This window comes from uncultured Sphingomonas sp. (genome assembly GCF_934560975.1).
Lineage (GTDB): Bacteria > Pseudomonadota > Alphaproteobacteria > Sphingomonadales > Sphingomonadaceae > Sphingomonas_I.
In genome coordinates, this window is sequence record NZ_CAKTFO010000002.1 from 166885 (window position 1) to 224555 (window position 57671).

Annotated in this window: 39 protein-coding genes (2 of these 39 only partly in view); 15 read left to right on the forward strand and 24 right to left on the reverse strand. The window is 66.9% G+C overall.

Going from position 1 to position 57671, the window contains the following annotated elements; translation table 11 throughout:
- Both Q0D93_RS02805 and Q0D93_RS02810 read right to left on the reverse strand, forming a co-directional pair.
- On the reverse strand, window positions 1–303 hold the beginning of the coding sequence (locus Q0D93_RS02805; RefSeq protein ID WP_294391047.1) for a DUF1013 domain-containing protein. The gene continues 357 nt to the left of window position 1, outside the view; the window shows 303 of its 660 coding nt (coding positions 1–303); the start codon lies at window positions 301–303; its stop codon lies off the left edge, out of view.
- A gap of 142 nt (window positions 304–445) precedes the next feature.
- On the reverse strand, window positions 446–1891 hold the full coding sequence (locus Q0D93_RS02810) for an MATE family efflux transporter (RefSeq protein WP_294391050.1): 1446 nt from the start codon (window positions 1889–1891) through the stop codon (window positions 446–448).
- Window positions 1892–1977: 86 nt separating this feature from the next.
- On the opposite strand from Q0D93_RS02810, the gene Q0D93_RS02815 reads away from it, so the two are divergent.
- The 4 genes from Q0D93_RS02815 to Q0D93_RS02830 are packed head-to-tail and all read left to right on the forward strand — an operon-like array spanning window position 1978 to window position 8241.
- A complete protein-coding gene (locus Q0D93_RS02815) occupies window positions 1978–3087 on the forward strand; it encodes a Gfo/Idh/MocA family oxidoreductase (RefSeq protein ID WP_294391052.1) in 1110 nt (369 codons plus the stop codon).
- Window positions 3084–4106: an SMP-30/gluconolactonase/LRE family protein gene (locus Q0D93_RS02820; protein WP_294391055.1), complete on the forward strand. Its 1023-nt coding sequence runs from the start codon at window positions 3084–3086 to the stop codon at window positions 4104–4106. Before Q0D93_RS02815 ends, Q0D93_RS02820 begins: the two co-directional genes overlap by 4 nt.
- Window positions 4103–6364 carry a glycoside hydrolase family 3 N-terminal domain-containing protein gene (locus Q0D93_RS02825; protein WP_294391057.1) on the forward strand — a complete coding sequence of 754 codons (2262 nt, stop codon included), beginning with the start codon at window positions 4103–4105 and terminating at the stop codon, window positions 6362–6364. Before Q0D93_RS02820 ends, Q0D93_RS02825 begins: the two co-directional genes overlap by 4 nt.
- A 5-nt stretch (window positions 6365–6369) precedes the next feature.
- Window positions 6370–8241, forward strand: a complete 1872-nt coding sequence (locus Q0D93_RS02830; protein ID WP_294391060.1) for a M1 family metallopeptidase — start codon at window positions 6370–6372, stop codon at window positions 8239–8241.
- A gap of 16 nt (window positions 8242–8257) precedes the next feature.
- On the opposite strand, the gene Q0D93_RS02835 is transcribed toward Q0D93_RS02830, so the two are convergent.
- Entirely contained in the window at window positions 8258–8710 is a 453-nt protein-coding gene (locus Q0D93_RS02835; RefSeq protein ID WP_294391063.1) for an Rrf2 family transcriptional regulator, read from the reverse strand.
- A gap of 195 nt (window positions 8711–8905) precedes the next feature.
- On the opposite strand from Q0D93_RS02835, the gene Q0D93_RS02840 reads away from it, so the two are divergent.
- Genes Q0D93_RS02840 through Q0D93_RS02855 form a run of 4 tightly spaced genes read left to right on the forward strand, consistent with a single transcriptional unit; the run spans window position 8906 to window position 15879 of the window.
- Complete coding sequence (locus Q0D93_RS02840) at window positions 8906–12337, forward strand: sugar-binding domain-containing protein (protein ID WP_294391066.1); 3432 nt, start codon at window positions 8906–8908, stop codon at window positions 12335–12337.
- Window position 12338: 1 nt separating this feature from the next.
- On the forward strand, window positions 12339–13667 hold the full coding sequence (locus Q0D93_RS02845) for a sugar porter family MFS transporter (RefSeq protein WP_294391069.1): 1329 nt from the start codon (window positions 12339–12341) through the stop codon (window positions 13665–13667).
- Window positions 13664–14431, forward strand: a complete 768-nt coding sequence (locus tag Q0D93_RS02850; RefSeq protein ID WP_294391072.1) for a GDSL-type esterase/lipase family protein — start codon at window positions 13664–13666, stop codon at window positions 14429–14431. The genes Q0D93_RS02845 and Q0D93_RS02850 overlap by 4 nt, the downstream gene beginning before the upstream one ends.
- Window positions 14431–15879 carry a carboxylesterase family protein gene (locus tag Q0D93_RS02855; protein ID WP_294391074.1) on the forward strand — a complete coding sequence of 483 codons (1449 nt, stop codon included), beginning with the start codon at window positions 14431–14433 and terminating at the stop codon, window positions 15877–15879. The genes Q0D93_RS02850 and Q0D93_RS02855 overlap by 1 nt, the downstream gene beginning before the upstream one ends.
- Here Q0D93_RS02855 and Q0D93_RS02860 read toward each other — a convergent pair whose 3' ends face one another.
- The 3 genes from Q0D93_RS02860 to Q0D93_RS02870 all read right to left on the reverse strand — a co-directional run bounded on the left by Q0D93_RS02860 (window position 15880) and on the right by Q0D93_RS02870 (window position 19512).
- Entirely contained in the window at window positions 15880–16773 is an 894-nt protein-coding gene (locus tag Q0D93_RS02860) for an ROK family protein (RefSeq protein ID WP_294391078.1), read from the reverse strand.
- 5 nt (window positions 16774–16778) lie between these two features.
- Window positions 16779–18140, reverse strand: a complete 1362-nt coding sequence (locus Q0D93_RS02865; protein WP_294391082.1) for a sugar MFS transporter — start codon at window positions 18138–18140, stop codon at window positions 16779–16781.
- 106 nt (window positions 18141–18246) lie between these two features.
- The gene (locus Q0D93_RS02870; RefSeq protein WP_366510238.1) at window positions 18247–19512 is read right to left on the reverse strand and encodes an ROK family transcriptional regulator; all 1266 of its coding nucleotides are present in this window, start codon (window positions 19510–19512) and stop codon (window positions 18247–18249) included.
- 288 nt (window positions 19513–19800) lie between these two features.
- Here Q0D93_RS02870 and Q0D93_RS02875 point away from each other — a divergent pair, with 288 nt between their 5' ends.
- Window positions 19801–22950, forward strand: a complete 3150-nt coding sequence (locus Q0D93_RS02875; RefSeq protein ID WP_294391087.1) for a TonB-dependent receptor — start codon at window positions 19801–19803, stop codon at window positions 22948–22950.
- A 102-nt stretch (window positions 22951–23052) separates the two neighbouring features.
- Complete coding sequence (locus Q0D93_RS02880; protein WP_294391092.1) at window positions 23053–24567, forward strand: tryptophan halogenase family protein; 1515 nt, start codon at window positions 23053–23055, stop codon at window positions 24565–24567.
- A 46-nt stretch (window positions 24568–24613) separates the two neighbouring features.
- On the opposite strand, the gene Q0D93_RS02885 is transcribed toward Q0D93_RS02880, so the two are convergent.
- The 3 genes from Q0D93_RS02885 to Q0D93_RS02895 all read right to left on the reverse strand — a co-directional run bounded on the left by Q0D93_RS02885 (window position 24614) and on the right by Q0D93_RS02895 (window position 31147).
- A complete protein-coding gene (locus Q0D93_RS02885; RefSeq protein ID WP_294391094.1) occupies window positions 24614–27262 on the reverse strand; it encodes a glycoside hydrolase family 3 C-terminal domain-containing protein in 2649 nt (882 codons plus the stop codon).
- An 86-nt stretch (window positions 27263–27348) separates the two neighbouring features.
- Entirely contained in the window at window positions 27349–28938 is a 1590-nt protein-coding gene (locus tag Q0D93_RS02890) for a carboxylesterase family protein (protein ID WP_294391098.1), read from the reverse strand.
- A gap of 91 nt (window positions 28939–29029) precedes the next feature.
- Entirely contained in the window at window positions 29030–31147 is a 2118-nt protein-coding gene (locus Q0D93_RS02895; RefSeq protein WP_294391102.1) for a M3 family metallopeptidase, read from the reverse strand.
- A 302-nt stretch (window positions 31148–31449) separates the two neighbouring features.
- Between Q0D93_RS02895 and Q0D93_RS02900 the strand changes: the two genes are divergently transcribed.
- Entirely contained in the window at window positions 31450–32925 is a 1476-nt protein-coding gene (locus Q0D93_RS02900; RefSeq protein WP_294391105.1) for an altronate dehydratase family protein, read from the forward strand.
- A 59-nt stretch (window positions 32926–32984) separates the two neighbouring features.
- Here Q0D93_RS02900 and Q0D93_RS02905 read toward each other — a convergent pair whose 3' ends face one another.
- The 6 genes from Q0D93_RS02905 to Q0D93_RS02930 all read right to left on the reverse strand — a co-directional run bounded on the left by Q0D93_RS02905 (window position 32985) and on the right by Q0D93_RS02930 (window position 39829).
- Window positions 32985–33731 (reverse strand): Crp/Fnr family transcriptional regulator, encoded by a 747-nt coding sequence (locus tag Q0D93_RS02905; protein ID WP_294391108.1) that lies wholly within the window; start codon window positions 33729–33731, stop codon window positions 32985–32987.
- Window positions 33728–34108 carry a response regulator gene (locus tag Q0D93_RS02910; protein WP_294391111.1) on the reverse strand — a complete coding sequence of 127 codons (381 nt, stop codon included), beginning with the start codon at window positions 34106–34108 and terminating at the stop codon, window positions 33728–33730. The genes Q0D93_RS02905 and Q0D93_RS02910 overlap by 4 nt, the downstream gene beginning before the upstream one ends.
- 4 nt (window positions 34109–34112) lie before the next feature.
- Window positions 34113–35291, reverse strand: a complete 1179-nt coding sequence (locus tag Q0D93_RS02915) for a PAS domain-containing protein (protein WP_294391113.1) — start codon at window positions 35289–35291, stop codon at window positions 34113–34115.
- 128 nt (window positions 35292–35419) lie between these two features.
- Complete coding sequence (locus Q0D93_RS02920; RefSeq protein WP_294391119.1) at window positions 35420–37597, reverse strand: EAL domain-containing protein; 2178 nt, start codon at window positions 37595–37597, stop codon at window positions 35420–35422.
- Between the two features lie 222 nt (window positions 37598–37819).
- Complete coding sequence (locus tag Q0D93_RS02925; protein WP_294391122.1) at window positions 37820–38659, reverse strand: sulfurtransferase; 840 nt, start codon at window positions 38657–38659, stop codon at window positions 37820–37822.
- A gap of 15 nt (window positions 38660–38674) precedes the next feature.
- On the reverse strand, window positions 38675–39829 hold the full coding sequence (locus Q0D93_RS02930) for an isovaleryl-CoA dehydrogenase (RefSeq protein WP_294391125.1): 1155 nt from the start codon (window positions 39827–39829) through the stop codon (window positions 38675–38677).
- A gap of 127 nt (window positions 39830–39956) precedes the next feature.
- Here Q0D93_RS02930 and Q0D93_RS02935 point away from each other — a divergent pair, with 127 nt between their 5' ends.
- Both Q0D93_RS02935 and Q0D93_RS02940 read left to right on the forward strand, forming a co-directional pair.
- A complete protein-coding gene (locus Q0D93_RS02935) occupies window positions 39957–41192 on the forward strand; it encodes an NAD(P)/FAD-dependent oxidoreductase (RefSeq protein WP_294391128.1) in 1236 nt (411 codons plus the stop codon).
- Between the two features lie 17 nt (window positions 41193–41209).
- Window positions 41210–41656, forward strand: a complete 447-nt coding sequence (locus Q0D93_RS02940) for a DoxX family protein (RefSeq protein ID WP_294391131.1) — start codon at window positions 41210–41212, stop codon at window positions 41654–41656.
- Here the strand turns inward: Q0D93_RS02940 and dinB are convergent.
- From dinB to Q0D93_RS02960, 4 genes are all read right to left on the reverse strand, one after another.
- The gene (gene dinB, locus Q0D93_RS02945) at window positions 41589–42680 is read right to left on the reverse strand and encodes a DNA polymerase IV (protein ID WP_294391134.1); all 1092 of its coding nucleotides are present in this window, start codon (window positions 42678–42680) and stop codon (window positions 41589–41591) included. The genes Q0D93_RS02940 and dinB overlap by 68 nt on opposite strands.
- Before the next feature lie 106 nt (window positions 42681–42786).
- The gene (locus Q0D93_RS02950) at window positions 42787–43245 is read right to left on the reverse strand and encodes a hypothetical protein (protein WP_294391137.1); all 459 of its coding nucleotides are present in this window, start codon (window positions 43243–43245) and stop codon (window positions 42787–42789) included.
- 57 nt (window positions 43246–43302) lie between these two features.
- Entirely contained in the window at window positions 43303–43824 is a 522-nt protein-coding gene (locus Q0D93_RS02955; protein ID WP_294391140.1) for a phosphoribosyltransferase family protein, read from the reverse strand.
- Complete coding sequence (locus tag Q0D93_RS02960) at window positions 43821–44828, reverse strand: adenosine deaminase (RefSeq protein ID WP_294391143.1); 1008 nt, start codon at window positions 44826–44828, stop codon at window positions 43821–43823. Before Q0D93_RS02960 ends, Q0D93_RS02955 begins: the two co-directional genes overlap by 4 nt.
- Window positions 44829–44913: 85 nt before the next feature.
- Between Q0D93_RS02960 and Q0D93_RS02965 the strand changes: the two genes are divergently transcribed.
- Complete coding sequence (locus Q0D93_RS02965; RefSeq protein ID WP_294391145.1) at window positions 44914–45768, forward strand: hypothetical protein; 855 nt, start codon at window positions 44914–44916, stop codon at window positions 45766–45768.
- Window positions 45765–46961: a S41 family peptidase gene (locus Q0D93_RS02970; RefSeq protein ID WP_294391148.1), complete on the forward strand. Its 1197-nt coding sequence runs from the start codon at window positions 45765–45767 to the stop codon at window positions 46959–46961. Before Q0D93_RS02965 ends, Q0D93_RS02970 begins: the two co-directional genes overlap by 4 nt.
- Here the strand turns inward: Q0D93_RS02970 and Q0D93_RS02975 are convergent.
- From Q0D93_RS02975 to rmuC, 5 genes are all read right to left on the reverse strand, one after another.
- A complete protein-coding gene (locus tag Q0D93_RS02975) occupies window positions 46918–48348 on the reverse strand; it encodes an efflux transporter outer membrane subunit (RefSeq protein WP_294391151.1) in 1431 nt (476 codons plus the stop codon). The two genes, Q0D93_RS02970 and Q0D93_RS02975, sit on opposite strands and share 44 nt — an antisense overlap.
- Window positions 48345–51686 (reverse strand): efflux RND transporter permease subunit, encoded by a 3342-nt coding sequence (locus Q0D93_RS02980; RefSeq protein ID WP_294391152.1) that lies wholly within the window; start codon window positions 51684–51686, stop codon window positions 48345–48347. The genes Q0D93_RS02975 and Q0D93_RS02980 overlap by 4 nt, the downstream gene beginning before the upstream one ends.
- Window positions 51687–51753: 67 nt before the next feature.
- Window positions 51754–54864: an efflux RND transporter permease subunit gene (locus Q0D93_RS02985; RefSeq protein ID WP_294391258.1), complete on the reverse strand. Its 3111-nt coding sequence runs from the start codon at window positions 54862–54864 to the stop codon at window positions 51754–51756.
- A 68-nt stretch (window positions 54865–54932) separates the two neighbouring features.
- Window positions 54933–56234, reverse strand: a complete 1302-nt coding sequence (locus Q0D93_RS02990; RefSeq protein WP_294391154.1) for an efflux RND transporter periplasmic adaptor subunit — start codon at window positions 56232–56234, stop codon at window positions 54933–54935.
- Window positions 56235–56523: 289 nt separating this feature from the next.
- Window positions 56524–57671 carry the 3' portion of a DNA recombination protein RmuC gene (rmuC, locus tag Q0D93_RS02995; protein ID WP_294391157.1) on the reverse strand. It continues 220 nt past the right edge of the window, so only the last 1148 of its 1368 coding nucleotides appear in the window; the start codon falls outside the window, past its right edge; its stop codon occupies window positions 56524–56526.

The following is a 57671-nucleotide window of genomic DNA, read 5'->3' on the forward strand; positions in this document are numbered from 1 at the left end:
CTTGTCCTGACGCTTGGACACCGGCGTGTAGCGCGGGCCCTTGGTGCGGCGGACCTGCTCCGGGCCCTTGATCATCTGAAGACGATAGGCCGGATCGGCCTGCCCCTTCTCGATCTCCTCCATCGTCACCTCGTGCGCGCGCACCGGATCGCGGCCGGTCAGCTTCGTCGCGGCGGTGTCGTCGGCGATGGCCTGAACCTCCAGCACATGGAGGCCGCAGAATTCGGCAATCTGCTGAAAGGAGAGCGAGGTGTTGTCGACCAGCCAGGAGGCGGTCGCATGGGGCATAAGCGGCTGAGCCACGGCGAAACTCTCCAGATAAGAAAAGGGCCGCCCCTCACGGAGCGGCCTGGCATTGTGACATGATGTAGATCGTCCCGCCCCAACCGGCAAGTCTTGCGATCTTGGGAGACCACGGGGCGACCTTTCCGGGTGGCGGGCCACCTCACCCGCTCGGGTTCAGCCGGCCGCCGGGTTCGGCCGTCGCATTGGCCTGCTCACGCATGTTCGCCCGATCGCCCCCAAGGTGCAGGGTTCGCCATGTACCGCGCTGGTAATAGAGGACCGCCAGCACCAGCGAAATCGCCGAGCCCAGCGGAAAGCTCCACCACAGCACGTCCGTGCCGAAGCGACCCAGCAGCGCCCAGGCAAAGGCCAGACGGCCGACGAACACGCTGGCGCACAGGATCAGCAGCGGCGCCACCACCGCTCCGTTGGCGCGCACGGTGGAGAACAGCACCAGGGTGACGCCGAACAGGATGAAGCTCCAGCTGCCGATCAGCTGGATGTGCCGCGCGATGGGCACCGCCGGGCTGTCGGCGCCCACGAACAAAGCCAGCAACGGCCGGTCGAACAGCAGCAGCAGGGCGACCAGCGCGCCGGTCATGGCGACGTTGGTGATGACGCCCGCCCGCGTGATCCGGCCGATCCTGTCCCACCGACCCGCCCCGATATTCTGGGCCGCCATGGCCGACACCGCGGCGCCGATCGCCATCGCCGGCATCTGCACATAGGTCCATAATTGCTGGGCGACCCCATAAGCGGCGGTGACATGGATGCCGGCGCGGTTCACCAGCCCGATCATCACCAACCCGGAAAAGGAGAAGACCAGCATCTGGAGCCCCATCGGCAGCCCCTTGGCGAAGATGGTCCGCAGCAATGCCCTGTCCGGCACGAGGAAGCCGAGTTCCCTGCCCCGCAGCCGGATCGGCAGGTCGCGCGCATAGATCACGACGATGGCGGCCAGCAGCACGACATAGTTGGCGATCAGCGTCGCCATGGCCGAGCCGGCAATCCCCATCGCCGGCACAGGGCCCAAGCCGCGGATCAGGACCGGGTTCAGCCCCGCATCCAGGCTGACGTTGAGCATCATGAGCCACAAGGGTGTGATCGAATCGCCCGTGCCCCGCATCCCCATTGCCAGCAGCACGCCCAGGAACATGGCCGGCATCGCCAGGAAGATGACGCGCAGATATGCCAGCGCCATCACCTCCGCGCCCGGCGGCGTGGACAGGGCCCGCAGCAGCCCCGGCGCCACGATCCAGCCGATCGCGGCCACCGCGAGCGACACCAGCGCGAACAGGCCGATCGCGGTTCCCATCGCCCGCCGCGCGCCTTCCACGTCACCTGCGCCCATGCGCTGCCCCACCAGGATGGTGGCGGCCATGCCGAAGCCGAAGCCGAGCGCGAACATCAGGAACATGACCAGATTGGCGTTGGATGTCGCCGCCAGCGCGCTTTCCCCCAGGAAGCGCCCGACCCACACGGCGTTGATCGACCCGTTCAGCGACTGGAGGACGTTGGACAGCAATGTTGGAACGGCGAACAGCAGCAGGGTGCGCGTGATCGGTCCCTGGGTCAGGTCGCGTCGATTGCCGGTTCCGGATGCCATTCGCTCTCGCCTAATCCTTTGCGGGGCGCGCGTATATCGCTAACGCTTGCACGACCGGCCACAGACCGGGTGCAAGGGAGACGTTGATGATCGACATGACCAGACGTGACGTGATGGCTGCCGCGGGCGGCCTGGCAACAGTAACTCTGGTGGGCGGCGCGGCCCATGCGGCCGACCCCGGCCGAAAGCTCGGCTATGCGATCGTCGGCCTCGGCAATTACGGCGCCAACGTCATCATTCCCCAGTTCAAGAATTGCCGGAACAGCCGCCTGGTTGCGCTCGTCAGCGGCGATCCCGCCAAGGCCAAGCGCATCGCCGCCGAGCATGGTGTGCCCGAGCGGTCCATCTACAATTACCAGAATTACGACAGCATCCGCGACAATCCGGACATCGACATCGTCTATGTCTGCCTGCCCAATTCCATGCATGCCGAATACACCATTCGCGCGGCCAAGGCAGGCAAGCATGTGATGTGCGAAAAGCCGATGGCCGTGTCCGTGTCGGAATGCCAGGCGATGATCGCGGCGTGCAAGCAGGCCGGCAAGAAGCTGATGATTGGCTATCGCGTGCATTTCGAGCCGACCAACCTTGAGGCGATCCGGCTGGCGGAAAGCGGCGCGATCGGCAAGCGGCGCTATGTCCGCTCCGAACATGGCTTCGTCCAGACCAATCCGGAGGCGTGGCGGCTGAAGAAGGCGCTGGCCGGCGGCGGATCGCTGATGGACATGGGCGTCTACAGCCTGCAGGCCGCCCGCTACATGACGGGCGAGGAGCCGGTGTCCGTCTACGCCCACGAAACCACCGACCGCAGGGATCCCCGCTTCCGCGAAGTGGAGGACATGATCGAGTGGCAGCTTGAATTTCCGTCCGGTGTGATCGCGTCGTGCATCTCCATGTACAGCGCCAATCAGAACCACATCCTGCTGATGGGCGAAAAGGGCCGGATCGAGATGGAGCCGGCCACCCGTTACGAGGGCAATCACCTCTGGACCGGCAAGGACGGGCGCGAGCAGGAGATCACGTCGCTGCCGCCGGGCCCGCGCTCCACGCAGTTCGCCGGCCAGCTCGATCATCTGTCCGAATGCATCCTGTCCAATCGCGAGCCGATCGTGTCGGGCGAGGAAGGCCTGCGCGACATGCGCATCGTCGAGGCGATCTACCGCTCCGCCCGCGAGAAGAGGCGGATCGCCCTGTGAGGCCGACGATCAACCGCCGCGCCCTGATCGCATCGGGCGCGGCGCTGATCGCCCTGCCCTCCCTGGCCAAGGCCGCACCGGCGGAGACACGCCCGACCCTGCGCCGGTTGTCGTCCGGGCTGGACCGCATCGTCGCGCCGAACGTCGCGATCGAGACGATCGCGACCGGCATGCAGTGGGCGGAGGGCCCGGTATGGGTGCGCGATGGCGGCTACCTGCTCTTCTCCGATCCGCCGGCCAACATCATCCGCCGGTGGAGCCGCAACGATGGCGCCTCGCTCTTCCTCCAGCCGTCCGGCACGGCCGGGCTCGACCCCGCATTGGTGCGGGAGGCTGGGTCGAACGGCCTGGCGCTCGATCGCCAGGGACGACTGCTGATCGCCAACAGCGGCGGCCGCTCGATCGACCGGCTCGACCTCCGCACCCGCACACGCACCGTTTTGGTCGATCGCTACCAGGGCAAGCGGTTCAACAGCTGCAACGACATGACGCTCAGCCGCACGGGCGCGATCTACTTCACCGATCCGCCTTATGGTTTCGCCAAGGGCGACGAGTCTCCGCTCAAGGAAGTCGCGCAGAACGGCGTCTATCGTTGGACGGAGGGTGGCGCGGCGGTGCTGGTCACCGGCGCCCTCACCCGCCCCAACGGCCTGGCGCTGTCGCCCGACGAACGCCGCCTGTTCGTGTCCAACTCGGACGAGAAGGACCGCCGGATCGTCGCGATCGACCTCGACGCCGCCGGCCTGCCGAGCGGTGCGCCCCGCACCTTTCTGGATGCCTCGGCGCTGTCCGGGCCGGGCAATCCGGACGGCATGAAGATCGCGGCCGACGGCACGATGTTCTGCTCCAGCCCGGGCGGCCTTTGGATCTTGACGCCCGAAGGCGAGAGGCTCGGCCTGATCGAGCATGGCGCGCCGATCGCCAATTGCTGCTTCGGGGAAGATGGGAGGACCCTGTTCATGACTGCCAATGACCGCGTGCTGCGGATGCCGCTCAAGATCGACGGGTGGCGCGCATGAGCGTCTCGCGTCGCGCCGTCCTCGGCGGAAGCGCGGCCCTCGCCGCCGCCGCCTTTGCCGCCCCGCCGTCCGAACGGGACCGCAAGCGTACCGCCGACCTCCTGTCGAAGCTGACGCTGGAGGAGAAGGTCGGGCAGATGAACCAGGTCGCGGGCGGACGCCAGAAGGCGCTCAACTCGCGGCTGGACGACGCCATGATGGCGCGGGTCCGCGCGGGCGAGATCGGGTCCTTCCTCCACGTCGCGGGCGCGGAGCCGACCCGCAAGGTGCAGATGGTCGCGCTCAAGGAATCGCGGCTCGGCATCCCGCTGATCTTCGGGATCGACGTGATCCATGGCTATCGCACCATCTTTCCCGCACCGCTCGCCATGGCCGCCAGCTTCGACCCGGCGGTGCACGAGGCGGCGGCGCGGATCGCCGCCAGCGAAACCGCCGTGTCGGGCCTGCACTGGACCTTCACCCCGATGTGCGACGTGGCGCGCGATCCGCGCTGGGGCCGCGTCGTCGAGGGCGCGGGCGAAGATCCGTGGCTCGGCGCGCGCATGGCCGAGGCGCAGGTGAAGGGGTTCGAGCAGGGCCCGGACCCGGTCCTGTCCTGCACCAAGCATTTCGGTGCCTACGGCTTCGTCATGGGCGGTCGCGATTATGACAGCGCCGACATCTCCGACCGCACGCTGAACGAAGTGGTGCTGCCGCCTTATTATGCGGCAATCACCGCCGGTTCGGGCAGCGCCATGACCGCCTTCAACGATCTCGGCGGCGTGCCGACGACGGGCAACGCCGCATTGGTGCGCGGCACGCTGCGTAACGCCTGGAACTTTCAGGGGCTGGTCGTCTCCGATTGGAACGCGGTGCGCGAGCTGATGGCGCATGGCATTGCGTCGAGCCCGCAGGAGGCAGCCGCGCTCGCGGTCCGCGCGAGCGTGGACATGGACATGGCGGGCGGCATCTATGCGGAAGGGCTGGCCAATGCCGTTCGCGCCGACCCGTCGCTGATGCCGCTGGTGGACGAGGCGGTGACGCGCATCCTCAACGTCAAGGCGCGGCTGGGCCTGTTCGACAATCCCTTCCGCTTCGGCGACCTGCGGCGCGAGAAGGTGGAGCTGAACTCCGCCAAGCATCGCAAGGCCGCGCGTGATGCCTGTGCCAAGTCGCTGGTGCTGCTGAAGAATAAGGGTAGCCTGCTGCCGCTCAGGAAGGGCGCGAAGGTTGCCCTGATCGGCGGACTGGCCGAAGATCGCTCGACCTTTGTCGGATCGTGGCGGGCACGCGGCCAGGATCAGGACGCGATCACGCTGCGCGCCGCGCTGGCGGACGAGCGCCTTGTGACCACCACCTACGTTCCCGGCGCGGACAGCCGCAATCCCGACACGTCCGGCATCGCCGCGGCGGCGGAGGCGGCGCGCGCGGCGGACGTGGTGCTGCTCGTGCTGGGCGAGGATTATGACTATTCGGCGGAATCGCGCAGCCGGTCGGATCTGTCACTGCCGGGCGTTCAGGATCAGTTGGCCGACGCGGTCCTCGCCGCCGGCAAGCCAGTGGTGCTGCTGCTGATCGGCGGCCGCCCGCTGGCGCTGGAAGGATTGGCGGGCAAGGTCGGCGCGATCCTGGAATGCTGGCTTCCGGGCGTGGAGGGCGGGCCGGCCATTGCCGACATCCTGACCGGTCGCATCGCGCCGGCCGGGCGGCTGCCCATGTCCATGCCGCGCAATGCCGGCATGTCGCCCACCTTCTACAACCACCTGCCCACCGGCCGCCCGGCCAGCCCGGACCTGGCGGTCGATACGGCACGCTATCACGATGCCGACATCGGGCCGCTCTTCCCGTTCGGCCACGGCCTCAGCTATGCCAGCTTCGATTATGGTCCGCTGACGGTCGACAAAGCAGAGATCGGGCCGGGCGAGAGCGTTACCGTCACGGTGGCGGTCACCAATCGCGGTAACATGGTCGCGGACGAGGTGGTACAGCTCTACATGCGCGATCCGCTCGCCTCCGTCGCGCGGCCCGTCAAGGAAATGCGCGGGGTGAAGCGCGTCACGCTCCGCCCGGGCGAGACCAAGCGCGTCAGCTTCCGCCTGTCCGCCGCGCAGACGGCCATCTGGCAGGCCGGACGCTGGCATATCGAGGCGGGCCGCATCGACCTGATGGTGGGCGCATCGTCCGACGACATCCGTCAGCGCGGCGCCTTCACCATCACCGCCGAGGGCTGGGGCAGCGTGCCGTCCGCCTCCCTCTCCACCCCCGTGATGGTAAGCTGAGCCCGATGACCCGATTTCGTGCGTTCGCCGCCTTGCTGATGCTGACCGCAAGCACGCCCGCCTTGACCGCACCCGCCAGACCCGCGCCGATCCTGACCACGGCGGAGGCGAAGGACGCATTGTCCTACGCCCAGCCGCAGGTCGCGCGGGTGATGCATGTCGACTTCGATCTGGTGGCGGACTTCGCGGCCAGGACGATGCGCGGAGCGGCGACGCTCGACATCCTCGCCAGGCCCGATGCCGGACAGATTGTTCTGGACGACAAGGGTCTGGCGATCGAGCGGATCACCGATGCAGACGGGCAGGCGCTGAAATGGTCGGTCGGCGCAGGCCGGGATTATACCGGCGCGCCGCTGACCGTGGAGATCGGCAAGGCGCGCCGGATCGTGGTCACCTACCATTCGCAGCCGGACGCCAGCGCGCTCGGCTGGATGCCGCCCGAGCTCACCGCCGGCAAGCGCAAGCCGTTTCTGTTCAGCCAGGGCCAGGCGATCGAGACGCGCAGCTGGATCCCGACGCAGGACAGCCCTGGCATCCGCCAGACCTGGTCGGCCAGCATCACCGTGCCGGCGGACCTGACCGCCGTGATGAGCGCCCAGCGCCTGACCCCCGAGGGCGAACCTGTCGCAGGCGGCATGAAGCGGTTCCGCTTCCGCATGGACCATCCCGTCCCGCCCTACCTGATCTCGCTGGCGGTGGGCGATCTCGCCTTCCAGCCGCTCGGACCCCGAACCGGGGTGTGGGCCGAGCCGGTGGCGCTCGGGCCCGCCGCCCGCGAGCTTGAGGATACGGAAAAGATGGTGACGACGGCGGAGGGGCTGTACGGCGCCTATCGCTGGGGCCGCTACGACATGCTCGTCCTGCCGCCGTCCTTCCCGTATGGCGGCATGGAAAATCCGACGCTGACCTTCCTCACGCCGACCATCTTCACCGGCGACAAGGCCAATGTCGACGTGGTCGCGCACGAACTGGCGCACAGCTGGTCGGGCAATCTCGTCACCAACGCCACCTGGTCGGACACGTGGCTGAACGAGGGCTTCACCACCTATTTCGAGAACCGGATCGACGAACTGGTCTATGGCAAGGAACGCGCGGCGACGCTGGCCGACTTGTCGTGGGACGACCTGCAACGCGACCTGCGCGAGGCGAAGCCGAATGCCACCCGCCTGCATGGCGAGCCGGAGGAATTGTACGGGCAGCTGGCCTATGACAAGGGCGCGACCTTCCTGCGCACCATCGAGCAGGCGGTCGGGCGGCCGCGCTGGGACGCCTACCTCCGGTCCTATTTCGATCGCCATGCCTTCCAGCCGCAGACCACTGCCGGCTTCCTTGGCGACCTGCGCGCCAACCTGATCGGGGGCGATGCCGGGCTGGAGGCGAAGCTGCAACTCGACCGCTGGGCCTATCGGCCCGGCCTGCCCGACAATGCGGTTCACGTCCGCTCCGCCACTCTCGCGGAGGTCGATCGCGCGATCGCGCAGGTACAGGGCGGCGCGGCGATCGCCTCCATTCCGTTCGCCACATGGGGCACGCAAGAATGGCAGCGTTTCCTGAACGGCTTGCCCCGGCAGATGCCGGAGGCAACGCTGGCGGAGCTGGACCGGACGATGCACCTGTCCGCCTCGTCCAACGCCTATGTCCGCTCGGCCTGGCTCGTCCTGGCGCTTGGCAATCGCTACCAGCCGGCGGTGGCGTCGGCGGAAGAGTTCCTGCCCCGGATCGGCCGGATGCTGCTGATCCGCCCGGTGTATGGCACGCTGATGGAACAGGGCGATTGGGGCCAGCCGATCGCGCACCGCGTCTATGCGACCGCCCGTCCGCACTATCACCCGGTGACGGCGGCGTCGGCCGACAGGATGCTGGGCGCGGGCGCGTAGGTCAGGCCGGAGAGGGTCAGGCCGGCTCGGGCTGCGTCTGGCCCTCCGCCGCCAACTCGCTCCTCGCGGCATCCGCCAGCGACGTATTCTCCAGGATGTCGACCGCGCTCTCCCGCACCCGCGCCAGCACCTTGCGGATCGCGCAGGTTGCCTCGTCATGGCAATCGCCGCAGCGCGCGTAGAAATTCTCGCTGGCGCACGGCACCAGCGCGATCGGTCCGTCGATCGCACGCAGCACCTGCGCGAAGTTGATCTCGCCCGGCGACCGCGACAGCACATAGCCGCCGCCCGGACCACGGCGGCTGATGACCAACCCGGCCTTTTTCAGGTCCACCATGATGAACTCGAGATATTTGCGCGGGATCACCTGCGCCGTGGCGACGTCGCTCAACTGAACCGGGCGGGATTGCGCATGTTCCACCAGGTGGAGCAGCGCACGCAGCGCGTAGCGGGCCTTTTGCGAAAGCATGATAGGGCATAGCGCCCCGGCCACCGACTTGCCAAGTGGCTGCGCTGGTGCGGGCATGATCCGGCGGCATCGCGGGCAGCAGACCGCCTCCGACCAATTTGCAAAATGATTTGGATTTAGCATGGGTCCGTGCTTGAACGTCACCGCCAGCGGACGACCAGAAGCCGCCGGTCAGGCAAGAGGGAAGTTGAACACATGATCGCACGCGCGCGCCGGCCCCGTTTGTCGTTGCTGCTGGGCGTGTCGCTGCTCGCATCGATGCAGAGCGCGGCCGCCTGGAGCCAGGAGGTCGGCCCCTACAATGTCCGCGTGGCGGGGGGTGGCGCCACGCTGACCGTGCCGTTGCAGGACGGAAAGGACGCGGTCGTCGCCGATGCACGGTCCGGCACGCTGCAGGCCTGGATCGAACCCGAAGCCAATCTGCCCGGCACCGCCATCGTCGGTGCGATCGGCGCCACCGAGCGGCGGATCGCGCTGGCTCTGATCGACGGTGCCCCCGCCCTGATCACCCCGGCGGGCACCGTTCGCGGCCGCGCTGCCCTGCGCCCCGAGCAATGGAGCCTGATCACGGCGGTGATCGACAACGGCACCGCGCGACTGTTCGTGGGCACGTCGGAAGTCGCGAGCGGGCCGGCGCAATCGCCCGCCGGAGCGGCCGAGGCCCAGTTCGGGGCCAAGGATGGCGGCGCGTTCGCCGGCCGCGTGGCGGGTTTCCGCTATCGCCCCGCCATTGTGTCCACCAGCGACATTACGCGCACCAATGCGGCCGGGATCGACCCCACCCTGATCCAGTTCACGCCCAGCAGTCCCACCTGGCCGGTCCAGACCCGCCAGGCCGCCGGCCAGGTCACGCCTCAGCCCGCCTGGACCCTGCCCAAGAGCAACGCCCCGTTCGGCAAGCCGGTAGCCAAGCCGCTGCCCAGAGATGCGGCGCTGGTGGCACGCGGGCCGTCGCTGTGGACGGTAAATGGCTGGCGGCTGGCGGAAGCGCCCAAGGTCCAGGGCGATGGCGCAACCTTGTCCCGCGCCGGTTTCGACGCGCGCGGCTGGTATGCCGCGACCGTGCCCGGCACGGTGCTGACCACTTTGGTCGATCGCGGCGTCTATGCCGATCCCGCTTACGGCCTGAACAACCTGACCATCCCGGAAAGCCTGGCGCATCAGGATTATTGGTATCGCACCGAAATCAACGTCCCCGCCGCCGCCGCCGGCAAGCGGCTGACGCTGAACTTCAAGGGCGCCAATTATCTGGCGCAGGTGTGGGTCAACGGCACGCATGTGGGCGACATCAAGGGCGCCTTCATCCGTGGCAGCTTCGACGTGACCCAACTCGTCCGCCCCGGCGCGGCGAACGCCATCGCCGTCCGCATCTCTCCCCCGCCGCATGTCGGCCTGCCGCATGAGGAGTCGCTCACGTCAGGCGTGGGTGAGAATGGCGGCATGATGATGCTGGACGGGCCGACCTTCGAGGCGACCGAGGGTTGGGACTGGATCCCCACCATCCGCGACCGCAACGTCGGCCTGTGGCAGGGCGTGGACCTGCTCGCCACCAACGATGTCGAGATCGGCGACGCGCAGGTCATCACCAACCTGCCCAAACCCGACAATTCGGTTGCCGACATCTCGATCGAGGTGCCGGTCAAGAACCTGTCCGATGCGCCGGTCGCGACCGAGATCCGGGCCACCTTCGACACGACCACGGTTTCCAAGCAGGTGACGGTGGCGCCGGGCGAGACGCTGGTGAAGCTGACCCCGGCGGAGTTCCCGCAGCTGTCGGTGCAGAACCCCAAATTGTGGTGGCCGAACAATTACGGCGCGCCGAACCTGCACATGCTGCACCTCAGCGCCAACGTGAACGGCGCTGCTTCGGACAGCAAGGACGTACGCTTCGGCATGCGTGAGGTGACGTACGAACTGTCGCTGATGGACAGGCAGGACCATCTCCGCCGCGTGCTGGTCGACACCACCGACGCGCGCGCGCTCGGCCAGCGGATCGTCGATCACCGGCACCAGGCTATCCGCCAGGTGGAAAATGGCTGGGCCTACAGCTTCGTGGGCGGCGCGGAGACGTCGCTGGCGGTGCGGCCGATCGCGGGTGACGAAGCACTCTCGCCCTATCTGGTGCTGCGCGTCAACGGCGTCCGTATCGCCGCGCGTGGCGGCAATATCGGCATGGACGACTTCATGAAGCGCGTCGATCGCGATCGGCAGGAGCCGTTCTTCAAACTTCACCGCGATGCCCACATGAACATCATCCGCAACTGGATGGGCCAGAATACGCAGGAAGGCTTCTACGATCTGGCCGACGAATATGGCCTGATGGTGTTCAACGATTTCTGGGAGTCGACCCAGGACTATAATATCGAGGCGCAGGACGTGCCTTTGTTCCTGGCAAATGCCAAGGATGTGGTCCGCCGCTTCCGCAATCATCCCTCCATCGTGGTGTGGGTGCCGCGCAACGAAGGCGTGCCGCAGCCGATCCTGAACGAAGGCATCGAGAAGCTGATCGAGCAGGAGGATGGAACGCGCCTCTACATGGCCTCTTCCAACCGCATCTCGCTGTGGAACAGCGGGCCGTATAACTGGCGCGAGCCGGCCAGCTACTTCACCGATCATGCCAAGGGCTTCTCGGTCGAACTGGGCACGCCGAGCTTCCCGACGCTGGAAAGCTGGAAGCGCGCCATCCCCGCGCAGGATCTGTGGCCGATCAACGACGTGTGGGCCTACCATGACTGGCACCAGACCGGGAATGGCGCGGTCAAGACCTATATGGAGGCGATGGACCGTGAGTTCGGGCCGGCCACCAGCGTCGAGGATTTCGAGCGCAAGGCGCAGATGCTGCAATATGTCAGCTACCGCGCCATCCTGGAGGGCTTCAACGCCGGCCTGTGGAAGACCAACAGCGCGCGCATGTTCTGGATGACGCAGCCGGCCTGGCCATCGTCGGCGTGGCAGATCTTCTCGTCGGACTATGACACGCATGGCAGCTTCTACGGCACCAAGAAGGCATCGGAGCCGGTCCACGTCCAGATGAACCTGCCCGATTACAAGATCATCGTGGTCAACAACGGCCAACAGCCGTTGCAAGGCGCGACCGTGCAGGCGCGGGTCACCACGCTGGACAACCGCGTGGTGCTGGAACGGAGCGCGCCGGTGTCCGCCGCCGCCAACGTCACCGCCGGCGCCTTCACGCTCGACCTCGCACCGGCGCTGGCGCAGGGTGTCGTCCTCGTCTCGCTCAAGCTGGTCGACGCGGGTGGCAAGCCGCTGTCGCAGAACCTCTACTGGCAGGGCCAGGACGAGGGCGCCTATCGGGCGATGAACAGCATGGCGCAGGTCAAGCTCGCCGGGCGCGCCACCAACCGCAACGAGGGTGGCGAACGCGTCACCAGCGTGACCCTGACCAATTCGGGCAAGCAGGCAGCGCTGGCGACCAAGCTCACTCTGTTCGGATCGAACGGGGCGCAGGTGCTGCCGGCCTATTTCAGCGACAATTACGTCTCCCTGCTGCCGGGCGAGAGCCGCACGGTGGACGTGCGCTATCCCGCGGCCGCCGCAAAGGGGTCGGTAACGGTCAAGCTGCGCGGCTGGAACGTCGCCCCCACGAGCATCCGGGCAGGCCGCTAAGATGGCGCGCCGGGGCGTTCTCGGCGAGAGCATCGCCACTGCCGCGCTGGCCGGACTGCTGTTCGGCTTCGATACGGCGGTCGTGGCGGGCGTGACAGGCGACTGGCGCCGCGTCTTCGGGCTGGAGGACGTAGCGCTGGGCCTGACGGTCAGCGCGGCCGTATGGGGCACTTTGGTCGGCGCGCTCGTCGCGGGGATTCCGGGCGATCGCTACGGCGCGCGCACCGCGCTCCGCATCCTGGCGGTCCTCTATATCGGGTCGGCGGTGATCGCCTGCCTGTCGTGGGGACTCGCCCCGTTGATCGCGGCGCGGTTCGTCACCGGTCTCGCGATCGGCGGATCGTCGGTGCTGGCGCCGGTCTATATTGCGGAGATCGCACCGGCGGAGCGGCGTGGGCGGCTGGTTGGCCTGTTCCAGCTGATGATCGTCGCCGGCATCCTGGTGGCATTCCTCTCCAACGCCGTTGTCGGGGAGGTGGTGGGCGCCGACGCCTGGCGTTGGAAGCTGGGCATCGCCGCCCTGCCCGCTTTCCTGTTCCTGGGCTTGCTGTACCGTATTCCGGAAAGCCCGCGTTGGCTGGCGACGCACGGGCGCGACGCGGATGCCCTCGCCTCGCTGCGCCTGATCGGCAACCCGGATCCCGAACATGCCTTGCGCGACATTCACGCCGGCCTGTCCACCCACACGCAAGACAGCGCAACCCGGCTGAGCTGGCGGGTGCATCGCAAGCCGATCCTGCTCGCCATGCTCCTGGCGATGTTCAACCAGCTGGCCGGCATCAACGCCATTCTTTACTATTCCAACGATATCTTTGCGGCCGCCGGCTATGGTCGCCTGTCCGCTGACCTCCAGACGATCGCGGTGGGTGCGACCAACCTGATCTTCACCATTGTCGGGCTGGCGCTGATCGACCGGCTGGGCCGCAAGACTTTGCTGCTGATCGGGGCCGCCGGCATGGCATTGTGCCTGGGCATCGTTTCCGCGATCTTCTGGGGATTGCTGCCCAAGTCGCTGCTGCTGGTGATGCTGATCGGCTATATCGCCTTCTTCGCGCCCAGCCAGGGTGCGGTTATCTGGGTCTATCTGTCCGAAATCTTCCCGACGCGCGTGCGTTCGCGCGGCGCGGGCCTCGGCAGTTCGGTGCACTGGTTAATGAACGCGGTGATCGTTGCCGTCTTCCCGGCGGTGGCGGCGCAATCGACAGGAGCGCCGTTTCTGTTCTTCGCCGCGATGATGGCGGCGCAGTTCATCGTCGTCTTGCTGTTCTTTCCCGAAACCAAGGGCGTGACGCTTGAGGACATCGAGGCCCGGATGGAGCGTGCACAGTGAAGACCTGGCTTGTCGCCGCAACGGTGGTGACCGCCGTGACGATCGGGTCGACGGCGATTGCGCAGATCGATCTCGATCCCAAGCAGCAATGGACCGTCGAGTGGCACAAGAGGCTGAACAGCGATTGGCCATTTCTGGCCCGCTACGGTGAGGAGAATGCCAAGCTCGTGCCCACTCCCGACGCGCCGCGCATCGTCTTCATGGGCGACAGCATCACCGAAGGCTGGGTGAGCAAGGCGGACGGATTCTTCACGCCCGGCCGGATTGGGCGCGGCATCGGCGGGCAGACCACGCCGCAGATGCTGGCGCGTTTCCGCCAGGATGTGATCGACCTCAAGCCGGCCGTGGTCCACATCATGGCCGGCACCAACGACATTGCCGGCAATACCGGCCCGATGACGGCGGAGCAGACGAAGGGCAACATCAAGTCCATGGTCGAGTTGGCCCATGCCAACGGCATCCGCGTGATCCTGGCCTCCATCCCGCCCGCCGACCGCTTTCCGTGGAAGCCGGGCCTGAAAACCGGCGAGCAGATCGTGGCCCTCAACCGCTGGTTGCAGGCCTATGCGGCACGCGCCGGCTGCGTCTACGCCGATTATTGGGGCGTGCTGCACGCGCCGGGCACACTTGGAATGCGGGACGGGCTGTCGTCCGACCATGTCCATCCGACGGAGGCCGGCTATGACGTTATGGCGCCGGTGGGGGAGCGCGCGATCAAGGCCGCGCTCGCCTTGCCGGCGCCGCCGAAATTGTCGACGGAATGATGCTGGCTGCCCTCGCGCTCGCAGCCGCGATCGTCCAGACGCAGGCCGGAGCATTGCGAGGTGAAACGCTGGCGGACGGCCGCAGCCTGTTTCGCGGTATTCCCTTTGCCGCCCCGCCGACGGGGGCCCTGCGGTGGAAGCCACCCCTCCCCGCCTTATCCTGGCGCGGAGTGCGGGATGCGGGCACGTCCGGGCCGGCGTGCATACAGGTGGATTATGGCTGGAACCATGCGGCGGCGGCGCACCAGTCCGAAGACTGTCTGTATCTGGAGGTCGCAACCCCCGCGCTGAAACCGGCCAAGCCGCTGCCGGTAATGGTGTGGATCCATGGCGGCGGCAATCGCGGCGGCGGCGGCGCTGGTACGATCCAGTCCGACCTCGGCCGCCATGTCGTGCTGGTCAGCATCCAGTATCGCATTGGCGCGCTGGGCTTCCTGTCGCACCCGGCGCTGACAGCGGAAAGCCCCGAGCATGCTTCGGGCAATTACGGGTTGATGGACCAGCAGGCGGCGCTCCGCTGGGTGCAGGCGAACATTGCGCGCTTCGGCGGCGATCCGGGTAACGTCACCATCTTTGGCGAGTCCGCCGGCGCGCAGGATGTGGGCTTGCAACTGCTCTCGCCGCTGGCGCGCGGGTTGTTCCACAAGGCGATCGAGCAGAGCGGCACCGCCGGCTTCGGCGTGCCACCCCGCACCCTGAGCGAGAATGAGGCGCTGGGCCGACAGATCACCGTTGCAGCCGGCGCTCCGTCAGGCGCCGACGCCGATGCACTGCGCCGCCTGCCGCCCGAAGCCCTGGTCAAGGCGGCCGAGGAAGCGGACGTTCCCGATCTGGCGGATGACAGCTTCATCTGGTTGCAGGCGGTGGTCGATGGCCATGTTCTTCCCGCAACCCCGGCGGAGATGCTTCGCCGCGGAGAGGGAGCGCGCGTGCCGCTGATCGTCGGCACCAACGCCAAGGAGTTCACCGCCTTCGGGGGCACCGGTGCTGCGCCCACCACCATCGCGTGGGCCTGGCCCGGCAAGGCGGCGGCGGCACGCGCCTTCTACGGCACCTATCCCGCCGAGGATCCGCGCCGGGGCGACCTGGGTCTCCAGATCGCGACCGACTTCATCTTCGCCTGCCCCGCCGGCGTCGTGGCGAAGGCCCATGCGCGTGCGGGCAATCCCACCTGGCAATATGAATTCGACTTTGCCGAGGACGGTCGCCCCGTCGCGCACGGCAGCGACATACGCTTCGTGATGGACGACCCCGCGCGTCATGCCGGTGGACCGCCGCTGCAATCCTATTGGATCAACTTCGCGCGGGGCGGCGATCCAAACGGCGCGGGGCTGCCGCGCTGGTCGCGCTACGCACCGGCCAGAACCTATCTCCACTTCGGGCAGGACGGCACGGCCGAGGCGGCCGGACTGCGCGAACCTGTGTGCCGGCTGCGCAGCCTGCCCTGATCAGGACCAGAGGTGCGCCGCGCCGCGCACACCCGAACTGTCGCCCCACTGCGCCGGCACCAGGCGAGCCTCCCAGGCATCGCTGAAGGTGTAGCGGTCGATCACTGCCGGCAGCCGCGCATAGATTTCCGACACGTTGGACATGCCGCCGCCGAACACGAAGCAATCGGGGTCGGCAATGTTGGCGATCACCGCCAGCGCGCGGCCGAGACGGTCGATATAGGTGTCCAGCGTCGCCGCCGACGCCGGATCACCCGCGCGTGCCTCCGCGATGATGTCGGCGCCCTTCTTGGCAACGCCCGTGCGGCGTTGATAATCGTCCTGGAAGCCGGTGCCGGAGATCCATTTCTCAAGGCAGCCGTTCAGCCCGCACCAGCAGACCGGACCGGGCACCTCGTCCCCGCTCGCCCACGGTAGCGGGATGTGGCCCCACTCGCCGGCAATCCCGTTGGCGCCGTCCACGATCCGGCCGTCGACCACCAGTCCGCCCCCGCAGCCGGTGCCGATGATCACCGCGAAGGTCACGCGCGCACCCGCCGCCGCGCCGTCGAACGCCTCCGACAGGGCCAGGCAATTGGCGTCGTTTTCCAGGCGCACCTCACGGCCGAGCGCGGTCACCAGATCCTCGCGGAACCGGCGGCCATTGAGGTAGGTGGTGTTGGCGTTGCGCATCACGCCGGTGCGGGTGGAGATGGAGCCTGGCGCGCCGATGCCGACCGACGCGACAGGGCCGACCGCCTGCTCGGTCTGGGCGATCAGGTCCGCCACAGCGCGGATCGCGGCATCATAATTGCCGGGCGTCGGGGTCCGCAGCCGGCTCAGCCAAGCGCCCGCATCATCCAGGGCGGCGGCCTCGATCTTGGTGCCGCCGAAGTCGATTCCGATTTTCGCCATGTTTTTCAATGAGCCCCGATGGGTGCAGCGTCATCGCTGACGATGCGGGCGCGTCCCGCCACCAGGGCGAAGGCCGCAACGAATGCGTAGCAGAGCATGGGCACGATGAAGGCGACGAAGCGGCTGCCCGACGCGTCCGCAACCTGCGCGAACAGCAACGGCACCAACGCGCCGCCGACGATCGCCATGCACAGCAGGCCCGACGTGGCGGATGCCGCCGCGGTCGATCGCTGGATGGTGAGCGTGAAGATGACCGGGAACATGATCGAGTTGAACAACCCGATGGAGATGGCGGTGAGGCCGATCACCGGACCGATGCCGCTGCTGGCGATCGGCTCCTGCGCCCACCAGCGCACCAGGGGTGCCAATACCGCCGCGATCAGGCTCAACACCGGCGACAGGATGGTGCCGACCGCGGGGCTAAGGATGGACAAGCAAAGGATCACTGCCACGCCGGCGCATGTCACCAGCAGGCGATCGGCCCGCACCACGCGCAGCAGCGCGCTGCCGGCGAAACGGCCGATCATGGCGCACAGCCAATAGACGCTGACGCACTTGCCCGCCGCTTCCGCGCTCATGCCGAGCACGTTCGGCTGCTCCAGAAAGTTGACCAGCGCGCTGCCGATCGACACTTCCGCGCCGACATAGGTGAAGATGGCGAGCGCGCCGAGCACCGCCCATTTGGACCGGAACGCCTCGCTGATGTGCGACGCGACCTCCGCTCGCGGCGCCGCCGCCGTCAGGCGATGACGCGCGGTCCAGATAAACAGCGCCAGCGCCACGATCACCATCGCGACGAAGGCATAGGCAATGTCGATCTTGCCGAGCGACTCCGCGACCTTCGCCTCCGTGGGCGCGCCGCCTTCGAACAGGCCGCCGCTCAGCAAGGTGCGGGCCGCGAGATAGGGGCCGACCACCGTGCCGAGCGAGTTGAACGCCTGGCTCAACACCAGCCGGAAATGCGCGCCCTGCGGCGGGCCCAGCACGGCGGAGAGCGGGTTGGCGGACACCTGCAGCAGGGTGATGCCGGCAGCGATGACGAACAGCGCCAGCAGCACCAGGGGATAGGCCCGGAACGTGGTGGCAACGGGCACGATCAGGCAGCCCAGCACCATGATGGCGAGCGCCGTCACGATGGCGTTGGCCGCACCCCGCCGCGCCACAAAGGCGGCGGCCGGCAGGGACACGATGCCGTACGCCATGAAGAAGGCGAACTGGGTCAGGAACGCTTCGGTGTCGCTCAGCGTGAAGATCGACTTCACCGCCGGGATCAGGATGTCGTTGACCGACGTTACCGCGCCCCAGATGAAGAACAACGTCGTTACATATGCGAATGCCAGCCCCTGGCGCGGTGCGGATGATGCCACCGATATCTCCCCTCGCGGCACGCTGCAGTGCCTTGGGCCGAGCCCTAACAGAGTGGTTCGATAAGTAAATTGAGTTGTCTTAGTGCGGCAAGGGGGAGGTGGAGCGTCAGCCCCGGCCCGCTTGCATCAGCGCGCTCTCGATCGGCAGCATCCGGTCCAGAAAGGGCAGTATTGCCGCACCGACCGCTGGCGCATCGCCGGACGCGGCACGCAGGATCGGCGCGACGGTGGGGATGTTGGCACCCGCCATCGCCGTACGCAGGCGCAGGATAAGCGCATCGATCAAGCCGCCCGGCAGGCGCCCCCCGATCAGCACCGCCGCGGGATCGACCAGACAGTTCACGGCCAGCAAGGGACCGCACAGCGACCGCGTCGCATCGTCCAGCCACTGTTCCACCACCGACAACGCCGGCCCATCCAAGGTAGCCAGCTGGGCCGCATCGGTCATGGCGAAACCGGCCTGCTCCAGCCGAGCCAGCAGGGCGAACAGCGACACCGTATCTTGCACCGTCGCGTGCGGCCGGTCGGCCGTGGGATCGGGCAAAAACCCGATCTCGCCGCTGCGCCCGGTCGCGCCGCGAACATAGCCGCCATCCACCACCAGCCCGCCACCCAGGCCCGCGCTGAGCAGGATGTAGAAGAAGCTGGAATGGGTCAGGCCGCTGCCGAACTGCGCTTCCCCCAATGCGGCGGCGGCCGCGTCATTGTCGACATGCACCGGCCATGGCAGCACCTGACGGACCAAGGTCGCGACGTCCAGGCCGCTCCACACCTCATAGCCGTCCGGCCGATGCGGCAGGGCCACACCGCCAAGCTCGTCGGGCAAGGCGACACCGACGCCGATGATCCTGCCTTCGTCGATATTGCCCGACGCGCGAATCGCCGCAATTTCCGTTCGCAGGCAGGCCAGCACCTGCTGCGGCATGGCGAACGCCATTTCACGGACCGCCCGGGTGCGGACCTCTCCCGCCAGATCAAGCGAGACGATGGTGTAATGGTCGCGATCAATATTTACCCCGATCGAAAAGGCGCCTCCGGGATTGATCTGCAGCCGCAATGCGGGCTGCCCGCGCAGCCCGTGCCGTCGTCCGGCCTCCCGCACCAGGCCCTGATCCATCAGGCGCTTGGTGATGTTGGCGATGGTGGGCGGGGTCAGGCCGGTGGTGACCGCCAGCTCGGACCGGGTGGTCTCGCCGGCGACCCGGATGGCCTGGAGGACGATGCGCTGGTTGTAATCGGCCGCCCGTTCCAGGTTGGTACCCGACAGGCTGGTTCCCAGGCGAGAGCCGCGGCCATCGCCCGCTGCCGACCCGCTCCGCCCCGCGCCATTACCCATGATCTGTCCGACCAACCGCCCCTCCCCCTTGGGCAACCGCGGCTCTTTATGGCCGCTGGTCGCACACAATTGTCCACGTCGGCATGGCCGCTGCCACCGGAACGCAACAGTGTGACCATAAATGAAACGGCTTTAAATGAAATTGCATTATCATTCTTGACGAAGCGTTGCGGCGGGCGGATGAAAGGGCGTGCTCAAGCGGCGACAACAGCCGCAGAGGACTCAGGGAGAGGAACTGACGCGTTCGCGGTGGGCGGCGCCTTCCCCTTTGTCGTGCATGAAGCGTCGATAGCGTCATAGGGCGCTGTAGGGGAGAAAGTTTTCGTGAAAGCCAGCCACTTCACTCTTCGCGCGGGCCTGCTGACCGCCGTCTCGGCCGCGGCCCTGGTGCCGGCCGCAGCCCTTGCGCAGCAGTCCTCGACCACCCAGGGCGTGCTGAACAGCGCCCCGACCGACCAGGCCGCCAGCCCCAGCGCCGCCGCTGCCGAAGCGCAGGGCGAGGCGGCGGCCCCGTCGCAGCCGACCAGCGTCACGGGCGCCAATGCAGGCGGCGGCGATGAGATCGTCGTCACCGGCATCCGCGGCGCGCAGACGGCCGCCGTCAACGTCAAGCGCAACGCGGCCTCCGTCGTGGATGCCATCTCGGCGGAAGATATCGGCAAGCTGCCCGACGTCACCATCTCCGACTCGCTGCAGCGCATCCCCGGCGTCCAGATCCGCCGCGAGGCGGGCGAAGGCGGCGCGGTGAACGTGCGCGGCCTGCCGCAGGTGCAGACCCTGCTCAACGGCGAAGCCTACCTCGGCGCCAACTCGATCACCTCGATCCAGCCGAATTTCACCGACATCCCGTCGCAGCTGTTCGCCGGCGCCGACGTGATCAAGTCGACCACGGCGGACCTGCTGAACGCGGGCATTACCGGCACCATCAACCTGCGCACCCGCCGCCCGTTCGACCTGAAGGACGGCATCACCGCCGCCGTGACGGCCGAAACCAGCTATGGCGACAAGGTGAAGCGCTTCAATCCGCAGGCCAACCTGCTGGTCGGCTACCACACGGACGGCTTCGGCGCGCTGCTGTCGGCCTCCTATGCGGACGTGAAGCTTTCCAATTCGCACAACGGCATTCAGGAAGGCTATGGCGGCGCACTCCATAATGAGGGCTTTGCCGACGCGACGAGCGGCAACGGCTTCAGCCCCGCCAATCGTCCAAACGGAACCCGGCTGGGCAACGGCATCGACGTCAATGGCGATGGCGATGCGAACGACACCTACTGGGCGCCGCAGTCGCACACCGCCTGGGACCGCGAGATCCAGCGCAAGCGCCTCGGCATCAACGGCTCGATCCAGGCGGAACTGAGCGACGCGTTCGAGTTCGTGGCGGACGGCTTCTACACTCGCCAGCTGCAGTATGACCGCATCGCCGGCTTCCAGTTCCAGGACGTGAACTGGCAGGCTGCGGAATTCACGCCCGGCGCGTCCCGCAGGACCGGGGTCAACCTTGGCGGGTTCGACTTCAACACCATCCAGCGTTACGATTACGACCTGGGCAATTTCGACAGCTATTCGGAAAACCTTCGCACGCTGTCCTCGTCGAAGAATTTCAACGCCGAGTTGAAGTATGACAATGGCGGCAAGTTCAAGGCGACCTTGCGCGGCATCTACGGCAAGGCCAAGCAGGACCGCGACCAGAGCTATACCCAGTTCAGCCTGTCCAACGGTGCCCAGTGGCAGCCCAACGGCATCGGCCACTACCCGGCAAGCCTTGGCGGCGACCGCGCGTTCAACCAGAATGGCTATCTGGTCAACACCATCGCCGGCGCCAACTCCTTGCCGGCGGTCGTGGATTATACGGGCGGGCGGCCGACCTTCACCCTGCCCTCGCAGCTGACCACCCTGTTGGCGGATCCGAACAATTACGCGCTGAAGACCATCTCGTCGGAAGGCAATTACAGCCGCGATGCCGACCTCAAGGTCGTTCGTGCCGACGGCTCCTACGCGTTCTCCGATCAGTTCAACCTGACCTTCGGCGCGCGCTGGAGCGACCGCGATGCCCAGAACACCACGTTCGATCGCGTTTCGCCGCTTTATCCCGGCCTGGCCAGCGACCCGAATGGTTGCCTGGTCAAGTGGAAGGCGTTCGACGTCAATCTGACCAACACCAGCACCTGCAGCGCGGGCGACGCCGCCGGCTTCTTTACGGCGGGCCTGACCCGCAAGGCCACCGACCAGATCTTCGGCGACCAGCTGAAGCAGTATAATCTGCCGGTGAACGGCGTGCCCGCCATCTACGTCCTCGATCCCAACGCGCAGGACCATTCGGAGGATTGGCAGAACAAATTCTACCCGGGCAGCGTCAACAGCGTTCAGCCGGGCGCGTCCTATCGCGTCGGCGTGGAGCAGCGTTCGGGCTACGTCCAGGCGAACTTCGATACGGACATCGGCATCCCGTTTCAGGGCAATGTCGGCGTGCGCATCATCCAGACGCGCCTGGACATCACGCAGAACCTGGCGAGCTCCACACCGCAGGCCTATGGCGTGTCCGCGCTTCCAGCCGGTACGCTCAACACCAAGCGTGACTTCACCGACGTGCTGCCCGCCATCAACCTGGCGTTCGGCATCCAGCCGAACCTGAAGCTGCGTGCCGCATATTCGAAGACGATGACGCTGCTGAACCTCGATCAGTGGGGCGGCGGTCTGACGCTGAACTATGCGATCGACACCTCTGTCCCGGGCTCGCCCGTATTCGCGGTGCGCAGCGGCAATTCGGACGGCAACCCGGCGCTCGATCCGTGGCGCGCCGACAATTACGACCTCAGCCTCGAATATTATATCGGCCGGGCCAGCTTGCTGAACGTGGGCTTCTTCTACATCGACGTGGAAAGCTTCATCCAGCGTGGCTCGATCACCCGCACCGACCTGCCCGACAATGACGGCGTGGTGCGCAACCGCAACGTCCAGCTTTCCACCCCGATCCAGGGCAGCGGCGGTACGCTGAAGGGCTTCGAACTCGGCGCCAAGCTGGCGTTCAGCGACGTTGGCTTCGTGCCGGATTTCTTCCGCGACTTCGGCATCGACGCGAACTTCACCTATTCGCCGTCAAAGGGGAATGGCGACGACCTGCTCGGCAAGGCGCTACCGTTCCAGGATAATTCCAAGGTCCAGACCAACCTGGCGCTGTGGTATCAGGGCGAGAAGCTGCAGGCGCGCGTTGCCCACAACTTCCGTTCCAAGCGGCTGGAAAACGGCACCTTCTCCGATCTGGGCGGCGGCAACTACCTCCAGCTGTGGCAGAAGCCGACCAACTATATCGACGCTTCGATCAGCTACGACTTCACGCCGAACTTCACCCTCTACGCCCAGGGATCGAACCTGACGGCAGAGCGTGAGCAATATTACCTGACGTTCAAGGACCTGCGGGCCTACGACAACATTTATGAGCGGCGCTTCCTCGCCGGTGCCCGCGTCAAGTTCTAAGACGCGCGCACATCAATCGATGACCTATTCTGGCCCGCCCGGCACGATCTGCCGGGCGGGCTTTCTTTTGCCGATCGTACAGAAGCGCCGCAGGAATTGGACATGAACGCACCTTCTTCCATTCGCTCGATCGTGATCGTCGGCGGGGGCACCGCCGGCTGGATGGCGGCGGCCTCCCTGGTCGGCCGGTTCGAGCGGCAGGACCTTGCCATCACCGTGGTGGAATCGCCCGACATCGGCACGGTCGGCGTCGGCGAGGCGACCGTCCCCGGCATCCGCGATTATTTCCGCGATCTCGGCCTGTCCGCAGTCGATGTGCTGCGGGCGACGCAGGGCACGATCAAACTGGGCATCGATTTCGTGGACTGGTCCGGCCCGGGCCGGTCCTTCTTTCATCCATTCGGCTTGTACGGCGCGTCTTCACGTGGGGTGCCGTTCCATCAATTCTGGACGCGGATGCACAAGGCCGGCGATCCGCACTCTATCGATCATTATTCACTCTGTACCGCGCTTGCTCGTTCCAATCGCTTCATGCTGCCCTTGAAGGCATCGCAGGGCGACCTCAGCATCTTCGATTATGCGGTCCATTTCGATGCGGGCCGCTTCGCCCGCTTCTTGTGCGACTATTCGGTGTCGCGCGGCGTCACCCATGTCCCCGCAACGGTCCGACACGTACGGCGCGATGGCGAAAGCGGGTTGATCGCCGGCATCGACCTGACCGATGGCCGACGGATCGATGGAGACTTCTTCATCGACTGCACCGGTTTCCGCGCGCTGCTGATCGGCCAGGCTTTAGGCGAAAGCTATGTCGACTGGAGCGACCTGTTGCCGTGCGACCGGGCCGTGGCGATACCGTGTCGTCCAGGCGCGGGACCGCTTACGCCTTACACCCGTTCGACCGCGCGCCCGGCCGGCTGGCAGTGGCGCATCCCGCTCCAGCATCGGATCGGCAATGGCTATGTCTATGCCAGCCGCCACATTTCGGACGATGAGGCGGTTGCCACGCTGACCGACAGCCTTGAGGGCGAGGCGCTGGCCGATCCCAACATGATCCGCTTCACCACCGGACATCGCAGCCGCTTCTGGTCGGGCAACTGCATCGCGCTCGGCCTTGCGGCGGGTTTCCTGGAGCCGCTGGAATCGACCAGCATCACGTTGATCCAGACAGGCCTCGAGAAGCTGTTCGAGCTGTTTCCCGATCGCACCTTCCAGCCTGCGTTGAGGGACGAATTCAACCGCTCAACCACGCTGGAATATGAGCGTGTTCGCGACTTCCTGCTGCTGCATTACTGGGCCAATGGCCGCCAGGGCGAGGCGATGTGGGATGCATGCCGCACGCTCGACCTGCCCGAGCCGCTCCAGCGCAAGATCGCCCTGTGGACCGCACGCGGCAAGCTGGCGCGCTATGAATGGGAGACGTTCCAGGATCCCAGCTGGGTGTCGATGTATGCCGGTTTCGGCATCACTCCCGACCGCTACGATCCGCTGGCCGACTTCTTTTCCGACGAGGAGGTACGGATCGCATTGCAGCGGATGCGCGACACCGTACGGCAGCTTGCCGACCTGGCGCATCCGCACGATCAGTTCATCGCCGCCAACGCCCGCGCGCAGGCGTAAGTGACGGAGGCGCCCCGCATCCGGGGCGCCCTACCCCCCAACCTCGTCAGCGCGGCAGGGCCAGTTCGCCGTCGATCGCGAAGATTTCGGTGACGCCCGGCGCGCTCGTGCCCGGCTGGCCGCCGCCGACCCACACATGGTAGCTGGCAGGGGTAATCCGCATTACGCCCTTGTCGTCGGAAAAGGCGAGGTCGCGCGGCGACAGGTCGAACGTGACCGTCTTGGACTGGCCGGGTGCGAGATGGACGCGTTCGAACCCCTTGAGCGACTTCAGCGGCACGCCTGGCCGGCCGGCGACCGACAGGTAGAGCTGCGCCACCTCGTCGCCCGCAACCTTGCCGCTGTTGCGGATCCGCACGCTGACCTGCTGCGGCTGTCCGGCGGCGAAGCGCCTGGATCCGAGCTTCAGGTCCGAATATGCGAAGCGCGTGTAGCTCAGGCCGTGGCCGAACGCATATTCCGGCTGACCGGAGAAATAGCGGTAGGTGCGGTTGGCCATGCCGTAGCTTTCAAACGGCGGCAGCTGATCGGTCGAGGTGTAGAAGGTCACCGGCAGGCGCCCGCTGGGATTGTAGACGCCCTTCAGCACGTCGGCGATGGCCTGCCCGCCCTGCTCGCCCGGATACCAGGCCTGCACGATCGCGCGCGCCTTGTTCGCCCGTGCGCCAAGCGCGATGGCGGACCCGCTCTGCATCACGATGACCAGCGGCTTGCCCGTGGCGGCCAGCGCGTCGATCATCGCCAATTGGGCGGCGGGCAGTTCGATATGGGTGCGGTCGCCGCCGACGAAGCCCGGCACCTTCAGCGGCATCTCCTCGCCCTCCAGCCAGGCGTTCAGGCCGACGAACGCGACCACTACGTCGGCATTGGCGGCGGCCTTGACCGCTTCGTCGCGCAGCACGGGCAGCGGCGCCTTCCACGACAGGGTCATGCTGCCGGAGCGACCGGCCTTGTGCGACAATTCCAGCGTAAAGGCGCGCGGGCGGGTATCGGTGAAGCGCACTTGCATCGTCCGGCGCGCCTTGTCGGGGCCAGAGCAGGCGGAGGCGGCGTGGAAATCCGGCTGACCCTCCAGCTTGATGGTGAAGCTTTCGTTGCCGTCGCCCAGGTCGCAGCGATGCGTGTCCAGTTCGAAGCTGTAGGTGCCGGGTGCCGGCGGCGTGATCGTGCCCGTCCAGCGCACCGAATAGCTGGCCGGGTCGACGCCCTTGGCCGGCGCGATCGTGTCGTAATTGACGTCAATCTCCCGCACCGTCCCGGTCGCGACGGGCGCGCCCTGGAAATCCGGGCCGTTGAAATAGTGGACGGTCAGGCCCTGGCCGAATGCGGTGCGCGGCACCGGCACCGCCAGTTCCTCCGTAAAGGGGGCGCCCTGGGCGAAGGTGACGTTGGCCTTGCCGAACGCCTGCTCCATCCCGTCGAGCGGCAGCACCGGCTTGACCGACGTGCCCATGTAATTGCCCTCCAGCACGATCAGCGACGTCGCGGTCGGGCCGACCACCGCCACCCGGGGGCTCTTGGCCGTCAAGGGCAGCGTGCCGTCATTCTTGAGCAATACCAGCGACTCGCGCGCGGCGCGCAGCGCGACCTGCTTGTGCTCGGCGGAATGATTGGCGCTGATCGGGATGGCGGAGAATGGCACCGCAGAGGCCGGATCGAACATGCCCAGCTGCATCCGCGCCGTGAACAGCCGCTTCAGCGCGACGTCGATGTCCGCCTCGGTCAGGTAACCCGCCTTCACCGACTTGGGCAGGTCGAGATATTCGTTCTTGAAGTTGCAACCGGTGTCCGTGCCCGCCTTGATCGACAGCGCCGCCCCTTCGACATTGGTCTTGGTGAACTTGTGGCCGCTGGTGATGTCGTCGATCGCGCCGCAGTCCGACGTGACGAAGCCCTTGAAGCCCCAGTCGCGGCGCAGAATGTCCTGCAGCAACATCGGGCTGGCGCAGGCCGGCTTGCCGTCCACGGCATTGTAGGCGCACATCAGCGAGGCCGCGTGGCCCTCGGTGATGGCGCGGCGGAAGGCCGGCAGGTAGGTTTCGGTCAGGTCGCGCGGCGCCACATCGACGTTGAAGCCATGGCGCAACGGTTCCGGCCCGCTGTGCACCGCATAGTGTTTGGGCGTGGCGATCGCGGCGTAATATGTGGGATTGTCACCCTGCACGCCGGTGATGAACTGGGTGCCGAGCAGCCCGCTGAGATAGGGATCCTCGCCCAGCGTCTCCTGTCCCCGCCCCCAGCGCGGATCGCGGAAGATGTTGATGTTGGGCGACCAGAAGGTCAGGCCGAAGTAACGCTCGTAATTCTTGTCGCGCTGTGCCTGGTTATATTTGGCGCGTCCTTCCACGGCGACGATCTCGCCCTCGCGCTTCATCAGGTCCTTGTCCCAGGTGGAGGCCATGCCGATCGCCTGGGGGAAGATCGTCGCCTCGCCTGCGCGTGCCACGCCGTGCAGCGCCTCGTTCCAGTAATCGTAAGGCGGAACGCCGAGCCGGGCGATGCCGGGGGCGGTATTCTGCAACTGCGCCGCTTTCTCCTCCAGCGTCATGCGGCCGACCAGATCGGCGACCCTCTCCTCCACGGGCCTGGAAGGGTCGGCATAGATCTGCGCCGATCCCGGCACCGCCGCCACCGCGGCAAGAGCGATAGCGCTACCATGAAGCGACATACGGGCGACGGCACAATGACGGGGCATGACGATCCTCTTTGCTCGGCGTGCCCCTGTTCCGAGGCATCGTTGCCATTGTTATGACAGCGCCTCGCGCGAGGGCAAGCCGATCCTCAGCGGGGGCGGATAAGCGGCTCCAGCGTCCGGTAACGCTGCTGCTCGACGAGTGGGACGTCCCGCGTCCGGACGTCGATATGCTGGCGGTGCAGCGTGCCCTCTCCCGCGGCTGCACCCGCATCCGCCTTGCGCCATGCGGGAAGGCCCGTGCCGTTGGGATTGCCGGTGCGGACGAAGTTCGCGAAATAGCCCTGCATCGTCCGCGACACGGCCCGGTCGTCCGCCGTCCACCCATAGCGCGGGTTTGTTTCCAAGTTGCCCAGCGCATATTCGATCTCTGCGCTGTGCAACGCTCCCAGCGGCGCGGGCGTATCGATCGAGCCGCCGACTACCGGGGGTCGGATACGGCTGAAATAATAATAGAAGGTCGGCGCGCCGCCTTGGCGATGCAGGTCGAACATCTTCCAGGTGGCGTAACCGAGGAACAGGTCGCTCGCCAGCGCGGTGACGGCCCTCGGCACCTCCGCATCGCTGGCGGCCGGATAGAGGCGCGCCAGGGTCGATGCCTGATCGCCATAGCGGCTGGTCAGCATGGCCCGGTAATTGGTTACGGTCGGCGCCTGTCCCTGCAACAGCACCTCATAGCCCTGCTCCTGCGAATTGGAGCCGATCAGCAGCGGCACGCGCGCCTGTCGCCCGGCGGCGAAGGTGACGCTCGGCTGTTCGCGCAGGTAATAGCCGTCGATCACCGGGCCGAAGCGCATTGCCGCCTTGCCCTGCAACTCCAGCACGCGCTCGGGCGACAGGGCACGCAGGGCGGCAAGATCGACGCCGGCGGCCTGGCCGGCGAAATCGCGCCCGCGCGCTTCGCCCTCGGCCAGCGCGGCCGGGGCGACCGGCCCCATCGGAGCACCGCTCTCCGCGATGGCACCGGCAATCAGCCCACGGGTGAGCGGCGATGCCATCAGGCTGCCGACCGACATCGACCCTGCGCTCTCGCCACCCACCGTGATGCGGGCGGGATCGCCACCGAACGCCGCGATGTTGCGCCGGACCCATTGCAGCGCCGCCGCTTGATCGAGCAGGCCGTAATTGCCGGAGGCATGATGCGGCGATCCCGCCGTCAGTTCAGGATGCGCCAGGAAGCCGAATGCGCCAAGGCGATAGTTCATGGTGACGACGACGATGCCGCGCGCCGCCATGCTCGCCCCGTCATAGCGCGGTTCGGACGAGCCGCCCGCCAAGAAACCGCCGCCATAGACATAGACCAGGACCGGCAGCTTCTGCCTGGCCGACAGCCTGGCCGGCGTCCAGACGTTGAGCGTCAGGCAATCCTCACCCATGCCGGGCGCGCGGAAGATCATGTCGTCCCACAGCTTCGGCTGAATGCAGCGCGCGCCGAACTCCGTCGCCATGCGTATGCCGGGCCAGCCGAGTGCGGGCCGGGGCGCGCGCCAGCGGAGGGCACCCACCGGCGGCGCGGCATAAGGGATGCCCAGAAAGCGTTGCACGGACGAACCGTCGACAGCCGGAATCCCGGCCAGCAGCCCCTGCTCCACCCGCACATGAGGCGCGGCGGCCAGCACCGGTGCGCCGGCCAGGGCCAGCATCGCCACGCTACGGCGCAGCCCGATAATATGCGTCATGCAATCCCCTCCGTTCGCCTCCAGCCCGGGTGAATGTCCCGGTGCCGGGCCGACAAGTGGACCCTAGCGGAGGCGAACGGAGCGAGAAAGCTTACTTGGCGGCCGGCTTCAGGCCATTATCCTCCAGCATCGGGCCGATATCCGGATCCTTGCCGTAGAAGGCGCGGAACATCGGGCCGTAATCCAGGCTATGGCCGCGCGACAGCACCATGTCGCGGAAACGCTGGCCGTTGGCGCGAGTCATGCCGCCATTCGCCTCGAACCATTTATAGGCGTCCGCCTCCAGCATCTGCGTCCACAGATAGGCATAATAGCCCGCCGAATAGCCGTTGCCCCAGATGTGGAGGAAGTAGCTCGACCGATAGCGCGGCGGGATGTTGCGCGTGTCCAGCCCCATATCGTCGAGCGCCTTCTTCTCGAACGCATCCACGTCCTGCTTCGGCGCGCTCGCCGGCAGGCTGTGCCAGTCCATGTCGAGCATCGCGGATTCCACGACCTCACCCAGGCCGTAGCCCCTGCCGAACGAGTCCGACCGCTTGATCTTGTTGATCAGCGCGGACGGGATCGCCGCGCCGGTCTGGTAATGCTTGGCATAATTGGCGAGCACCCGCGGCTCCAGTGCCCAATGTTCGTTGAACTGCGACGGGAATTCCACGAAGTCGCGCGCCGTGTTGGTGCCGGACACGGTGGGATAGACCTGATCCGCGAACAGGCCGTGCAGAGCGTGGCCGAATTCGTGGAACATGGTGGTCACGTCGTCCCACGTCACCAAAGCGGGCTGCCCCGCCGCCGGCTTCTGCAAATTGGCCACATTGTAGATCACCGGCTTGGTGCCGAGCAGCTTGGATTGCCCGACGAAGTTCGACATCCACGCGCCGCCATTCTTGTTGTCGCGCTTGAAATAATCGAAATACATCAGGCCGAGTTCGGACCCGTCCTTGTCATAGACGGTGTAGACCATCACGTCGGGCTGATAGACGGGAATGTCGCTCCGCCGCTTGAAGGTGAGGCCGTACAGCTGGTTGGCGGCGTAGAAGACGCCCTGTTCCAGCACGCGGTTCAGCTCGAAATACGGCTTCAGCTCATTCTGGTCGAGGTCGTACTTGGCCTTGCGGACGCGCTCGGCATAACGCGACCAGTCCCACGGCGCGACGGTGAAATTCTCGCCGCCCGACTTGATCATCGCCTGGATCTCGGCGGCTTCCACCTTCTGCTGCGCCGCGAGCGGGCCGACCAGCTGGCCCATAAAGCCCTTGGCCGCATCCGGCGTTTCCGCCATCTGATCGGCCAGCTTGTAATGCGCCCAGCTCTGGAAGCCGAGCAGCTTGGCCTTCTGCGCCCGCAGCCAGGCGAGCCGCTGGAGCGTGGCGCGCGTGTCGTTAGCGTCGCCCTTCTCCGCCCGCGTCCAGCTCTGGTTGAACAGCGCCTCGCGCGTGTCACGGACAGACAGGTTCTGGAGCAAGGGCTGCTGGGTGGTGTTCTGCAGCGGCAGAACATATTTGCCGGCGAGCCCGCGATCCTGCGCGTCCTTGGTGGCCGCGGCGATCTCCGCATCGCTCAAGCCCGCCAGCTTCGCCTTGTCGTCGACCACCAGCGCCCCTGCCTTGGCGGCGGCGAGCAACTTCTGCTGGAATGCGGTCTCCAGCGTCGCGATCTGCGTGTTGAGGTCGCGCAACTTGGCCTTGTTGGCATCGTTCAGCTGTGCGCCCGCCTGCACGAACTGACCATAGACGACCTTCAGCACCTGGGCCTGTTCCGGCGTCAGCTGCAGGGATCCCGCCTTGTCGTGCAGCGTCTTGATCCGCTGAAACAGCTTGGCGTCCAGCAGGATCGCGTCGCTATGCTGGGTCAGCTTGGGCGTCACGGCGGTCTGCACCGCATCCAGCGTCGGATTGGTGTTGGAGGACACCACCGCCGAGAAGACGGAATTGACGCGGTCCAGCATCCGGCCCGACCGCTCCATCGCCGCGATCGTGTTGTCGAAGGTCGGGGCGGCGGGATTGTCGGCGATGCGCGCTACCTCGGCAATCTGCTGGGCCATGCCCTGCTCGATCGCGGGCTGGTAATCCGCGTCCTTGATCAGGTCGAAGCGCGGCGCTTGGAACGGCAACGTGCTGGGGGTCGCGAACGGGTTGGTCGCCGCATGGCCCGCGCCCGCAAACACACAGGCTGCCGCAGCCGAGCCAAGCAGCCACTTCGTGATGGTCATCAATGTGGGTCCTTATGGAAGGATAAGACAGGGGTATTGCCCCAATCGTGGAACCGTGCCGATCCAAAATCAAGCGGATCGGCAATGATTTAGATGGTTCCACGGGTGATCGGCGCTGCATCATGGCGGTGCGGCAACGTCACACGCCACCTCGCTCTTTCCTTTACCGCTCGCGCGGTGTGGGATGGTATCCTACAAGATGGAACCACAAGGCGCCGCATGGCTGCCACTGCCTGCAATTCCGCAGGAAATGAGGCGGTGCGACAGCTGGCGAAGGATCGAGCGGCACTTACATGGATACCATGACCACTTCTTCCCTGTTCAGGATCGATCCGCGCGACGGCGTGGCCACGGCGCTTCGGGATCTTGCGGCCGGGGAGCAGGCGATGGGGCTCGTTCTGCGCGAGCCCGTGGCCAAGGGGCACAAGGTCGCGATTGCGCCGATCCGGGCCGGGGAGCCCGTCCTGAAGTTCGGATTTCCCATCGGCCGCGCGACCCGCGACATCGATCCGGGCGAGCATGTCCACGTCCACAATGTCGCCACCGCGCTGGAGGGCAGCGGGACCTACGGCTACGTCTCGCAACGCGACCGAACCGAGGCTGCGGGCTCCGCTTGCACCTTCCAAGGCTATGTTCGCGCGGACGGGCGGGTCGGCACCCGCAACGAGGTGTGGGTGCTGCCGACGGTCGGCTGTGTCGGCCGCACCGCCAGCCGCATCGCCGCCGCGGCGGCTGCAACGGCAGCCGGACGGATCGATGGCGTCCACGCCTTCACCCACCCATTCGGCTGTTCCCAGCTTGGCGACGACCTGTCCGGCACGCGCCACATCTTGGCGGCGCTGGCGCAGCATCCCAATGCCGGCGGCGTGCTGATCGTCGGCCTGGGATGCGAGTCCAACCAGCTCGACGCCTTGCTGGCCGAGGTGGAGCCTGCCGCCCGCGCCCGCATCCGCACCCTGATCGCACAACGCAGCGAGGATGAGATCGAGGAGGGCGTGGCACTGGTCGACGAACTGATCGCCCTTGCCGCACAAGACCGCCGGCAGGATGTGCCGCTGTCCAAGCTGGTCTTGGGGGTGAAGTGCGGCGGATCGGACGGTTTTTCCGGCCTTACCGCCAATCCCCTGGTCGGGCGGATGAGCGATGCGGTGACCGAAGCCGGCGGCACCGCGATCCTGACCGAGATACCGGAGATCTTCGGCGCGGAGCAGCTGCTGATGCAGCGCGCGGAACGCGAAGACGTCTTCCACGGGATCGTTGATCTGGTGAACGGCTTCAAACGCTACTTCACCGACCATGGCGAACCTGTGTCGGAGAACCCCTCCCCCGGGAACATCGCCGGCGGCATCACGACGCTGGAGGAGAAATCGCTGGGTGCCGTGCAAAAGGCCGGTCATGCCACCGTCACCGACGTGCGCTATTATGGAGATCGGGTGCGCCGCACCGGCCTGACGTTGCTGGAGGCGCCGGGCAACGATGCGGTATCCTCCACCGCCCTTTCGGCGGCGGGGGCGACCGTGATCCTGTTCACCACCGGGCGCGGGACGCCGCTGGGTTTCCCCGTGCCGACCATCAAGATCGCGTCCAACAGCGACCTTGCGCGGCGCAAGTCGGGCTGGATCGATTTCGACGCGGGGCAGGTGCTGGACGATGGGCTGGACCAGACCGCCGGCGACCTGCTAGCCAAGATCCGCGCGGTGGCGTCGGGCGAGGAAACCGCATCCGAACGCAATGGCGAGCGGGAGATCGCCATCTGGAAACGGGGCGTCACGCTCTGACGCGCCTGCCGCTGGATGCGCTGGATAAAGGGGCGACAGGATTGTCCCCCGCCCCTGCCTCAGCCTGATTGCGCCAAGGCGTTCCTGCGGTGGTCCCACGTAATCCGTACGGGATTCCGCTCCAGCGCGAGCGCCAGGGCGACCGGGTCGGACAGCACCAACTGACCGCCCTTCAGCACGATCTCCTCGCGGCGGCGCAGGATCTGCAGCGTGCGGTTCACGTGAACCGGCGTCAGGCCAACGGCATCGGCCAGCATTTCCTGCGTCAGCGGCAGCGCGAAACTGTCCTGATCCGCCAGGCCGCAGGTGCCGAGCCGTTCCAGCAGTTCCAGGAACAGATCGGTGATCCGCTCCTCCGCATTTAACCGGCCGAGCCGGGTGATGGTCGCCAGCAAATATGCCTCATCCAGACCGTGGCTGAGCGCATAGGCTTCGGCCAAAGCGGCCGAACCATCCGAAGAGGGCGCGATGCACACTTCCACGTCGGTAAGCGCGATCACGCTGGACATGGCGACCGGCCGGGCATGATGGCAATTGCCGATCAGGTCGCCGGGCAGCATCAGGCTCATGATCTGGCGCCGCCCGTCCGCCAGCAGGCGGATACGCGCGGCCCAGCCCTTCAGAACCAGCAGGGATTCGGTGATCGGCGCACCTTCACTCAGCAGTTCACGCCGGGCGCGGATGAAACGGGTGCGCTGGAATGCCGTCGCCAACGCACTCCTGGCGACATCGTCAAGCGTGGTCAGCGTGTCGAGCCGGCGCATCGCCGGCTGAACTTCGGCGGCAAGTATAGCAGGCTTGATCATGTCTGGGTCTCCCCTGTCAAAAGCCGCACCAGACCATCCAACAGGTCGGTCGTGCCAAGCGGCTTCGTTGCGTGAGGAACGCCGCGATACGCATCCGGCAGCGCCCAATCGTCATAACCGGTCAAAAACATATACGGCACCCCGCGCTGCGTCAGGAGATCTGCGATGGGAAAGGAATGATCCCCTTCCAGATTGACGTCGAGCAAGGCCCCATCGAGATTACCCTCCGAAGCAATGGCCAGACCGGCTTCAAGGTCGGCAACGGGGCCGACCGGAACCGCACCCGCATCCGCCAATACGCCCTTCAGATCTGTCGCGATAAAATACTCGTCCTCGACGATCAAGATGCGCTTCCCCGTCAACAGGTTGCCAGCCATACTCCTACCCCCTAATTTCCCTATCGGTGACGGTCTCCTCGGGCAGTGGCAGACGTATCCAGCAACGAACACCTCCCCCACGAAACTCCAATTCCGTGTCCGCGCCCAATTGATATGGCAAAGCTTCCTCGATCAATTCCCTGCCGAAACCTCGACGACTTGGCTGAATCGCGATCGCCGGCATGCCCTGTTCGATCCAACTAAGGTCAAGCGAACGGGGTTCTCCACAATCCATGTTAATTTCCCAGCGCACATCCAATTTAGCCTGTGATTGGGCAAATGCCCCATATTTCACGGCGTTCGTGGTCAGTTCATGGATCGCAAGCCCCAGCGTCTGGGCGACCTTGAGAGGCAGGCTGACGCTCGGCCCCTCGATGGTTACCGACGGTCCGTCGGTCACGCCCACAGTGAGAAATTCGTCGCGGATCAGGCTTTCCAGGTCGGTTTCGCCACGCATGGTCTTGCTGCCGATGACCTGCGTTCGCGCAAGCGCATTCAGCCGCCCGCTGAAATGGTCGGCGATCGTCTCCAGATCCCCGCCGGCCTCCACGGTGCGGCCGAACACCGATCGTACGACAGTCAGCATGTTCCTGACGCGGTGCTGCAATTCGGCGAGCAGCACCTTCTGCCGGTGTTGGAGCTTCAGCAGGTCGTCGACGTCGGTCGACGTGCCCAGCCATTCCAGGATCGTGCCGTCGGCCCCGCGAACCGAGGACGCGCGCGTGCGAAAATGGCGGTAACGCCCTTGCAACTTATGGTATATGCGCGCCTCCACGTCGAAATGGCTGCCGCTGCTGGCACGGGCCCATTCCGCGCGCGCGGCGCTGCGGTCGTCGGGATGCAATGCCTGCAGCCAGCCATGGCCGAGGCTGTCGTCCATGCTGAGCCCGGTATAGGTCGTCCATTGCGGGCTGGCCCAGGTCCAGCAGCCGCCGTCCACGGCCCGCCAGACGAGTTGCGGCATGCCCTCGACCAACGTCCTGAACCGCGCTTCGCTTTCGATCAGGGCTGCGTTCTTGGCGGCAAGTTCGCGCTCGGTGTTCCCCCCACCGGAGCTGCCCGGACTTTCTGCCGTTGCGATGGTTCCGGACGATGCGGCAAGAGCGGCGCGCAGGCGCTCGATCTCCAGCCGCAAGTGCGCGGTGTCGTGCAGCGCCGGATCATGTTCGTGGGCTTCGGCCATGTCGCTCCTTCCGAACGCGTCGGTAAACGTCGCAACCGGTATGAAGGTGCCCGCCGAAAGGAGCCAGAGCGTCGTTCAAGCGCCAGGAGACCCGCCGCGAACGGCTGGGCAGCCCCGACCCTCTCCGTTCAGGCAGCTTCCATCGTCGGCCGCGCGCCGACCAGCTGCGCAAGCGGCACGGGACGACCCAGCAGGTATCCTTGCATCATCGCGCAGCCCTGCCGCACCAGCAAATCGCGTTGCTCGATCTCTTCCACACCCTCAGCGATCACGTCGATATCTAGGCCCTGTGCCAATTGCACCATTGCCGACACGATCGCGGCATCGCCCGTGTCCGTGCAGATGTCCTGCACGAAGCTGCGGTCGATCTTGATGCGGGTCAGCGGATACCGCTTGAGCATGCTGAGCGACGCAAACCCGGTGCCGAAATCGTCAAACGCGATGCCAACGCCACGCTGCTTCAACTTTTGCAGCGGCAGCAGCATGGTTTCGTCGTGCCGGAGGATGATGTCTTCCGTGATTTCCAGTTCCAGCGCCTGGGGCGGCAATCCGCTGCGTTCCAGCGCCGCCTCCACGTCGGCGGCCAGGTCACCGGTGCGGAACTGCGCCCCGAACAGGTTGACGCCGATGACGAGGTCGGGCCAGCGCCGTCGCAGCACGGCACCATCGGCACAGGCCCGTGTCAGGGTCCATGCGCCCACCGCCGGCGCCAGCTGGCTCGACTGGATGGATTGCAGGAACCGGCCGGGGGTCAGCAGCCCTTCGGTCGGGTGGTGCCAGCGCAGCAGCGCCTCCACCCCCCGCATCGTGTCGCCGGCGACATCGACCTGCGGCTGGTAGAACAATTCGAACTCGTCATGGTCGAGCGCGCGCCGCACCTCGCCCGCCAGCGCGAAGCGGCCGAGTGCCGCCTCCTTCAGGCGCGGGGTGAACATGCGGCGACAATCGCGGCCCTCGGCCTTCGCCTGGTACATCGCCAGATCCGCCGCGGACAGCAGCATCTCGGCCGTGTCGCCATGGTCAGGGTACAGGGCGATGCCGACGCTGGCGCTCACCTGGATCAACTGCTCTTCGACCCGGACCGGCTCGACCACCACGTCGATCAGGGCATCGGCGATCCGGCACGCTTCTTCCTCGGCGCGACATCCCGGCATCAGCACGGCGAACTCGTCTCCGCCCCACCGGGCAATCACGTCATTCTCGCGCAACTGGCGGCGCAGGCGCCTGGCGATGCGCTGCAGCACCGCATCCCCTGCGCCATGGCCCAGCGTGTCATTGACGTCCTTGAACCGGTCGAGGTCGATCATCAGGACGGCAGCGCCCTCCTCCGCCGCGATGCAGTCGCTGATGCGTTCAGTCAGCACGGTACGGTTGGCGAGGCCGGTCAGCCCGTCATGGTGCGCCAGCCTGAACAAGCGTTCCTCATTCTGTCGCCGTTCGGTGATGTTGCGGATGATCGCGCCATAATGCGCCAGCCCGTCATGCCGCCACATGGACAGCGACAGTTCGACAGGAAATTCCTGCTCCTGCTTGTTGGCGGCGGTCAGCTCCACGGTCTTGCCCACCAGCCGCGGCGCACCGCCACCCGTTACCCGGCGCATTCCGTCATTATGCCCGTCGCGCATCCTTTCCGGCACGATGATGTCGATGAACGATCCCACTGCCTCCTGTTCGGAAAAGCCGAACAGGGCTTCCGCCGACGCATTCCAGAAGGTGATCGCTCCAGTGTGATCGGTGCAGACGATCCCGTCAGGCGACGTGGCCGCGATATTCTCGAACCGCGACTGGCTGGCGGCGCGCGCAATGTCCAGGCGGCGCATTTCCAGTCGGTCCAGCACCACGGCGGCAAACGTCTTGAGGTCGTGCTGCTCCTGGGAGGACAGGCCGCTGCGCGGGCGATGATCAATGATGCACAATGTGCCGAGGGCATGGCCGTCCGGCGCACGCAGCGGCACGCCCGCGTAGAAGCGGATGAACGGAGCCGCGGTGACCAGCGGATTGTCCGCGAACCGGATGTCGAGCTGCGCGTCCGGGATGATCAGCATATCCTGGCAAGGCAACGACAGAGCATGGGCGCAGAAGGAGATGTCCCGCGCCGTTTCGCAGACGTCCACGCCGGTGTGCGCCCTGAAGATCTGCCGGCTGCGTTCCACGATCGACACCAGCACGATCGGCACGTCGAAGAACCGTTTGGCGAGCTGGACGATATCGTCCAGCTCCACCACCGGCTCATCGGATTGCAGGTCATACTGCGCGAGCGCGGCCAGCCGGGCATCCTCGTTGAACAGATGTGGAGCCGACTTCATCAGACCGTTTCTCTTGCCGCAAGCATGACAATGTGGTTGACACGCAACGATGTAGATCCCGTAAATGCACCGTCATCGATGCAGGGTTCGGGACGAATCCATCCCGCCGCGCGGCCAGCCGAGACAGACGTCGCCATGCGTCGCCGATTGTCCCGCCGGGAACGATCCGCCGTTCGCGACCACTATCAGAATAGCGGGTTTTCCCGTGGTCGACGCAATGTCTTAGCCACGCTCGACGGGCCGGGACGGATCGCTGATCCATTCACTCCACGAGCCGGGATACAGACGCGCGCCCCGCAATCCCGCAAGCTCCATCGCCAGCAGGTTATGCGCCGCGGTTACCCCTGATCCGCATTGATGCACGATCGTGTGCGGCTCGTCGCTTCCAGCCAGCGCCCGCCATTCCGATGCCAGGGTCGAAGCCGCCTTGAAGTGACCATCTTCCCGCAGATTGTCGCGGAAGAACCGGTTGCGCGCGCCCGGAATATGTCCCGCCACGGGGTCGAGCGGATCGGGCTCCCCCCGGAAGCGATGCGGCGCACGCGCGTCCACGACCGAGAGGCGCTCCCCTTCCCGCAAGATATCGGCAGCGGTCGCCGTCGGCATCGCGGCGGCCTGCGACGCCTGGAAGTCGCCATGCGTCGGGTCGGGACAAAGGCTGGCGAGCGGCAACCCCGCCGCTTCCCACGCCTGCAGCCCGCCATCCAGCACCGCCACTGCATCATGCCCCAGCCAGCGCAGCAGCCACCACAAGCGCGCCGCATAGATGCCGCCGGACGCGTCATAGGCGACCACCTGTTGCCCCTTGTTCAACCCGCACGCGCGCAAGGTCCGCGCCAGCGCGTCGCGGTCGGGCAAGGGATGACGTCCGTTGCTGCCCGTCGGCCGGGCGGAGAGATCGTCGTCCAGGTTGAGGTAATGCGCGTCGGCAATATGCCCTGCCGCGTAAAGGGCGCAGCCGGCAGTGGAGTCGGCCAGGTCGAAACGGCAGTCGAACAGCGTCACCCTGCCGTCACGCAGCAGCGCCTCCAGCCCGGACACGTCGATCAAGGTGGTGAACATGGGCCTCCCCGTCGGTCAGACGCCGACCAGCTCGCGTCCGATCAGCATGCGCCTGATCTCGTTGGTGCCGGCCCCGATGTCCAGCAGCTTGGCGTCGCGAAGATAGCGTTCCACCGGCCAATCCTTGGTATAGCCTGCCCCGCCCAGCGCCTGGATCGCCTCGTTCGCGACCTTTACCGCATTTTCGCTGGCATAAAGGATTGCTCCGGCCGCGTCGAAGCGCGTCGTCCGGCCGGCGTCGCAGGCGCGGGCGACGGCGTAGGAATAGGCACGAGCCGAGTTCAGCGCGACATACATGTCCGCCACCTTGGCCTGCACCAGCTGAAAGCTGCCGATCGGCTTCCCGAACTGCTTGCGCTCGCGAAGATAGGGCAGCACCGTGTCGAGACAGGCCTGCATGATGCCCAATTGCACGCCCGACAGCACCACCCGTTCATAATCCAGCCCCGACATCAGCACCTTTACGCCATCGTCGAGCAGTCCGAGGATGTTTTCATCAGGCACTACGCAATCGGTGAAGACCAATTCCGCCGTGGGCGAGCCGCGCATCCCCATCTTGTCGATCTTCTGGCCGATGGCGAAACCGGGCATCCCCGCTTCCACCAGAAAGGCGGTAATCCCCCTGGACCCCGCGTCGGGCGTGGTCCGGGCATAAACCAGCAACGTGTCGGCATAGGCCGCGTTGGTGATCCAGAACTTGGTGCCGTTCAGGCGATAGCCGCCATCGACCCGCTCCGCGCGCAGCGTCATCGCCACCACGTCGGACCCCGCGCTGACTTCGGACATCGCCAGACTGCCGATATGTTCGCCCGACACCAGTTTGGGCAGGTAACGCGCCTTCTGCTCGGCCGTGCCCCAGCGATGGACCTGGTTCACGCACAAGTTGGAATGCGCGCCATAGGACAGGCCGATCGAGGCGGAGGCGCGCGCCACCTCCTCGCACGCCACCACATGTTCGAGGTAGCCGAGGCCGAGCCCGCCATAATCTTCCGCAACCGTGATGCCGTGCAGGCCGAGCGCGCCCATAGCCGGCCACAATTCACGCGGAAACCAATCCTCGGCATCGATCCGCGCGGCCAGTGGCGCGATCCGCTCCGCCGCGAAACGCCCGGTCGTCGCGCGGATGGTCTCCGCCATCTCGCCCAGTGCGAAGTCCAGAAGCTCGGCCATCACCCATCCTCGACATGATTGTATTTGCCACCGTTCATGCCGTGTTTCGCGGGTCAGCGCCATGGCGCGGCCCCGCCGAAGGAACACAAGGGCGGCAGCGGCTTTCCTCTCCGGAACAGGAGATCATGTGGACGCTGAGGTCATTATCGTAGGCGCGGGCGCGGCCGGCATCGCGGCGGCGCGCAGGCTGAAAGACCATGGGCGGCGCATCCTGTTGGTGGAGGCCCTGGGCCGTATCGGCGGCCGCGCGTGGACCGTCACACGGGAAGGACTGCCACTCGACATGGGGTGCGGCTGGCTCCACTCGGCGGAGCGCAATCCGCTGGTCGGCGTAGCGAAGGCACAGGGCGCCATCCTCGATCGGACACCGGCCGCCTGGGGCAACCAACTGCGCAACCTGGGCTTCAGTGTCGCCGAGCAGCGCGCCGCCCGGCGGGGCTATTCCGCGCTGCAGGAACAATTGGCCTCCGCACCGCCGGCCAGCGACTGCGCCGGTGACGCGATGGCGCGCGACCATGACTGGCGGGGTTATGCCGACATGCTGAGCGGCGCGCTCAACGGTGCGGAACTCGACCGCGTCTCCGCGCGCGACTTCGCTACCTATAACGAGGCCGCGACCGAGACAGACTGGCGCTTGCCCGCGGGCATGGGCACCATGATCGCCGGTTCGGCCGCCAACCTGCCGATCCGCATGGACACGCAGGTCGGCGCCATCGACACCAACGGCCGCACTGTAGCGGTCGAGACCTCGCGCGGTATGTTGCGATCCTCTGCCGTGATCGTGGCGGTGCCGACCGACGTGCTGGCACGCGGCGCAATTCGCTTCGGCCCCGGCATGACGGACCATTGCCACGCGGCAGCATGCCTGCCGCTCGGGCGGGTGGACAAACTGTTCCTGGGGATGGCCGATCCGGATGCCGTGCCACTGGAAACCCACCTGATCGGCAATCCGCATGATCCGCTCACCGGTAGCTATTACCTGCGTCCTTTCGGCCGACCCGTGATCGAATGCTTCTTCGGCGGCATCGCGGCCCGTGCCATGGAAGAAGCGGGCGACGAGGGACGGGTTGCGTTCGCCCGCGAGGAGCTAGGCAAGCTGCTCGGCGCACAGGCGGTGCGAGGCCTCAATGCGCTGGCGGGAAGCTGGTGGCACAGGGAGCCGAGCATCGGCGGGGCCTACAGCCATGCCCTGCCCGGCCATGCCGACAAGCGCGGCCTGCTGGCCACGCCACCATCCGACCGCCTGGCCTTTGCCGGAGAGGCCTGCTCCGTTCAGGATTACTCAACCGCGCATGGCGCATGGCAGTCCGGCATCGACGCCGCCAATTGGATCGAGGCTGCCCTGGCCCGCAACGCCGCATGACAGAAAGGCTGCATCCCGTGCGAAAGAGAACCATCCTCCGGGTGCTGCTGATCGCCGCCTTCACGGTCGCGGGGGTGGCGCATATCAAGCATCCCCAACCGTTCGTGAAGATCGTGCCCTGGTGGGTGCCCTTTCCCCGGCTGACCGTGGTGCTGACCGGCTGGTGCGAACTTGCCGGTGCCGCCGGGCTGATCACGCGGCATTACCGGCGTACCGCCGGCATGATGTTCGCGCTCTATTCGGTCTGCGTGTTTCCGGCCAACATCAAGCATGCGCTGGATTACGGGCATAGCGCCGGGCTGGGCCCGGGCTGGCTCTACCATGGCCCACGCCTGCTGTTTCAGCCGGTGATCGTCTGGTGGTCGGTCTATGCCGGCGGCCTGACCGACTGGCCGTTCACAAAGCGAAGCCAAGCTGTTCTGCCGTCGGTTCCGGCTGATCGCTCGACAGTGTCGAGAGGGTAAGGCCGAGCAGGCGCACCCCCTTCTCCATCGGGCACAGCGCATCCAGCAGCGCCAGCCCGGCCGCGCCGATGGTCGCCCGGTCCCCAACCGCATGGGACAGGCTGCGCGCCCGCGTGATCTGGTGGAAGTCGGCATATTTGACCTTCAGCGTCACTGTCTTGCCGAAGGCCCCGGCGCGCCCGATCCGCTCCATCAGCGCGTCGAGCACGGCCTCCAGCGCGGTCGCAAGCTCGTCCCGCGCCTGTATGTCGTGTGAGAAGGTCCGTTCCGCGCCCACCGACTTGCGGATGCGGTTGGCGCGCACCGGCCGGTCATCGATCCCCCGCGCCGCCTTGTAGAGATAACCTGCGAAACTGCCGAAATGCGCCTCCAGAAAGGGCAGGCTCTGCGCCTTCAGGTCCGCCCCGCTGACGATGCCCAGCAGCGCCATCTTCTCCGCCGTTTTCGGCCCCACGCCATGGAAGCGGGCAACCGGCAGGCTTTCCACGAAGTGCGGACCGCGCGCGGGGGTGATGACGCACAGCCCGTCGGGCTTGTTCTGGTCGGAAGCGAGCTTGGCGATGAACTTGTTGTATGACACGCCGGCGGATGCGGTCAGGCCGATTTTCGCCTTGATGCGGGCACGTATCTCCTCCGCGATCACGCGGGCGGACGTGGTTCCCGATACGTCCAGATACGCCTCGTCCAGCGACAAGGGTTCGATCAGGTCGGTATGTTCGGCAAAGATGGCGCGGATCTGCCGGCTGATGGCGGAATAGACGTCGAAGCGCGGCTTGACGAAGATCAGGTCGGGACAGCGCCGCCGCGCGGTTGCCGAGGCCATCGCCGATCGCACGCCATAACGCCGCGCCTCGTAACTCGCCGCCGCGACCACGCCCCGTTCCCGCGAGCCGCCGACCGCGACCGGCTTGCCGCGCAAGGCCGGATCGTCGCGCTGCTCCACCGACGCATAAAAGGCGTCCATGTCGACATGGATGATCTTGCGGACAGGATCGCCCCCGCCGCCGCTAACCGCATCGTCCATGCGATACGTTTAGCGGGGCGGGGGCAAAAGGGGAACAATTCTGTTGGTCAGGAACCTCGGGGGCTATATCGTTTTCCCTGGGCTCCGCTCACGCGCGGTCGCTAGATCAGCGCGGCGGAACCCCGCCCGGCGTCGCCGTCGTGCCCGTGCCCGTGCCCATGGTCGCGCGCGGCGATCCGCCGTTGCGCGACCGGGTCGTGTCGCGCGAGCGGCGCGAGCTGCCGGTGGTTGCGCCGGTCGTGCTGCCCGTATCGGTGCTCATGCCGCTGCCGGTGGAGGAACTGCTCATTCCAGTGCCGGTCGTCGAACCGGTCGAGCCCACGCTGGTGCCCGTGTCGCCCGGCATCGTGCTGGTGGGGCTACCCACGTTGGGACCCGTGCCGACCGGCGACCCGGCATCCGTGCCGACACCCACGCCCGTGCCCATCGTAGTGGACGACGATCCGGGTGCGGTGACCGACCCTCCCGTCGTGCCGCCCATGGTCCCGCCGGCGGTGCCGCCGGTCGTCTGGGCCATGGCCGGCAATGCAATAGCTGCTGCCGCAATCATCATCAGGTTACGCATCGTCTCTCTCCTGTAAAACTTGAGGGAAGAACGGCTTAACTCTGATTTTGTGCCCTCTCAGGCCAATCTTTCCGGCACTTCTCCTGCTTCCTGCAGCAAGGTTTCACGGGAGGCCACCGCCTCCCATGGGAAAATAAACCAATGTTTATTTGTGGCGCGATCGATCGTGCGGGCGCGATAGTCCACCCGTGCACGCGAGCGAACATTGTCGATCAGCACGGCGACCCGTACCCCGTCCGGTTTGCCGCCATGCGCCGCGATGGTCGCGCGGATCGCCTCGATCGTGCCCCTGCTGTCGTTGATGTCGTCCACCAGCAGGATGCGCCGCCCTGCCCTGGTCACGCCGGCCAGCTTCGCCAGCAGTTCGTCGGCAAAGCCCGGAATGCCCGAGCTATAGTCGATCGTCAGCAGGCCAATGCCGGTGCGGTGCGACAGGTAGGCACCCGGCACCAGGCCCCCGCGGCCGACGCCGACGATATGGTCGGGCCGCCATCCGCCCGCGTCCAGCGCCTCCGCCACAGCATGCACGTCAGCCAGGAACGCCTCGTGGCTTATCGGCGCGAACTCAGGGCCGGTCATGCCGCCTCCGCATACAGATCCAACGCCGCCAGGTGTCGCGTCACCGCCGCATCGTCCAGAAAGGAGCCCAGGAAACTGTTGCGCGCCAGCGTGACGATCTGCTCGCGCGAGACGAACGGCGCGATCGCCCGGTAATTGTCCGCGACATAGCCGCCGAAATAGGCCGGATCGTCCGAATTGATCGTCGCCCGCAGGCCGCTCTTCAACATCGCCGGGATGGGATGCTCGGCCGCGTCCCGCACCACGCACAGCTTCAGGTTGGACAGCGGGCAGACGGTCAGCGCCATGCCGCTGCGCGCCAGCCGGGTGACCAGCGCGTCATCCTCCATCGCGCGATTGCCATGGTCCAGCCGGTCCACGCCCAGCAGGTCCAGCGCCTCCAGCACATAGGCTGCCGGCCCTTCCTCCCCGGCATGGGCCACCCGCTTCAGCCCATGGGTGGCGGCGGCGGCAAAGACGCGCGCGAACTTTTCCGGCGGATGGCCGACCTCCGAACTGTCCAGGCCGACGCCCGCGATCCGGTCGAGCCACGGCTCGGCCGCCTGCAACGTCGCAAAGGCGGCCGCTTCGTCCAGGTGGCGGAGGAAGCACAGGATCAGCTTGGACGACATGCCATGCCGCGCCTCCGCTTCCGCCATCCCTGCCAGCAGGCCGTCGGCCACCACCTGAAACGGGATGCCACGATCGGTATGGGTCTGCGGATCGAAGAAGATTTCGGCGTGGACCACGCCATCGGCATGCGCGCGAGCAAAATATGCGAGCGCCAGGTCGCGAAAATCGTCCTCCGTGCGCAACACGTCGGCGCCCCGATAGTAGATATCCAGAAAGTCCTGGAGGCGAGTGAAATTGTACGCACCGCGCAGCTCCTCGACCGAGGAAAAGGGGATCTGGATGCGGTTACGCCGGGCGAAGTCGAACATCTGCTCCGGTTCGAGGCTGCCCTCGATGTGGAGATGGAGTTCCGCCTTGGGCAGGCCGGTGATGAACGTGTCGAGATCGGTCATGATGTTGGGTTCCGGGCGTTGGTGCCCCCAATCTAGCGTTCCCCGCGCCCGGCGGAAGGGGGCGTGTCTGCTCGCGGCCGCGGCATTGCTTGTCGGGGCCCGCGCCAAGCCGGTACGCGAGGGCGAACTGGTCCTGCCCGCCGCCGATCCGGTGATCGCCGCCACCATAGCCGGCGTCCCCGTCCGCCTGCGGGTGGACCTCGACCGGCGGACCAGCGTGGAACTCAACCCGGACGTGGCAGCCCGACTGCCGCTCGCCTGGGAACAGGATATCGCGATCGAGGTGGGCCGCGTCAGCCTGGACGGCCGCATCGCCATCGCACCGCTGACGGTCGCCGGGCGCACCCTGCCGATCCCCGTGGCAAGCTATGACCGTCCCTGCTGCGACGGCGTGGATGGGGCGATCGGGGCCGACCTGCTGCCGTATGCGCGGGTGCGCTGGGTCCGTCGCGACGCGCCCGCGAACCAGGCCGTTCGTTCCCTGTCGCTGGAGCAAAGCGGGCTGTTCGGCCTGTCCAGCCCGGTGGACGGACTGGCGCTGCGCTTCGCCTCGGCCCAGACGGAGACCACCGCAACCGCTGCCGCCGGCGCGACCCTGGCGCACGATCACGGCGGAGGCTGGCATGGACCGCCGCGCACGATCCGTGCCGCCTTTGGCGTGTCCCGTCCGGTGCGGCAACTCGACTTCGCCCGACCCGCGTCTCTGGCGGGCTTCCGGTTCGACCATCTGCTGGTCCGCATTTCCGACTTTGCCGGCGACCGGCGGCTCCCGGACGACCCCGCCGGCCGCGACGAGATCGTGGTCAGCCATGCGCTCCGCCGTCAGCGACCTTGGGCGGCAGTGACGCTCGGCGCCGATCGGCTCGATCTGTGTGCCGAAATCACGTATGTCGCCGAGCCGCGCAGCCTGATCCTCCATTGTGCATTCGATCGGCCGTGACCCGACCGCCCCTGTATCCGCTGCTGCTCGCCCTGCTGCTGACCGGCGCCGCGCCTGCCGCCGCGCCCGTCTATGATGCCGCGCTGGAAGGCCGGGTGTTCGACCGTGCCTGGTCGCTGGTGCGCGACAAATATTGGAACCGGGCCGAAACCGGGCAGGCGTGGGACGCCGCCCGCGCGACATTCCGTTCGCGTGCGGTGGCGGCGCCGGACCGCCGTGCGTTCTACACGATCCTGGGCGAGATGCTGGCCACCCTGGATGACAGCCACGTCTACGCGATCGATCCGATCCAGCTGGCGATCGGCGCGGCCCGCGACGATGGCGAGGACGCACAGGGCTTCGGATTCACCATGCTACCCAACGATGATGGAGAATGGCGGGTGATGCGGGTCCAGCCCGGTTCCGCCGCCGCCACGGCCGGGGTCCAGATCGGCTGGATCGTTTCGCAGGTGAACGGGGGCGAGGTCGACATCGACTATCAGCCAAAGGCCGGAGAGGCGGCGCGCTTCGTGTTCCGGGACGAGTTCGGCGCCGATCACCGCCTGACCCTTCCCGCCACGCTGGAGCAGCCGGAGGCGTCGCGCCGGGCCGAGCTGTTGCCCGGCAACATCCTGCTGGTGGGGCTGAACGGGTTCGATAGCGGCGACGATCGCTGGATCGCACGCGAGATTGCGCGGGCCCAGCCACAAGGCCTGATCCTCGACTTGCGTGACAATGGCGGCGGCGAGGCTGGCGTGATCGCGCGGGTCGCCGGCCTGTTCTTCAGCGAGAACCGCCCGCTGGTGCAACGGATCGGCAGGACCACATCGATCCAGAAGACGAGCGGCGCGGGTGCGGATGCCTATCGCGGTCCCCTGGCGGTGCTGGTCGGCAACGGCAGCGCGAGCGGGGCGGAGGCGGTTGCCGCGCTGATCGGGGAAAGCGGACGCGGGATCACCGTGGGCGAACGTACCGCCGGCGCGCTGACCGGTGCCGCTTATTACCGCCTGCCCGATAGCGGCCAGCTGACCGTGGCCGAATTCGACATCCGCACCCCGGCGGGGCATCGCCTGGAGGGCGTGGGCCTCCGCCCGCTGGCGGAGGTCCGCCCGACCCTGGCGGAGCAGCGTGCCGGCAAGGACGTCGTGCTGGATCGGGCGCGGGCGCTGCTTACGAAGCCGGCCAGCTCCCGCCGATCGCCTGGATCAAATTGACCGCCGACACCTGACGATCCACCAGCGCCTGCACCTCCGCCTCCCGTGCGGTCAGCGCGGTGGTCTGCGCCACGATCACGTCGGAATAGGCGATCTGCCCCGCCAGATACTGGTTCTGGGTCAAGGCTTCCACCCGGTTGGCGGATGCGGCTGCGCTCGCCCGCTGCGTCTCGACATAGGCCAGGATGCGGTTTGCGGCGAGCGCATCCTCCACCTGCTGGAACGCCGTCAGGGCGGTCTGGCGATAATTGGCGGCCGTCTGGGCGTACGCCGCCCGCGCCTGCTCCACCCGGGCCGAGCGGGCGCCGAAATCCAGCAGGGTCAACGCGCCCGACAGCCCGAGCGACCAGATGCTGCTGGAGGCCGTGAACAGGTCCCCCAGGCGGCCGGTCTGCGTGCCGATGTCGCCCGACAGGCCGAAGACGGGAAAGAAGGCGGCGCGCTCGATCCCGATCGCGGCATTGGCCGCCGCCACCCGGCGCTCCGCCGCCGCGACGTCCGGTCGCCGCTCCAGCACGGCGGACGGCAGGGTCGGCGGCACGTCGGGGATGCTCTTGGGCGCCTGCGCAACCTCCGGCAGCGTGAAAATGGACGGGCTTTCGCCCACCAGCACCGCAATCGCATGTTCCAGCACCGCGCGCTGCCGCACCAGGTCGGCGGCGTTGGCCCGCGCGCTGTCCAGCTGGCTTTGCGCCTGCAACACGTCGACCCGCGCGATCACGCCCTGATTGTAGCGGTTGGTGGTGATGGTGAGCGCGCGCTGATACGCCTTCACCGTGGTATCCAGAATCGCCTTGCGCAGCTCGATCCCGCGCAGCTGGACATAATTGAGCGCCAATTCGCCCTGCGCCGCCAGGGTGACGTTGGCGAGGTCGGCCTGGCTCGCCTGCGCCAGTGCTCCCTGCTGGCTGACGGCGTTGCGCAGCCGGCCGAACAGGTCCGGCTCCCACGTCGCGCCGATGGATGCGGAATAGCGCCGGCTGCCGCTGCTGACGTTCACCGTATTGCCGCCGATAATGGTCGGCCGTCCGGCCCCGAACGATCCGGCGCGCGTCGCCCCGGTGGACAGGTCGATCACCGGGAACAGGGATGCCCGCACCTCCCGCACCGCTGCCCGCGCTTGGTCATAGGCGGCGACGGCGGCGGCCACGTCTTGGTTGGCGTTCACCACCCGGCCTTCCAGGTCGTTCAGCACGGGATCGCCGAACAACAGCCACCATTGCCCTTTCGCCACTGCATCGGCCGGCGCCGCGCCGCGCCAGCCCGGGGCCTCCTTGAAGCTGGGAGGGATCGTGGCGGAGGGCCGCTGGTAACGCGGCGCCAGGTTGCAGGCGGACAGCGCCAGCAGCGCCGTGACGGCGATGGCGGGCGACGGAGAACGGATCATGCGGCAGGAACCCCTTGGGGCGGAGGGACGGCGGCGGCCCCGCGCGAACGGGTGCGACGAAAGCGATCCAGCGCCAGATAGACGACCGGCGTGGTCAGCAAGGTGATGAACTGGCTGGCGATCAGCCCGCCCATGATGGCGATGCCCAGCGGCCGGCGCAGCTCCGCCCCCTCGCCGAAGCCGATCGCCAGCGGCAGCGCGCCGAACGCGGCCGCCAGCGTGGTCATCAGGATCGGGCGGAACCGCAGCAGCGACGCTTCGCGGATTGCGGCCACCGGCGACAGCCCGCGCGACCGTTCCGCATCCAGCGCGAAATCGATGATCAGAATCGCATTCTTCTTCACGATGCCGATCAGCAGGATCAGGCCGATCAGCGCGATCAGGTCGAACTGCGATCCCGTCAGCATCAGCGCCAGCACCGCGCCCAGCCCCGCCGATGGCAAAGTCGACAAGACGGTCAGCGGATGGATCGCGCTTTCGTACAATATGCCGAGCACGATGTAGATCACCACGATCGCGGACAGGATCAGGATCGGGTTGGACTGGCTGGACTTCTGGAACACCAGGGCGGTTCCGGCCACGCTTCCCCGAACCTGCACGGGAAGGTTCAGGCTCTGCTCGACCTGCCGGATGCGCGCGATGGCCTGGCCCAGCGAGAACCCGGGCGCTGGCGAAAAGCTGATGGTGGTGGATGGCGCAGCGTCGGTATGCTCCACCTCCGATGCGGTCGAGCGGACAGACCAGTGCGCGACGGCCGACAGCGGGATCATGTTGGCCGGCGTCATGTTCACCGCCGCCCCGCCCGCGCCATCGCGCGCCTGGCCGGTTGACGATGTCGGCGTCGATCCTCCGACCGCCGAAGCCGAACCGACCGTCCGCAGCCCGTTGGCGCTGGCACCCGAAGACTGCCCGCTCACCGCTCCCGTCCCTGCACCGGTGCCGGTGCCCGCAGCCGCGCCGGTCGGCCCGGTGGCGGCGTTGGCGTTGGTGACCGGGGCGGTGGCGCCCGTGGCCGTCTGGGCCGCGCGTGCCGGCACGTAGACATTGTCCAGCGCGGCGGGCGATCCGGTGAAGCGCGGCGCCACGCCCATCACCACATAATATTGGTTGAGGCCGCTATAGATGGTCGCCACCTGCCGCTGACCGAAGGCGTCGTACAGCGTGTTGGTGATGGCGGAGATCGGAACGCCCAGCCGGGTCGCGGCATCCTTGTCGATGTCGACGAACACCTCCGCGCCGCCCTGGTCGCTGTCGACGTCGACCTCCGCAATCTCCGGCACATGCTTCAACGCCTCGCCCAGACGCGGTGCGGCCTTCAACAGCACGCCGGGATCGTCGGCCTTCAGCTCATATTGGTAGCTCAAATTGCCGCCACGCCCGCCGACCCGCATGTCCTGCACCGGCATCAGGTAAGCGGTGACGCCGGTGACCTGCGCCAGTTTGGGGCGCAACCGCTCGATCACCTTCTGCACGGGATCGCGCTGGCGCTGCGGCTTCAGGGTGGAGAACAGAAAGCCGCCGCCCGCCCGCGATCCGCCGGTGAACGCCACCACCGTGTTGATCGCCGGGTCCGCCTTGATGATCCCCACGATCCGGGTGAGCTTGACCTGCATGTCCTGGAACGAGATGCTCTCGTCCGCGCGCAACCCGCCCATCAGCGATCCCGTATCCTGTTCGGGAAAGAAGCCCGACGGTATCCGCGTCATCAGGAATATGTTGAGCAGCACGGCCGCGATCAGCAGCATCAGGGTCGCGCCGCGGTTGGCGAGCGCCCAGTCCAGCCGCCGGGCGTAGAAGGCCTGGAGCCGGTCGAACTGCCGCTCGGAAAAATCCGCAAAGCGGCTCGGCTTTACGTCCTGCGGCCGGCGCAGGATCAGGGACGCGAGCATGGGCGTGGTGGTCAACGAGATCACCAGGCTGATCAGAACCGCCACCGTCATGGTGACGGCGAATTCGTTGAACAGCCGCCCGACGATGCCCTGCATGAACAGCAAGGGTATGAACACCGCCACCAGGCTGATCGAGATGGACAGCACGGTGAAGCCGACCTCACGCGCCCCGCGCAGCGCCGCCTCCAGCGGGCGCGTTCCCTCCTCCACGTGGCGGGAAATATTCTCCAGCACCACGATCGCATCGTCCACCACGAAGCCGGTCGCCACCGTCAGCGCCATCAGCGACAGATTGTTGAGGCTGAAACCCAGCAGGTACATCACCCCGATCGTGCCCGACAGCGACACGATCACCGCCACGGCCGGGACGATCGTCGCCCGCAGCGAACGGAGAAAGATCGACACCACGATCACCACCAGGATCGTGGCGATCACCAGCGTCACCTCCACCTCGCGCAGGGACGCGCGGATGGTGGTGGTGCGGTCAGACGCCACATGCATCTTGATGTCGGCGGGGATCACCGCCTGGAGGCCGGGCAGCTGCGCCTTTACAGCATCCACGGTGGCGATGATGTTGGCACCCGGCTGGCGGCTGATGACGATGGTGACGGCGCGCTTGCCGTTGAACAGCCCCATCGTCCGCACGTCCTGCGGGCCGTCATAGACCTGGGCCACGTCCTGCAAGCGCACTGCCACGCCGCTGCGCCAGGCGATGACGATGCCGCTATAATCCCTGGCGTGCAGGCCCGGCACGTCGCCATAGATCTGCCACGCGGTGCTCGGGCCGTCGATCACGCCGCGCGGCCGGTTGGCGCTGGTCGCGGTGACGGCGGTGCGCACATCCTCCAGCGGGATGCCGTAGCGCGACAAGGCCAGCGGGTTGAGGTCGATCCGCACCGCCGGCAGCGCCGCCCCGCCAAGCTCCACGTCGCCGACACCCGGCACCTGCAACAGCCGCTGCTGCACGACGTTGGACACCGTGTTGTAGATTTCGGACGGCGTGCGCGTATCGCTGGTCAGCGCGATGATCATGATCGGCGCGTCGGCCGGGTTGATCTTGCGATAGCTGGGATTGGTGCGCAGCGTCGCGGGCAGGTCGGCGCGGGCCGCGTTGATCGCCGCCTGCACGTCGCGGGCCGCGCCGTCGATGTTGCGCGACAGGTCGAACTGCGCCGTGACCCGCACCGATCCCACCCCGGAGCTTGAGGTCAGCTCGGTCACGCCGGCGATGGTCGCCATCCGCTTTTCCAGCGGGGAGGCGACGCTGGTCGCCATGGTGGTGGGGCTCGCTCCGGGAAGGTTCGCCTGCACGCTGATGGTCGGGAAATCGACCTGCGGCAGCGGCGCGATCGGCATTCCGAAAAAGGCGGCGATCCCCGCCAGCAGCAATCCCACCGTCAGCAGCAGGGTTCCGATCGGCCGCCGGATGAACGGCGCGGACAGGTTCACGCGGCCGGCTCCGCCGATCCGCACCGCGCGGCGGCGCCCTGCCCGGCGACGGAGAAATGCGCGCCGATCACGCCCGCTCCTCCAGCGGCAGCAGGGGCTCGGCCTCACGCATGTGCCGCACGCGGGCGGACACCCGCTCGAACGCCAGGAAGATGACGGGCGTGGTGAACAGGGTCAGCGCCTGGCTGACGATCAACCCGCCCGCGATCGCCAGGCCGAGCGGCTGCCGCAGCTCCGATCCCATTCCCGACCCGAAGATCATCGGCAAGGCCGCGAACAAGGCGGCAAAGGTCGTCATCATGATCGGCCGGAACCGCAGATGCGCCGCCTGGCGGATCGCGCTGTCGGGATCCTTGCCCTCGCTCCTTTGTGCGTCGATGGCGAAGTCGATCATCATGATCGCGTTCTTCTTCACGATCCCGATCAGCAGCACGATGCCGATGATACCGATCACGCCCAGGTCATTGCCCGTGATCCACAGCGCCAGCAGCGCCCCCACGCCCGCCGATGGCAAGGTGGACAGGATCGTGACCGGATGGACGAAGCTTTCGTACAGCACGCCCAGCACGATGTAGACCACGACGATCGCCGCCAGGATCAGCCAGACCTCGTTGGCCAGGCTGGCGCGAAAGGCATTGGCCGCGCCCAGGAAGTTGGTCGTGATCGCCTCCGGAACGCCGATCCGCCGTTCCGCCGCGTTGATCGCATCCACCGCCCCGCCCAGCGACTGGCCGCGCGGCAGGTCGAACCCGATCGTGGCGGCCGGGAATTGCGACGCGCGGGTGACCTGCAACGGCGCGTCGCCTTCCACAAAGGTCGCCACCGTGGACAAGGGCACTGACGTTCCGCCCGCCGTCTGGACGTAAAGTTGCTGCAACGCCTGCGGGCTGGTCAGCAGCCCCGGCTGGCTTTCCAGGATCACGCGATACTGGGTCGTCTGGGTGAAGATGGTCGAGATGATGCGCTGCCCGAACGCATTGTAGAGCGCGCTGTCGATCGCGGCCGCGCTGATCCCCAGCCGGGCCGCCACGTCGCGGTTGATATGCACGGTGACCGCGCGTCCCCGGTTCTGCACGTCGGAAATGGGGTGGCTGACCTGCGAAAGCGACCGCATCTCGGCCAGCAACAGCTCGGCCCAATGCTCCACCTCCGCCTGGTCGGCTCCCTGTAAGGCGAAGCGATATTGGGTCGCTCCTCCCTCGGCATCCACCGTCAGGTCCTGCACGGGCCTGATGTAGAGCGTGAGGCCGGCCACCTCCCGCGCGCGATCCTGCAAACGGCGGATCAAGGCGGCCTGGCTCCCCTCGCGATCCTCCTTGGTCTTCAGGTTGACCAGCATCCGGCCCTGGTTCAGCGCCGGATTCTGCCCGTCCACACCGACATTGGAGCTGAGGCTCTCCACATCCGGATCGGCCAGCAGCACGTCGGCCACCCGCTGCTGAAGCGCCGTCATCCGGCCGAACGACACGCCCTGCCCCGCCACGGTCACCACCTGGAGCTGGCCGGTATCCTGCTCCGGGAACAGGCCCTTGGGTATGGCGACGAACATCACGGCGGTCAGCACGACGCTGCCCAGGAAAACCATCATCGCCAGCCCCTGACGCAGCAGCACCCAATCGAGCCAGCGCGAGTAATGATGCGACAGCCGGTCGAACCACGCCATGGTCGCGGCGACGAAGCGCGGCGTGTGCATCTCGTGCTCCGGCCGGAGCCAGCGGGCGGACAGCATCGGCACCAGCGTCAGCGCAACCACCGCCGAGATCAGGATGGTCACCGCCAGCGTGACCGCGAACTCGCGAAACAGCCGTCCGACAACGTCGCCCATGAACAGCAACGGGATCAGCACCGCGACCAGGCTGACCGTCAGCGAGATGATGGTGAAGCCGATCTCGCGACTGCCGCGCAGTGCCGCCGCCAGTGGGCTCGCGCCCTCCTCGATATGGCGTGCGATATTCTCCGTCACCACGATCGCATCGTCGACCACGAAGCCCGAGGCGATGGTCAGCGCCATCAACGTCAGGTTGTTGAGGCTGAACCCCAGCAGGTGCATCACCGCAAAGGTGCCGACGATCGACAGCGGTACGGCCAGGCTGGCAATCACCGTCGCCTGAAACGAGCCCAGGAACAGGAAGATGGCGAGCGTCACCAGGATGATGGCGAACACCAGCTCCAGCTGAACGTCGTGGACGGAGGTGCGGATGCCCACCGTCCGATCGGTCAGCAGCGTCACATGCACGTCCGCCGGCAGTGCATCCTCAAGGTCGGGCAAAGCCGCCTTGATCGCATCCACCGTGCCGATCACGTTCGCCCCGGGCTGGCGCTGAACGTCCAGCACGATCGCAGGCGTCTTGTTCATCCACGCGCCCAACCGCACATTTTCGGAGCTGTCGACCACCTGGGCCACGTCCGCCAGGCGCACCGGCGCGTCGCCCTGATAGGCGATGATGAGCGAGCGATACTCTTCGGCGCTGGCCAGCTGGTCGTTGGACTCGATCGACCAGCTTCGCGTCGGTCCGTCGAAACTGCCCTTGGCGCCGTTGACGTTGGCGGACGAGATGGCGCTGCGCAGTTGATCCAGCGAGAGGTTATGGGCGGCCAGCGCCTGCACATTGGCCTGGATGCGCACCGCCGGCCGCTGCCCGCCCGACAGCGACACCAGGCCGACACCGGAAATCTGCGCGATCTTGTTGGAAACGCGCTGCTCCACCATGTTCTGCACTTCGGCCAGCGTCCGCGTCGGCGACGTGACGCCCAGGCTCAGGATCGGCGCGTCGGCCGGGTTGACCTTGGCGTAGATCGGCGGCGCCGGCAGGTCCGACGGCAGCAGCGTGTTGGCGGCATTGATCGCGGCCTGCACCTCCTGCTCCGCCACGTCGAGCGGCAGATCGAGGTTGAACTGGAGCGTGATAACCGATGCCCCCGCGCTGGACACGGACGACATCCGGCCGAGCCCCGCCATCTGCCCGAACTGCCGCTCCAGCGGTGCCGTCACCGTCAGGTTCATCACGTCCGGGCTTGCGCCGGGGTACAAGGTGCGGACCTGGATGGTGGGGTAATCCACCTGCGGCAGGGCGGCGAGCGGCAGGAAGCGGTAGCCGACCAGGCCGGCCAGCAGGATGGCGAGCATGAACAGGGTCGTCGCCACCGGCCGCATGATGAAGGGGCGGGACGGGTTCACCCCCTCCGGCCCCAGCACCTCCTGCTCGGCGCCGAGGCTGGTGCCGCCGCTGCTGGTGCGGACCTCGCTCACCGGCCGGACGCGCCGCCCGTTTGCCGCCCCTGTCCGGCGCCCCGTTCGCGCGGCGCCTCTTCATCCCCGCCGAACAGCCGGGCGAAGAAGCCTTTGCGTTGCCGCTCCGGCATGGTCGGGCGATCGCCCGGCAGCATCACCGACGCCCCATCCTCCAGGGAATCGGCTCCTTCGGTGATCACCGTCTGCCCGGCCCGCACGCCCGCCAGGATCGCGGCGCGGGTGCCAGCCGACGGCCCTGTCGTCACCACCTGCTGCTTCACCGTGCGATCGGGCCGCAGCAGGAACACGAAGTCGCCCTGCGTCCCATGGCGCACCGCCGCCACCGGCACGGTGGGCGTGCCGCGCAGCGTGTCCACCAGCAACGCGACGTTCACGAACTGGTTGGGGAACAGGTGTCCGTCGGGATTGGGGAAGCGCGCCTTTGCCCGCACGGTCCCGGTCGCCGCATCGATCTGGTTGTCGAAGGTCAGGAAGCGCCCGCGCGCGATCACCTGCGACCCTGCCTGGTCGGTCAGGGTGACCGGCAGGTCGCCGCCAGCCCGCCGCTTGCTCAATATGCCCGGCAGATTGCCCTGCGGCACGGCGAAGCTCACATCGATCGGCGTGGTCTGGGTGATCACCGCGATCCCGTTGGCGTCGCCCGGCGTGACATAATTGCCGACATCCGCCTGGCGCAGGCCGACCCGGCCCGACACAGGCGCCGTGATCGAGGTATATTGCAGATTGAGGCGCGCCGCACCCACCGCCGCGCGGTCGGCGCCGACCGTGCCTTCCACCTGCTTCACCGTCGCCGCCTGCGTATCCACCTGCTGGCGGGCGATCGAATCCTGCTGCAACAAGGTGCGGTAACGCTGGAGGTCGGCGCGGGCCAGCGTCAGCTGCGCCTGGTCGCGGGTCAGATTGGCTTCCGCCTGGGACAGCGCAAGCTGATAGGGCCGCGGATCGATCTGGGCCAGCAATTGCCCCTTGGAGACGACCTGCCCCTCGGTGAAGTTGATGGTGAAGATGTTGCCCGAAAGCTGCGGCCGGACGGTGGCCGCGACGATCGGCTGCACCGTCCCGATCGCCTGCAGCGATTGCGGCACGTCCGCCGCCGTGACCTTTGCGGTGCCCACGGTCGTCGGGGGTCGCTGCCGCCCCCCGCGACCTCCCCGCCCCTCGCCATCACCGCCACGGGTCAGCGCCCAAGCAAGCAGCCCGACGACGACGAGGATCACGAGGGTAATCACGGCATTGCGGCGACTGCGCGGCGAGCGTTCCACCGGCTCCACCGCCGTCCGATTCTCTTCGTTCATCGCAAGCCCTTGCAGGAGAGTTGCCGGCGGAAACAACCCCGACCTTGCGGGAGCCGATGGGCGGCTCCCCCTCGCCGTAGGCTGGCGCGCTTGCAATCTCACAATCGATCTGAACCGGCCGTGAAGAACAGGATTTTAACGGCAGCTGTCAAACAGATACGCCGATGCGTGTATGAAATACGCAGGATTTCCCGTGCCGTCGAAGGTTTACCTCACGACGCGACCCGAAGGGCCGCACCAACCCAGACGTCCACCGCCCGAGACCCATGACGATCCCGGCGTGCCCCGGTTACTCCGCCGCTTCCGCGCGCGTGGACGGCAATAGCGGATCGCTGCCCGTGCCATAGCGCGCGAGCGCCTCGACCGGAGCCACGTCCTCGATCTCGCGTCCGCCCGTGTCGATGTTGAGGTCCCGGAACTTGCGCGCGGAGACGAGCGCCCGGCTTTCGAAGCTGCTGACGAACGCATTGTAATTGTTCACCGCGCTGGTCAGTCCGCCGCCCACTTTGCGCAGGTCGCCCGCCGCCTTGGCCAAGCGGTCGTGCAGCTCCTTGCCCAGGTCGGCGATGCGGCGGGCATCGCTCGCCAGCCGCTCCTGCCGCCACACCGCAGCCACCGTTCGCGCGATCGCGATCAGGTTGGTCGGCGTCGCCAGCAATACGCGCCGTTCGAACGCATAATCCCACAGCTGCGGATCATGGTCGAGCGCGGCCGACAGGAAATGCTCGCCCGGCACGAACATCACCACATAGTCGGCCGTGTCGGCAAACCGCGTCTGATATGCCTTGGAGCCCAATGTGTTGACGTGCGCCTTCATCGCGGAGGCATGAGAGGTCAGGTGGATCGCCCGCTCCGCCTCGTCCACCGCGGCGAACGCGTCCTGGAAGGCGTTGAGCGACACCTTGGCATCGATCACCAAGGTGCGCCCACCCGGCACCCGCACGATCACGTCGGGACGGAACCGGCCATCCTCGCTGTCGACGCTGACCTCGGTCTGGAAATCGCAATGTTCGGACAGCCCGCACGTTTCCAGCACGTTGCGCAATTGCTGCTCGCCCCAGCGCCCGCGCGCCTTGGGCGCGGCCCGCAGCGAATTGACCAGCCGTGCCGCCTCGCTGCTCACCCGCTCCTGGCCAACCCGCATCGCATCGATCAGGCCCTTGAGATCACCAAATGCATCCCGCCGCTCGGCCTCGACCCGCGCCACGCCCTCTTCATAGCGTAGCAGCCGGTCGCTGACGGGTTGCAGCAGCGCCTTCAACTGATCGCCGCTCTTCTCCTCCGACTGACGGAAGCGCGCATCGGCCCGGTCGAGAAACTGGCGCTGGGCATCGGCCAGCAGGCGTGTGCCCACCTCGTTGAACTGGGCCGATAGCGCATCCTTGGCCTCACGTAATTCCGCGATCCGCCCCTCGAACGCCTGCGCGCGCTCGGTTG

Excerpts from the sequence above, each read along its gene's own strand:
- Q0D93_RS02950 (WP_294391137.1), bottom strand. The coding sequence starts at position 43,245 with ATGCGTAACCTGATGATGATTGCGGCAGCAGCTATTGCATTGCCGGCC.
- Q0D93_RS02830 (WP_294391060.1), top strand. The coding sequence starts at position 6,370 with ATGACCCGATTTCGTGCGTTCGCCGCCTTGCTGATGCTGACCGCAAGC.
- Q0D93_RS02915 (WP_294391113.1), bottom strand. The coding sequence starts at position 35,291 with ATGGCCGAAGCCCACGAACATGATCCGGCGCTGCACGACACCGCGCAC.
- Q0D93_RS02885 (WP_294391094.1), bottom strand. The coding sequence starts at position 27,262 with ATGCCCCGTCATTGTGCCGTCGCCCGTATGTCGCTTCATGGTAGCGCT.
- Q0D93_RS02840 (WP_294391066.1), top strand. The coding sequence starts at position 8,906 with ATGATCGCACGCGCGCGCCGGCCCCGTTTGTCGTTGCTGCTGGGCGTG.
- Q0D93_RS02910 (WP_294391111.1), bottom strand. The coding sequence starts at position 34,108 with ATGGCTGGCAACCTGTTGACGGGGAAGCGCATCTTGATCGTCGAGGAC.
- Q0D93_RS02895 (WP_294391102.1), bottom strand. The coding sequence starts at position 31,147 with ATGACCATCACGAAGTGGCTGCTTGGCTCGGCTGCGGCAGCCTGTGTG.
- Q0D93_RS02905 (WP_294391108.1), bottom strand. The coding sequence starts at position 33,731 with ATGATCAAGCCTGCTATACTTGCCGCCGAAGTTCAGCCGGCGATGCGC.
- Q0D93_RS02845 (WP_294391069.1), top strand. The coding sequence starts at position 12,339 with ATGGCGCGCCGGGGCGTTCTCGGCGAGAGCATCGCCACTGCCGCGCTG.
- Q0D93_RS02925 (WP_294391122.1), bottom strand. The coding sequence starts at position 38,659 with ATGTTCACCACCTTGATCGACGTGTCCGGGCTGGAGGCGCTGCTGCGT.
- Q0D93_RS02835 (WP_294391063.1), bottom strand. The coding sequence starts at position 8,710 with ATGCTTTCGCAAAAGGCCCGCTACGCGCTGCGTGCGCTGCTCCACCTG.
- Q0D93_RS02855 (WP_294391074.1), top strand. The coding sequence starts at position 14,431 with ATGCTGGCTGCCCTCGCGCTCGCAGCCGCGATCGTCCAGACGCAGGCC.
- Q0D93_RS02930 (WP_294391125.1), bottom strand. The coding sequence starts at position 39,829 with ATGGCCGAGCTTCTGGACTTCGCACTGGGCGAGATGGCGGAGACCATC.
- Q0D93_RS02920 (WP_294391119.1), bottom strand. The coding sequence starts at position 37,597 with ATGAAGTCGGCTCCACATCTGTTCAACGAGGATGCCCGGCTGGCCGCG.
- dinB (WP_294391134.1), bottom strand. The coding sequence starts at position 42,680 with ATGGACGATGCGGTTAGCGGCGGCGGGGGCGATCCTGTCCGCAAGATC.
- Q0D93_RS02900 (WP_294391105.1), top strand. The coding sequence starts at position 31,450 with ATGACCACTTCTTCCCTGTTCAGGATCGATCCGCGCGACGGCGTGGCC.
- Q0D93_RS02815 (WP_294391052.1), top strand. The coding sequence starts at position 1,978 with ATGATCGACATGACCAGACGTGACGTGATGGCTGCCGCGGGCGGCCTG.
- Q0D93_RS02890 (WP_294391098.1), bottom strand. The coding sequence starts at position 28,938 with ATGACGCATATTATCGGGCTGCGCCGTAGCGTGGCGATGCTGGCCCTG.
- Q0D93_RS02960 (WP_294391143.1), bottom strand. The coding sequence starts at position 44,828 with ATGACCGATCTCGACACGTTCATCACCGGCCTGCCCAAGGCGGAACTC.
- Q0D93_RS02990 (WP_294391154.1), bottom strand. The coding sequence starts at position 56,234 with ATGAACGAAGAGAATCGGACGGCGGTGGAGCCGGTGGAACGCTCGCCG.
- Q0D93_RS02860 (WP_294391078.1), bottom strand. The coding sequence starts at position 16,773 with ATGGCGAAAATCGGAATCGACTTCGGCGGCACCAAGATCGAGGCCGCC.
- Q0D93_RS02975 (WP_294391151.1), bottom strand. The coding sequence starts at position 48,348 with ATGATCCGTTCTCCGTCGCCCGCCATCGCCGTCACGGCGCTGCTGGCG.
- Q0D93_RS02810 (WP_294391050.1), bottom strand. The coding sequence starts at position 1,891 with ATGGCATCCGGAACCGGCAATCGACGCGACCTGACCCAGGGACCGATC.
- Q0D93_RS02825 (WP_294391057.1), top strand. The coding sequence starts at position 4,103 with ATGAGCGTCTCGCGTCGCGCCGTCCTCGGCGGAAGCGCGGCCCTCGCC.
- Q0D93_RS02880 (WP_294391092.1), top strand. The coding sequence starts at position 23,053 with ATGAACGCACCTTCTTCCATTCGCTCGATCGTGATCGTCGGCGGGGGC.
- Q0D93_RS02955 (WP_294391140.1), bottom strand. The coding sequence starts at position 43,824 with ATGACCGGCCCTGAGTTCGCGCCGATAAGCCACGAGGCGTTCCTGGCT.